Annotated in this window: 52 protein-coding genes and 1 pseudogene (2 of these 53 only partly in view); 29 read left to right on the forward strand and 24 right to left on the reverse strand. The window is 71.8% G+C overall.

The window, feature by feature from the left end; translation table 11 throughout:
• Together ACIQGQ_RS26860 and bioD are read left to right on the forward strand one after the other, a co-directional pair.
• Window positions 1–1,177: the 3' portion of an adenosylmethionine--8-amino-7-oxononanoate transaminase gene (locus ACIQGQ_RS26860; protein WP_402399959.1), read on the forward strand. 128 nt of this gene lie to the left of the window's left edge; only the last 1,177 of its 1,305 coding nucleotides appear in the window; its start codon lies beyond the left edge, outside the window; its stop codon occupies window positions 1,175–1,177.
• 1 nt (window position 1,178) lies between these two features.
• Complete coding sequence (gene bioD, locus ACIQGQ_RS26865) at window positions 1,179–1,859, forward strand: dethiobiotin synthase (RefSeq protein WP_402399962.1); 681 nt, start codon at window positions 1,179–1,181, stop codon at window positions 1,857–1,859.
• An 82-nt stretch (window positions 1,860–1,941) separates the two neighbouring features.
• On the opposite strand, the gene ACIQGQ_RS26870 is transcribed toward bioD, so the two are convergent.
• Complete coding sequence (locus tag ACIQGQ_RS26870) at window positions 1,942–2,313, reverse strand: fic family toxin-antitoxin system, toxin component (protein WP_352274337.1); 372 nt, start codon at window positions 2,311–2,313, stop codon at window positions 1,942–1,944.
• A complete protein-coding gene (locus ACIQGQ_RS26875; RefSeq protein WP_352274336.1) occupies window positions 2,310–2,537 on the reverse strand; it encodes an antitoxin in 228 nt (75 codons plus the stop codon). The genes ACIQGQ_RS26870 and ACIQGQ_RS26875 overlap by 4 nt, the downstream gene beginning before the upstream one ends.
• Before the next feature lie 467 nt (window positions 2,538–3,004).
• Here ACIQGQ_RS26875 and ACIQGQ_RS26880 point away from each other — a divergent pair, with 467 nt between their 5' ends.
• The 7 genes from ACIQGQ_RS26880 (at window position 3,005) to mug (ending at window position 10,146) form a co-directional block, all read left to right on the forward strand.
• Window positions 3,005–3,508: a transglycosylase SLT domain-containing protein gene (locus tag ACIQGQ_RS26880; RefSeq protein WP_402399964.1), complete on the forward strand. Its 504-nt coding sequence runs from the start codon at window positions 3,005–3,007 to the stop codon at window positions 3,506–3,508.
• Between the two features lie 111 nt (window positions 3,509–3,619).
• Complete coding sequence (locus tag ACIQGQ_RS26885; RefSeq protein ID WP_402399967.1) at window positions 3,620–4,045, forward strand: GNAT family N-acetyltransferase; 426 nt, start codon at window positions 3,620–3,622, stop codon at window positions 4,043–4,045.
• Between the two features lie 232 nt (window positions 4,046–4,277).
• Window positions 4,278–5,615, forward strand: coding sequence for a hemolysin family protein (locus tag ACIQGQ_RS26890; protein ID WP_402399969.1), 1,338 nt, complete (start codon window positions 4,278–4,280; stop codon window positions 5,613–5,615).
• Window positions 5,612–6,631: a hemolysin family protein gene (locus tag ACIQGQ_RS26895; RefSeq protein ID WP_402399971.1), complete on the forward strand. Its 1,020-nt coding sequence runs from the start codon at window positions 5,612–5,614 to the stop codon at window positions 6,629–6,631. Before ACIQGQ_RS26890 ends, ACIQGQ_RS26895 begins: the two co-directional genes overlap by 4 nt.
• A 126-nt stretch (window positions 6,632–6,757) precedes the next feature.
• Window positions 6,758–7,606, forward strand: coding sequence for an SGNH/GDSL hydrolase family protein (locus ACIQGQ_RS26900; protein ID WP_402399974.1), 849 nt, complete (start codon window positions 6,758–6,760; stop codon window positions 7,604–7,606).
• A 512-nt stretch (window positions 7,607–8,118) separates the two neighbouring features.
• On the forward strand, window positions 8,119–9,561 hold the full coding sequence (purB, locus tag ACIQGQ_RS26905) for an adenylosuccinate lyase (protein WP_366299601.1): 1,443 nt from the start codon (window positions 8,119–8,121) through the stop codon (window positions 9,559–9,561).
• 21 nt (window positions 9,562–9,582) lie between these two features.
• On the forward strand, window positions 9,583–10,146 hold the full coding sequence (gene mug / locus ACIQGQ_RS26910) for a G/U mismatch-specific DNA glycosylase (protein ID WP_402399977.1): 564 nt from the start codon (window positions 9,583–9,585) through the stop codon (window positions 10,144–10,146).
• 150 nt (window positions 10,147–10,296) lie between these two features.
• On the opposite strand, the gene ACIQGQ_RS26915 is transcribed toward mug, so the two are convergent.
• Both ACIQGQ_RS26915 and ACIQGQ_RS26920 read right to left on the reverse strand, forming a co-directional pair.
• Complete coding sequence (locus tag ACIQGQ_RS26915) at window positions 10,297–11,034, reverse strand: ABC transporter permease (RefSeq protein ID WP_402399980.1); 738 nt, start codon at window positions 11,032–11,034, stop codon at window positions 10,297–10,299.
• Between the two features lie 2 nt (window positions 11,035–11,036).
• Window positions 11,037–11,975: an ABC transporter ATP-binding protein gene (locus ACIQGQ_RS26920; RefSeq protein ID WP_402399983.1), complete on the reverse strand. Its 939-nt coding sequence runs from the start codon at window positions 11,973–11,975 to the stop codon at window positions 11,037–11,039.
• Window positions 11,976–12,083: 108 nt separating this feature from the next.
• Here ACIQGQ_RS26920 and ACIQGQ_RS26925 point away from each other — a divergent pair, with 108 nt between their 5' ends.
• The 3 genes from ACIQGQ_RS26925 to ACIQGQ_RS26935 all read left to right on the forward strand — a co-directional run bounded on the left by ACIQGQ_RS26925 (window position 12,084) and on the right by ACIQGQ_RS26935 (window position 15,219).
• Window positions 12,084–13,304 carry a sensor histidine kinase gene (locus tag ACIQGQ_RS26925; RefSeq protein WP_402399986.1) on the forward strand — a complete coding sequence of 407 codons (1,221 nt, stop codon included), beginning with the start codon at window positions 12,084–12,086 and terminating at the stop codon, window positions 13,302–13,304.
• 9 nt (window positions 13,305–13,313) lie between these two features.
• On the forward strand, window positions 13,314–13,964 hold the full coding sequence (locus ACIQGQ_RS26930) for a response regulator (RefSeq protein WP_402399988.1): 651 nt from the start codon (window positions 13,314–13,316) through the stop codon (window positions 13,962–13,964).
• A gap of 97 nt (window positions 13,965–14,061) precedes the next feature.
• Window positions 14,062–15,219, forward strand: coding sequence for an ROK family protein (locus tag ACIQGQ_RS26935; RefSeq protein WP_402399991.1), 1,158 nt, complete (start codon window positions 14,062–14,064; stop codon window positions 15,217–15,219).
• A 52-nt stretch (window positions 15,220–15,271) separates the two neighbouring features.
• Here ACIQGQ_RS26935 and ACIQGQ_RS26940 read toward each other — a convergent pair whose 3' ends face one another.
• Window positions 15,272–16,039, reverse strand: a complete 768-nt coding sequence (locus tag ACIQGQ_RS26940; protein ID WP_366299587.1) for a GntR family transcriptional regulator — start codon at window positions 16,037–16,039, stop codon at window positions 15,272–15,274.
• A gap of 250 nt (window positions 16,040–16,289) precedes the next feature.
• On the reverse strand, window positions 16,290–17,177 hold the full coding sequence (sigJ, locus tag ACIQGQ_RS26945) for an RNA polymerase sigma factor SigJ (RefSeq protein ID WP_402399994.1): 888 nt from the start codon (window positions 17,175–17,177) through the stop codon (window positions 16,290–16,292).
• Window positions 17,178–17,330: 153 nt separating this feature from the next.
• Between sigJ and ACIQGQ_RS26950 the strand changes: the two genes are divergently transcribed.
• Complete coding sequence (locus tag ACIQGQ_RS26950; protein ID WP_402399997.1) at window positions 17,331–18,161, forward strand: alpha/beta fold hydrolase; 831 nt, start codon at window positions 17,331–17,333, stop codon at window positions 18,159–18,161.
• A gap of 75 nt (window positions 18,162–18,236) precedes the next feature.
• Here ACIQGQ_RS26950 and ACIQGQ_RS26955 read toward each other — a convergent pair.
• Window positions 18,237–19,085: pseudogene (locus tag ACIQGQ_RS26955) on the reverse strand (DMT family transporter); the annotation flags it as partial.
• Window positions 19,086–19,132: 47 nt separating this feature from the next.
• On the opposite strand from ACIQGQ_RS26955, the gene ACIQGQ_RS26960 reads away from it, so the two are divergent.
• The 5 genes from ACIQGQ_RS26960 to ACIQGQ_RS26980 all read left to right on the forward strand — a co-directional run bounded on the left by ACIQGQ_RS26960 (window position 19,133) and on the right by ACIQGQ_RS26980 (window position 28,134).
• On the forward strand, window positions 19,133–20,635 hold the full coding sequence (locus tag ACIQGQ_RS26960; protein ID WP_402400000.1) for a PLP-dependent aminotransferase family protein: 1,503 nt from the start codon (window positions 19,133–19,135) through the stop codon (window positions 20,633–20,635).
• Window positions 20,636–20,727: 92 nt separating this feature from the next.
• A complete protein-coding gene (locus tag ACIQGQ_RS26965) occupies window positions 20,728–22,308 on the forward strand; it encodes an alkaline phosphatase D family protein (protein ID WP_402400002.1) in 1,581 nt (526 codons plus the stop codon).
• An 82-nt stretch (window positions 22,309–22,390) separates the two neighbouring features.
• Complete coding sequence (locus ACIQGQ_RS26970; protein ID WP_402400005.1) at window positions 22,391–23,764, forward strand: SWIM zinc finger family protein; 1,374 nt, start codon at window positions 22,391–22,393, stop codon at window positions 23,762–23,764.
• On the forward strand, window positions 23,761–26,430 hold the full coding sequence (locus tag ACIQGQ_RS26975) for a DUF6493 family protein (protein ID WP_402400008.1): 2,670 nt from the start codon (window positions 23,761–23,763) through the stop codon (window positions 26,428–26,430). Before ACIQGQ_RS26970 ends, ACIQGQ_RS26975 begins: the two co-directional genes overlap by 4 nt.
• Before the next feature lie 255 nt (window positions 26,431–26,685).
• On the forward strand, window positions 26,686–28,134 hold the full coding sequence (locus tag ACIQGQ_RS26980) for a GNAT family N-acetyltransferase (RefSeq protein ID WP_402400011.1): 1,449 nt from the start codon (window positions 26,686–26,688) through the stop codon (window positions 28,132–28,134).
• On the opposite strand, the gene ACIQGQ_RS26985 is transcribed toward ACIQGQ_RS26980, so the two are convergent.
• Entirely contained in the window at window positions 28,102–29,325 is a 1,224-nt protein-coding gene (locus ACIQGQ_RS26985) for a trans-sulfuration enzyme family protein (RefSeq protein WP_402400014.1), read from the reverse strand. The two genes, ACIQGQ_RS26980 and ACIQGQ_RS26985, sit on opposite strands and share 33 nt — an antisense overlap.
• 59 nt (window positions 29,326–29,384) lie before the next feature.
• Here ACIQGQ_RS26985 and ACIQGQ_RS26990 point away from each other — a divergent pair, with 59 nt between their 5' ends.
• Both ACIQGQ_RS26990 and ACIQGQ_RS26995 read left to right on the forward strand, forming a co-directional pair.
• Window positions 29,385–29,897, forward strand: coding sequence for an Lrp/AsnC family transcriptional regulator (locus tag ACIQGQ_RS26990; protein ID WP_402400017.1), 513 nt, complete (start codon window positions 29,385–29,387; stop codon window positions 29,895–29,897).
• A 117-nt stretch (window positions 29,898–30,014) separates the two neighbouring features.
• The gene (locus tag ACIQGQ_RS26995) at window positions 30,015–31,700 is read left to right on the forward strand and encodes a DUF885 domain-containing protein (RefSeq protein WP_402400020.1); all 1,686 of its coding nucleotides are present in this window, start codon (window positions 30,015–30,017) and stop codon (window positions 31,698–31,700) included.
• Between the two features lie 64 nt (window positions 31,701–31,764).
• On the opposite strand, the gene ACIQGQ_RS27000 is transcribed toward ACIQGQ_RS26995, so the two are convergent.
• From ACIQGQ_RS27000 to ACIQGQ_RS27010, 3 genes are all read right to left on the reverse strand, one after another.
• The gene (locus tag ACIQGQ_RS27000) at window positions 31,765–34,833 is read right to left on the reverse strand and encodes an AAA family ATPase (protein WP_402400023.1); all 3,069 of its coding nucleotides are present in this window, start codon (window positions 34,831–34,833) and stop codon (window positions 31,765–31,767) included.
• Window positions 34,830–35,993 (reverse strand): exonuclease SbcCD subunit D, encoded by a 1,164-nt coding sequence (locus ACIQGQ_RS27005; RefSeq protein WP_402400026.1) that lies wholly within the window; start codon window positions 35,991–35,993, stop codon window positions 34,830–34,832. Before ACIQGQ_RS27005 ends, ACIQGQ_RS27000 begins: the two co-directional genes overlap by 4 nt.
• 111 nt (window positions 35,994–36,104) lie before the next feature.
• Window positions 36,105–36,731 (reverse strand): YigZ family protein, encoded by a 627-nt coding sequence (locus ACIQGQ_RS27010; RefSeq protein ID WP_402400029.1) that lies wholly within the window; start codon window positions 36,729–36,731, stop codon window positions 36,105–36,107.
• Window positions 36,732–36,789: 58 nt separating this feature from the next.
• Here ACIQGQ_RS27010 and ACIQGQ_RS27015 point away from each other — a divergent pair, with 58 nt between their 5' ends.
• Together ACIQGQ_RS27015 and ACIQGQ_RS27020 are read left to right on the forward strand one after the other, a co-directional pair.
• A complete protein-coding gene (locus ACIQGQ_RS27015) occupies window positions 36,790–37,200 on the forward strand; it encodes a CoA-binding protein (RefSeq protein WP_402400030.1) in 411 nt (136 codons plus the stop codon).
• Between the two features lie 74 nt (window positions 37,201–37,274).
• Complete coding sequence (locus ACIQGQ_RS27020; RefSeq protein ID WP_402400033.1) at window positions 37,275–38,108, forward strand: aminoglycoside N(3)-acetyltransferase; 834 nt, start codon at window positions 37,275–37,277, stop codon at window positions 38,106–38,108.
• A 19-nt stretch (window positions 38,109–38,127) separates the two neighbouring features.
• Here the strand turns inward: ACIQGQ_RS27020 and ACIQGQ_RS27025 are convergent, their stop codons facing one another.
• On the reverse strand, window positions 38,128–38,700 hold the full coding sequence (locus ACIQGQ_RS27025; RefSeq protein ID WP_402400036.1) for a helix-turn-helix domain-containing protein: 573 nt from the start codon (window positions 38,698–38,700) through the stop codon (window positions 38,128–38,130).
• An 88-nt stretch (window positions 38,701–38,788) separates the two neighbouring features.
• A complete protein-coding gene (locus ACIQGQ_RS27030; RefSeq protein WP_402400039.1) occupies window positions 38,789–39,544 on the reverse strand; it encodes an acyltransferase in 756 nt (251 codons plus the stop codon).
• A gap of 154 nt (window positions 39,545–39,698) precedes the next feature.
• Here ACIQGQ_RS27030 and ACIQGQ_RS27035 point away from each other — a divergent pair, with 154 nt between their 5' ends.
• Window positions 39,699–40,229 (forward strand): gamma carbonic anhydrase family protein, encoded by a 531-nt coding sequence (locus tag ACIQGQ_RS27035; RefSeq protein ID WP_402400042.1) that lies wholly within the window; start codon window positions 39,699–39,701, stop codon window positions 40,227–40,229.
• A 55-nt stretch (window positions 40,230–40,284) separates the two neighbouring features.
• Here the strand turns inward: ACIQGQ_RS27035 and ACIQGQ_RS27040 are convergent, their stop codons facing one another.
• Window positions 40,285–40,944, reverse strand: a complete 660-nt coding sequence (locus ACIQGQ_RS27040) for a DedA family protein (RefSeq protein ID WP_402400044.1) — start codon at window positions 40,942–40,944, stop codon at window positions 40,285–40,287.
• A gap of 162 nt (window positions 40,945–41,106) precedes the next feature.
• The gene (locus ACIQGQ_RS27045; RefSeq protein ID WP_402400196.1) at window positions 41,107–41,544 is read right to left on the reverse strand and encodes a DUF4442 domain-containing protein; all 438 of its coding nucleotides are present in this window, start codon (window positions 41,542–41,544) and stop codon (window positions 41,107–41,109) included.
• 153 nt (window positions 41,545–41,697) lie between these two features.
• Between ACIQGQ_RS27045 and ACIQGQ_RS27050 the strand changes: the two genes are divergently transcribed.
• Window positions 41,698–42,768: a hypothetical protein gene (locus tag ACIQGQ_RS27050; protein ID WP_402400047.1), complete on the forward strand. Its 1,071-nt coding sequence runs from the start codon at window positions 41,698–41,700 to the stop codon at window positions 42,766–42,768.
• 60 nt (window positions 42,769–42,828) lie between these two features.
• On the forward strand, window positions 42,829–44,127 hold the full coding sequence (locus ACIQGQ_RS27055) for an MFS transporter (protein ID WP_402400049.1): 1,299 nt from the start codon (window positions 42,829–42,831) through the stop codon (window positions 44,125–44,127).
• Here ACIQGQ_RS27055 and ACIQGQ_RS27060 read toward each other — a convergent pair.
• Together ACIQGQ_RS27060 and tuf are read right to left on the reverse strand one after the other, a co-directional pair.
• On the reverse strand, window positions 44,089–44,934 hold the full coding sequence (locus ACIQGQ_RS27060) for a spermidine synthase (protein ID WP_402400052.1): 846 nt from the start codon (window positions 44,932–44,934) through the stop codon (window positions 44,089–44,091). The two genes, ACIQGQ_RS27055 and ACIQGQ_RS27060, sit on opposite strands and share 39 nt — an antisense overlap.
• 98 nt (window positions 44,935–45,032) lie before the next feature.
• Entirely contained in the window at window positions 45,033–46,220 is a 1,188-nt protein-coding gene (gene tuf / locus ACIQGQ_RS27065; protein WP_402400055.1) for an elongation factor Tu, read from the reverse strand.
• A 393-nt stretch (window positions 46,221–46,613) separates the two neighbouring features.
• Here tuf and ACIQGQ_RS27070 point away from each other — a divergent pair, with 393 nt between their 5' ends.
• Window positions 46,614–47,327, forward strand: coding sequence for a TVP38/TMEM64 family protein (locus ACIQGQ_RS27070; protein ID WP_402400058.1), 714 nt, complete (start codon window positions 46,614–46,616; stop codon window positions 47,325–47,327).
• Between the two features lie 224 nt (window positions 47,328–47,551).
• Window positions 47,552–48,424 carry an undecaprenyl-diphosphate phosphatase gene (locus ACIQGQ_RS27075; RefSeq protein WP_402400061.1) on the forward strand — a complete coding sequence of 291 codons (873 nt, stop codon included), beginning with the start codon at window positions 47,552–47,554 and terminating at the stop codon, window positions 48,422–48,424.
• A gap of 353 nt (window positions 48,425–48,777) precedes the next feature.
• Here the strand turns inward: ACIQGQ_RS27075 and ACIQGQ_RS27080 are convergent, their stop codons facing one another.
• On the reverse strand, window positions 48,778–50,406 hold the full coding sequence (locus tag ACIQGQ_RS27080; RefSeq protein WP_402400063.1) for an ISAzo13 family transposase: 1,629 nt from the start codon (window positions 50,404–50,406) through the stop codon (window positions 48,778–48,780).
• Window positions 50,407–50,714: 308 nt separating this feature from the next.
• Here ACIQGQ_RS27080 and ACIQGQ_RS27085 point away from each other — a divergent pair, with 308 nt between their 5' ends.
• Window positions 50,715–51,113, forward strand: a complete 399-nt coding sequence (locus ACIQGQ_RS27085; protein WP_402400065.1) for a hypothetical protein — start codon at window positions 50,715–50,717, stop codon at window positions 51,111–51,113.
• On the opposite strand, the gene ACIQGQ_RS27090 is transcribed toward ACIQGQ_RS27085, so the two are convergent.
• The 4 genes from ACIQGQ_RS27090 to ACIQGQ_RS27105 form a co-directional block, all read right to left on the reverse strand.
• Entirely contained in the window at window positions 51,108–51,950 is an 843-nt protein-coding gene (locus ACIQGQ_RS27090; RefSeq protein ID WP_402400068.1) for an IS5 family transposase, read from the reverse strand. The two genes, ACIQGQ_RS27085 and ACIQGQ_RS27090, sit on opposite strands and share 6 nt — an antisense overlap.
• 500 nt (window positions 51,951–52,450) lie before the next feature.
• Complete coding sequence (locus ACIQGQ_RS27095; RefSeq protein ID WP_402400070.1) at window positions 52,451–53,620, reverse strand: hypothetical protein; 1,170 nt, start codon at window positions 53,618–53,620, stop codon at window positions 52,451–52,453.
• Between the two features lie 60 nt (window positions 53,621–53,680).
• On the reverse strand, window positions 53,681–53,908 hold the full coding sequence (locus tag ACIQGQ_RS27100) for a hypothetical protein (RefSeq protein ID WP_402400073.1): 228 nt from the start codon (window positions 53,906–53,908) through the stop codon (window positions 53,681–53,683).
• Between the two features lie 168 nt (window positions 53,909–54,076).
• Complete coding sequence (locus tag ACIQGQ_RS27105; RefSeq protein WP_402400076.1) at window positions 54,077–54,790, reverse strand: carbon-nitrogen hydrolase family protein; 714 nt, start codon at window positions 54,788–54,790, stop codon at window positions 54,077–54,079.
• 501 nt (window positions 54,791–55,291) lie between these two features.
• On the opposite strand from ACIQGQ_RS27105, the gene ACIQGQ_RS27110 reads away from it, so the two are divergent.
• Window positions 55,292–55,816 (forward strand): hypothetical protein, encoded by a 525-nt coding sequence (locus ACIQGQ_RS27110; RefSeq protein ID WP_402400079.1) that lies wholly within the window; start codon window positions 55,292–55,294, stop codon window positions 55,814–55,816.
• A gap of 52 nt (window positions 55,817–55,868) precedes the next feature.
• Here ACIQGQ_RS27110 and ACIQGQ_RS27115 read toward each other — a convergent pair whose 3' ends face one another.
• Window positions 55,869–56,054: a hypothetical protein gene (locus ACIQGQ_RS27115; protein WP_402400081.1), complete on the reverse strand. Its 186-nt coding sequence runs from the start codon at window positions 56,052–56,054 to the stop codon at window positions 55,869–55,871.
• Between the two features lie 82 nt (window positions 56,055–56,136).
• A protein-coding gene (locus ACIQGQ_RS27120; protein ID WP_402400084.1) for a helix-turn-helix transcriptional regulator crosses the window boundary here: on the reverse strand, window positions 56,137–56,153 show its final stretch. Its footprint extends 880 nt past the window's final position; 17 of the gene's 897 nt are visible here — the last part of the coding sequence; its start codon lies off the right edge, out of view; its stop codon occupies window positions 56,137–56,139.

Here is a 56,153-nt window from a genome sequence, read left to right on the forward strand (position 1 = left end):
ACTGGCCGAACCTTCCCACGGACAGGCCGAGTTGGTGGACGGCATGTCCTCCTGGTGGTCCGCGGTGCACGGCTACAACCATCCGGTCCTCAACGAGGCGGCCCGCGGGCAGTTGGGCCGGATGAGCCATGTGATGTTCGGCGGGCTCACCCATGAGCCCGCCGTGCGGCTGGCCTCCCGGCTGGTCGGGATCACCCCGGAGCCGCTGCGGCACGTCTTCCTCTCCGACTCGGGGTCGGTCGCGGTCGAGGTCGCGGTCAAGATGTGTCTGCAGTACTGGCGTTCGGCCGGGCGGCCCGCCAAGCAACGGCTGCTGACCTGGCGCGGCGGCTATCACGGGGACACCTGGCAGCCGATGTCGGTGTGCGACCCCGAAGGCGGGATGCACGAGCTGTGGTCGGGTGTCCTGCCCCGTCAGGTCTTCGCCGACGAGCCGCCGGCCGGCTTCGACGCGGAGCCGGACGCCGCCTACGTACGGCAGCTGCGGGAACTGATCGCCGGGCATGCCGAGGAGTTGGCGGCGGTGATCGTGGAGCCGGTGGTGCAGGGCGCGGGCGGAATGCGTTTCCACTCCCCCGCATATCTGCGGGTGCTGCGCGAGGCGTGCGACGCGAACGACGTGCTGCTGGTGTTCGACGAGATCGCCACCGGGTTCGGCCGGACCGGAAAGCTGTTCGCCGCCGGGCACGCCGGTGTCTCGCCCGATGTGATGTGCGTGGGCAAGGCGCTGACCGGCGGCTATCTGACGATGGCGGCGACGCTGTGCACCTCCCGGGTGGCGGAGGGCATCTCGCGCGGCAAGGTGCCGGTGCTCGCGCACGGCCCGACGTTCATGGGCAATCCGCTCGCCGCCGCGGTGGCGTGCGCCTCGATCGATCTGCTGCTCGGCCAGGACTGGGAGCGTGAGGTGGAGCGCATCGGGGCGGGGTTGCGGGAGGGACTCGCCCCGGCGTCCGAACTGCCCGGGGTGCGGGACGTACGGGTGCTGGGCGCGATCGGCGTCGTACAGCTGGATCACGAGGTGGACATGGCGGCCGCGACCCGGGCCGCGGTACGGGAAGGGGTGTGGCTGCGGCCGTTCCGCGACCTGGTCTACACGATGCCGCCGTATGTGACGGACGACGAGGACGTGGCGCGGATCTGCCGGGCCGTGTGCGCGGCGGCGCGAGAGGGATGAGATGACGATCCTGGTGGTGACCGGTACGGGCACCGAGATCGGCAAGACGATCGTGACGGCGGCCGTGGCGGCGGCCAACGCGGGTCGCCGTGTCGCGGTGCTCAAACCCGCGCAGACCGGCCTCGCTCCTGGCGAACCGGGCGATGCCGCCGAGGTGGCGCGGCTGGCCGGGGACCATGTCACGGCGGTCGAGCTGGCCCGGTTCCCCGAGCCCCTGGCCCCGGCGACCGCCGCCCGCAGGTCCGGACTCCCGCCGGTACGGCCGGACGACGTCGCCGACGCGGCGCGGAAGCTGGCGACCGAGCACGACCTGGTCCTGGTCGAGGGTGCGGGCGGGCTGCTCGTCCGGTTCGACGACGAGGGCTCGACCCTCGCCGACGCCGCCCGGCTGCTGGCCGCCCCGGTGCTGGTCGTGGTGGCCGCGGGGCTGGGCACGCTCAACACCGCGGCACTGACCTCGGAGGCCCTGCGGTCCCGGGGGCTGGAGTGCCGGGGGGTCGTGGTGGGCAGCATGCCCGCCGAGCCGGACCTCGCGGCGCGCTGCAATCTGACGGATCTGCCGGTGGTGACGGGCGCCCCACTGCTGGGTGCGGTACCGGCCGGTGCGGGTGCGCTGGAACCGGCCGCCTTCCGGGCGCGGGCCCGGGGCTGGCTCACGGCGGAGCTCGGCGGGGACCGCTGACCTCGGCGCGCGGGGGCCGTGCGGGCCGGCCGTCCGCATCACGCGGACGCGGCCCACACGGCCCGCGCGGCTCCCGTCCGGGTCACAGGCTCCACTGGCGGAGTTCGTCGGCGATGGCCCGTACGTCGGCCTTGCCCTCCTTCACCAGCCTGGCCAGGTCGCGGACCTGCTCGGGCGAGGTGATGACCTTGAGCCCGGAGGCCACGAGATATCCGTAGGCGACGGCCGAGGAGAACATCGCGTTGGAGTGTTCGAGCGCGGGGACGTGCAGCAGCAGCTGAAGGAGCGAGGCGGCCCGGGAGTGCGGGTCGCTGTACACGGGGCTGCCGAAGATCTCGGCCTCGTGACGGGCCACCGCCGCCACGAGTGCGCCCCAGTCGACGACCTGCGGATCGCCGGGGGTCTTGTGCTCGGCCACCATGAGCAGCCAGGCGAGGTCGATCTTCAGGTTCAACGCTTGCCTTCGCGCTCCGGGCCGAACTCCTCGGCGAACACCGACCCGTACTGCTTCATGAAATCGGCCGCCGCCTCGACGAAGGTGTGTCCCACCTCGCCGGCGTCCTGTCGTACGAGCTCCTCTATATAACGGTTCACGCTCATCCCCCTCTGCAGCGCGCGCTGCCGCGCGGCCTCGGCGGTGGCCTCGTCCACTCTCACGTTCAGCTGAGTCTTGGGCACCCCACCACGCTAGCGCCGGGGCGCTAGCACCGACAAGAGAAGGCCGCGGGTGCCCCGTACACGGGTCGAGGGACAGGGAACCGGGTCCGGAACGACCCTCGCACCGGCCCCGCCTCCGGCCTCGCATCGCGTCCCGGACGGGCCCGAAAACGCCCCGAGGATGTGATGCCACCCATAGGGGCCAGATCACATACGAAGACGGATAGTAGGCCTCGGAGCCGCAGACACGCGAGATAAACAGCCTTAAATGCACCATTTCGGACATTACTCCGTATTGGGGTAGTACGTCACATCGTTGACCCCTGGGCGGACCGCCGCTAACCATGGTTGTCATCACGGGGAGCCACGAACGGCCCGGACGCAACACCACCGGACCCGCCACCCCGTCCCGCATCCCGCGGGCCCCGCCCCACCGCCGACACCGGCACCCGGGCGGCCTCGTCCCACCCCACAGGAGTTACTTCCGCATGACCGCTCGCACCCTGACCAGCACCGGCCGCATCCGCAACCTGGCCATCACCGCCCTCACCACCACCGCCGCCGCGGCCGCCGCCCTCACCCTGGTCCCCTCCTCCGCGCACGCCGCGGAAGTCAAGCAGACCGCCGCCGCGGTCACCGCCGGTGACGCCGGGCAGACCGGCAAGGCCTACGCGAACAACCTGGACGGCTGGATCAAGGAGTCCCTGGACATCATGAAGTCCAAGGGCATCCCCGGCACCTACGAGGGCCTGCACCGCAACATCATGCGTGAGTCCAGCGGCAACCCCAACGCCGAGAACGGCTGGGACGTCAACGCCCAGAACGGCACCCCGTCCAAGGGCCTGCTGCAGGTCATCCAGCCGACCTTCAACGCCTACCACGTCGCCGGCACGGCCCACGACCTCACCGACCCGGTCGCCAACATCACCGCTGCCGCCAACTACGCCGCCGACCGCTACGGCTCCATCGACAACGTCAACTCGGCCTACTGATCCGGCCGTACACCCCGGCACACGCCACCGCGCCGCGTCCGCACCGCAGCGGACCGTCCACAGCGCGAAACACGCTCGCCCGGCCGATCCCCACTCTGCTTGGCTCGGCCCATGAGCGATCTCCACATCCGCCACGCCGACCTCGGTGACATCGACGCCGTACTGGACTTCTGGCGCGAAGCCGCAGAGGGAACGAGCATCAGCGACGACCACGACGGGGTGACCCGGCTCATCGGCCGGGACCCCGAGGCCCTGCTCCTCGCGGAGCGCGACGGCCGGCTCGTGGGAACCGTCATAGCGGGCTTCGACGGCTGGCGGTGCTCGGCCTACCGACTGGCCGTACACCCCGACCACCGCCGCGAGGGCATCGCCACCGCCCTGACCCGGGCGGCGGAACAACGCTTTCTCGCCCTCGGCGGACGTCGCGTCGACGCCATGGTCCTGGAAGCCAACGAACGCGCGCATCGCGCGTGGGACGCGAACGGCTACCACCGCGAGGACCGCTGGCGGCGCTGGGTCAAGCCACTCACCGACTGAACGCCCTCCGGACCACTGCCGCCGCGCCGGTGACCACCGGCCGCGACGGCTCCGAACCGGGCGGCCCGCCGAGACGATCAGTCGACTTTGCCGATCCTTTACTATGGGTGTTCCACTGTCCGCATCCTTCCGAAAGGTGTGAGCGTCCGCCCATGGGCGAGCCTCCCAGTCGACACGACCGGTACCGAGCGATCCTTCCTCCCCTGCCCGATCATGGGACGGAGGTGAACCGATGACCGAAGTGCTCCTGCTGCTCGTGGCCGTACTGCTCTCCCTGGCCTGCGGCGCCTTCGTCGCGGCCGAGTTCTCGCTGACGACCGTCGAGCGGGGCCAGCTGGAACGGGCCGTCGAGCGCGGCGAACGGGGCGCCGCCGGCGCCATGAAGGCCGTACGCAGCCTCACCTTCCAACTCTCCGGCGCACAGCTCGGCATCACCGTCACCAACCTGGTGGTCGGCATGCTCTCCGAGCCGTCCATCGCCAAGCTCATCCGCGGCCCGGTGGAGGCGGTCGGCCTCTCCCCGGGCGTGGCCTCCTCTGTCGCGCTCGTCCTGGGCACGGCGCTGTCCACCGTGTTCCTGATGATCGTCGGCGAGCTCGTCCCGAAGAACTGGGCGATCTCCTCCCCGCTCGCCGTGGCGAAGGCCGTGGCCACCCCGCAGCGGATCTTCACCGCGGTCTTCCGCCCCTTCATCAGCCACCTCAACAACACCGCCAACCGGATCCTGCGCCGCATGGGCCTGGAGCCGGCCGAGGAGCTGGCCTCCGCGCGCAGCCCGCAGGAGCTGGCGGCACTGGCCCGGCACAGTGCGAAGGAGGGCGCGCTGGAGGCGGACACGGCGGAGCTGTTCGTCCGCACCCTGAACCTCTCGGAGCTGACGGCGGAGAACGTGATGACGCCCCGGGTCCAGGTCACCGCCCTGGAAGCGGAGGCCACGGCCGAGGACGTCGCGAACGCGACCCGGGCGACGGGTCTCTCCCGCTTCCCCGTGTACCTCGGCAATCTGGACACCGTCGTCGGAGTGGCGCACATCAAGGACGTGCTCGCGATCCCCGCCGAGCAGCGTCCCCGCACCCGTGTCTCGGAGATGCTCCGCGCCCCCCTGCTCGTGCCGGAGACCCTCACCGTGGACCGGCTGCTGGACCGGCTGTCCGGCCAGCTCGCCATGGCCGTCGTCATCGACGAGTACGGCGGGACCGCCGGGGTCGTGACGCTGGAGGACATCGTCGAGGAGGTCGTCGGCGAGGTGCGCGACGAACACGATCCGCACGAGACCGCGGACCTGGTACCGGCAGGCGAGGACACCGACGGACGGCCCCTGTGGTCGGCCGACGGCGCCGCCCGCGTCGACCAGCTGAAGACGATCGGACTGCGGGTGCCGGATGGACCGTACGAGACACTCGCCGGACTCGTCGCCACCGAGGTCGGCCGGATCCCCGCCGTGGGAGACACGGTGGAGCTGGCCGGCTGGCGGATCGACGTGGTCGACGCGTCCGGGCGCCGTGCCGCGCGCGCCCTGCTGCACGCACCGCTCCCCGGTGACGACGAACGGACGGAGGACGCACGATGATCGCCGTCCAACTTCTCATCGGGCTGCTGACCCTGGTCGTCAACGCCTTCTTCGTCGGGGCGGAGTTCGCGCTGATCTCCGTACGCCGCAGCCAGATCGAACCCGCCGCCGAGGCCGGGAACCGGCGTGCGCGCAGCGTGATCTGGGGCCTCGAACACGTATCGGCGCTGCTCGCGGCGGCGCAGCTCGGCATCACGCTCTGCACACTGGTCCTCGGTATCGTCGCCGAGCCCGCCATCGCTCATCTGCTGGAGCCCGTCTTCCACGCGGTGGGCATGCCGGACGGACTGATCCATCCGATCTCGTTCGTGATCGCGCTGACCGTGGCGACGTATCTGCACATGCTCCTCGGTGAGATGGTGCCGAAGAACATCGCGCTCGCCGAGCCGGTCCGCGCCGCGCTGCTACTCGGACCGCCGCTGGTGGCCCTGGCCAGGGCGCTGCGCCCGGTGATCTTCACCATCAACACCTTCGCCAACACCCTGCTCAAGCTCCTCCGGGTCGAGACGAAGGACGAGGTGTCCGCCACGTTCTCCGACGACGAACTGGCCCGGCTGGTGACCGACGCGGGCGATGCCGGGCTCGTCGACGACCGCTCGGCCGAGCGGCTGCGTCACGCCCTCGAACTGGGCAGCCGCCCGGTGCGGGAGGTGGCGATGCCGGTGGACCGGGTCACGTACGCCAGGATCGGGACCACTCCGGAGCAGCTGGAGCGGCTCTCGTACGAGACCGGCTTCTCCCGCTTCCCCGTGATGGACGGCGAAGGGCGGATACTCGGTTATCTCCATGTGAAGGACGCCCTCGACGCCGCACCGCGCGACGTGCCCTTCCCGGTGACCGCGATGCGGCCCATCGCCCGGGTCCGGGCGGACACCCCGCTCGACGACGCCCTGACCGCGCTGCGGCGCAGCCGTACGCACCTGGCGGCAGTGCTCGACGAGGACGGCCGGCCGGCCGGGATGGTCACCATGGAGGATGTCCTGCGCGAGCTGGTGGGGCGCCCGAAGGCCCACTGACGAAGGCGCGGGGCCCGCTGACGGAGAACGGGGCGCGGCCGGACACGGGTCCGGCCGCGCCCCTCGTCCACCGGGCGGCCATGGGCCCCGGAGGGGGCCGGCCCACCGCGATACGATCGCTCCGCCATGGAAACGAATGCCTCCTACACCAGTCTTGTCGCGGTCGGCGACTCGTTCACCGAGGGCATGTCGGACCTGTTGCCCGACGGGTCGTACCGCGGGTGGGCCGATGTACTCGCCGGACGGCTCGCCGCCCGCACACCGGGGTTCCGCTACGCGAATCTCGCGGTGCGCGGCAAGCTGATCGGCCAGATCGTCGACGAGCAGGTCGAAGCGGCCGCGGCCATGCGCGCCGATGTCGTCACGCTCGTCGGCGGGCTCAACGACACGCTGCGCCCCAAATGCGACATGGGGATGGTCCGCGGACGTCTCGAAGAGGCGGTGGAACGGCTCGCGCCCTCGTGCGGAACGCTGGTGCTCATGCGGAGCCCGGGGCGCGCCGGCCCGGTGATGGAGCGGTTCCGTCCGCGCATGGAGGAGCTCTTCGCCCTGGTCGACGACTTGGCGGCCCGGCACGGGGCGGTGGTCGTCGACCTGTACGGGGCACCGGTACTGGGCGACCCCCGGCTGTGGGACGTCGACCGGCTGCATCTGACTGCCGACGGCCACGACAGGGTGGCCGAGGCGGTCTGGCAGACGCTCGGACTGCCGCCCCGGAACGACTGGCGGACGCCGTTGCCGGCCTCCGTGCCGCCCGCTTGGACCGCCCGGCGGGTCGAGGACGCCCGTTTCGCCCGTGAGCATCTGCTCCCGTGGATCGGACGCCGGCTGACCGGCCGCTCCTCCGGGGACGGGCGTACGGGCGCCCAGTACAGCTCCGAGCTGGGCAGGGCGTTCTGGGTCACCCCCGAGAACGACCGGTCCCCCGGCCCGGTCGCGACCTGGCGCCGGGTCGATCCGGCGCCGCCCGCGTAACGCCCCGCCCGCAGGAGTGGCTGCCCGGTGTCCGGCCCGGCCTCGCCACGAAGGATCAGCGCGACGTACCGGCTCCCTCCACCTCGCCCACGCCTGGGCGAGCCGGCGGATCATGGTCACCACCAGCCGGGACGGCCGAACCTGGACCACTCCCGAACCCGTCCCCGGCCCCAGCTGTGCCACCACCGTCACCGGCCGAAACGGACGGCCACCGCTTCGTGGCCGACGCAGGCATCGCGGACCCCTCGGGTACGGCCGCGGCTCGGCCCCCGGCTCGGTCATCAGATCACGGTCCCGCATCGGTTCGGCTCCCTGGATCGAGAAACTTCTTCTCGGGGCCCGGCCATACCGGAATCACCGGACCGGGGTCATGCGCCTTACGCGTGTGCCGCGCAACGGGTGCGAGGCGATGGCCCGGGAACCTCTGACCTGGGCCTTGCGAGTTGGGTAGGTGACCAAGAACGTCCGTGGGCGCTCAGGAGCCCTGAGGGCGGCGGGTAAACTCCGGACACGTGACTGCTGTGTCTGCGAAGCCTCGCATCCCCAATGTCCTGGCCGGCCGCTATGCCTCCACGGAGCTGGCCGTCCTCTGGTCCCCCGAGCAGAAGGTGAAGCTGGAGCGCCAGCTGTGGCTGGCGGTACTGCGCGCTCAGAAGGACCTCGGGATCGAGGTGCCGGACGCCGCACTGGCCGATTACGAGCGGGTCCTCGACCAGGTCGATCTCGCCTCGATCGCCGAACGGGAGAAGGTCACCCGGCACGACGTCAAGGCCCGGATCGAGGAGTTCAACGCCCTCGCCGGCCACGAGCAGGTCCACAAGGGCATGACCTCGCGGGACCTCACCGAGAATGTCGAGCAGCTCCAGATCCGGCTCTCCCTCGAACTGATGCGGGACCGTACGGTGGCGGTCCTGGCCAGGCTCGGGAAGCTCGCGGGCGAGTACCGCGAACTGGTCATGGCCGGCCGCTCCCACAACGTCGCCGCTCAGGCGACCACGCTCGGCAAGCGCTTCGCGACCGCCGCCGACGAGCTCCTGGTGGCGTACGGACGCCTGGAGGACCTGCTGACCCGCTACCCGCTGCGGGGAATCAAGGGCCCCGTGGGCACGGCGCAGGACATGCTGGACCTGCTGGGCGGTGACGCCGGAAAGCTCGCCGACCTGGAACAGCGCATCGCTGCACACCTCGGTTTCGCCCAGGCCTTCACCTCGGTCGGCCAGGTCTACCCCCGTTCCCTCGACTACGACGTGGTGACCGCGCTGGTCCAGCTGGCCGCCGCTCCTTCCTCGGTCGCCAAGACGATCCGGTTGATGGCCGGACACGAGCTGGTGACCGAGGGCTTCAAGCCGGGCCAGGTCGGCTCGTCGGCGATGCCGCACAAGATGAACACCCGGTCCTGCGAGCGCGTCAACGGCCTCATGGTGATCCTCCGCGGCTATGCGTCGATGACCGGCGAACTGGCCGGCGACCAGTGGAACGAGGGCGACGTGTCCTGCTCCGTGGTCCGCCGGGTGGCCCTTCCGGACGCCTTCTTCGCCTTCGACGGTCTGGTGGAGACGTTCCTGACGGTGCTCGACGAGTTCGGTGCGTTTCCTGCCGTCGTCGCCCGTGAGCTGGACCGCTACCTTCCGTTCCTTGCCACGACCAAGGTCCTCATGGGCGCGGTGCGTGCGGGTGTCGGCCGCGAGGTCGCCCACGAAGCGATCAAGGAGAACGCAGTCGCCTCGGCCCTGGCCATGCGCGAGCAGGGTGCCGAGCGCAACGAGCTGCTCGACAAGCTGGCCGCCGACGAGCGCATCCCTCTGGACAGGGCACAGCTCGACGCGCTGATGGCCGACAAGCTCTCCTTCACCGGTGCGGCCGGTGATCAGGTCGGCTCGGTGGTCTCTCGCATCGAGGAGATCGTCAAGCAGCACCCCGAGGCCGCCGCGTACGCCCCGGGCTCCATCCTCTGACGGCCTCGGCCTTCCCACCGGATGACACCCGAAGAGCTCCAGGCCGCCCGTGACCGCACCGTTCCCGACGTGGTCACGGGCGGGCTGCGTGTGCTGTTCTGCGGAATCAATCCGAGCCTGATGACGGGGGCGACGGGCTACCACTTCGCCCACCCCGGCAACCGCTTCTGGCCTGTTCTCCATCGGTCCGGCTTCACTCCTCACCAGTTGCATCCAGCTGAACAGACCGAGCTGCTTCGCTACGGTCTCGGCATCACCAATGTGGTCGCCAGGGCCACTGCTCGTGCGGACGAACTGTCCGCCGAGGAGTACCGGGAGGGCGGGCAGATCCTCCAGGCCAAGGTCGAGAGCCTGAGGCCGCAGTGGCTGGCGATCGTGGGGGTCACGGCCTACCGCACAGCCTTCGGTAGGCGCACCGCGCGAATCGGTCCGCAGGACCACACGATTGGCGGTGCGCGGGTCTGGGCCTTGCCCAACCCCAGTGGGCTGAACGCCCACTGGACCGTTCAATCAATGGCGGAGGAGTACGGCCGTCTCCTCGCCCGCGTCGGTGAGGGCACCGCCTTCACCCCCGAAGCTCCCTGACGCTCCTGTCGGCGATCCCCTGTGTTCCGCTTCCCTTCCCTTGAGGATCAGCCGCCGGCTCCGGATCCGCCATGGATCCCGCTTCTCGCACCTGGCCGCGGGATGCCTTCAGGCATCATGTGGCAGCGCAGAAACCACAGTTGACAGGAGCTACGCGTCCCTGCGTCGTACCGCCCACCAGCCGGCCAGCACGGCGGCCAGTGCCCACGCCGCCGTCACTGCGAGCCCGCCCCATGGCCCGAGACTTCCCTGCGAGGTCTGGTGGAGCACCAACTGCCCCGCGCGGTCCGGCAGATAGTCCGCCGCACCGGCCGCGACATCACCGATGACGAACGGCACGATGAGCACGAACGGGATGAGTAGGCCGAGGACGGTCACCGCGCTGCGCAGCAACGCGGTGAGACCGGCCGCGAACAGTGCCATCAGGGCCAGATAGATCCCTCCCCCGAACGCTGCCCGAAGTGCGCCCGGATCTCCCAGGCCGATCGCGTACTCACCCATGAACAGCTGGCCCACCAGGAAGGTGGTGAAGCTCGTGACCAGGCCGACGACGCCCGCCGCCGCTCCGACGACCGCGATCTTCGCGATGTAGAAGAGGTTTCTGTGCGGTACGGCGGCGAGCGATATCCGCAGCGCGCCGTTGAAGAATTCGCAGGACAGCGCGGTCGCTCCGAAACTGATGGCGGCGAGCTGGCCAAAGTTCAGCGCGTAGAAGGCACCGAAGACGGGGTCGGCTCCCGCGTTGTCCGCCTCTGCCTGGCCGACGGTCGGGAAGACCAGCAAGGTGACGGCGAGCGTCACGGCCAGGACTGCTATCAACGACCCCGCTGTGGACCGGAGCGATCTCACCTTGATCCACTCGGAACGCAGCACTGCGGTGGTCGACATGTTCAGGCCTCCTGGTGAGGGTCGGATTGGATCGGCGCGGACACGAATTCCGCGGTGCTGGTGGTGAGGTCGAGATATGCCTGTTCCAATGTGGTTCGCTCGTCCGCGAGCTCCAGAACCGGAATGCCTTCGGCAGCGGCTATCGCCCCTATCTCTTCCGCTTTCGCCCCTTCGATGGTCCAACGGCCGTCGTCGCCCTGCGTCGGGGTGTAGCCCTTGCAGGTCAGAAGGTCGCGCAGCCGTGTCGGCTCGGTCGTTCGCACTCGGGTTCTGGGACTGCTGCGGGATTCCAGGAACTCCTGCATGGGCATGTCGGCCAGCAGCCGGCCCTGGCCGAGAATCACCAGGTGGTCGGCGAACGACGCGGTCTCGTTCATCAAGTGGCTCGATACCAGGACCGTGCGCCCTTCACGGGCCAAGCGCTTCATCAGCTCGCGGATCCAGATGATGCCTTCCGGGTCGAGACCGTTCGACGGCTCGTCCAGCATCACGATCTCCGGTTCTCCCAGCAGGGCGGCCGCGATGCCCAGCCGCTGACGCATTCCGAGCGAGAAGGTCTTGATCCGGGCGCCGCCGACCCGTGCGAGGCCGGCCTCCTCCAGCACCTCCTCCACTCTCCGCGCACCGATCCGGTTACTGACCGCGAGTGCCGCAAGGTGATTCCGCGCGGTGCGCGAGCCGTGGGCGGCCTGGGCGTCGAGCAGGGCCCCTACTCGACGCAGAGGGTCGGTGAGCTCGGCATACCGTCGGCCGCCGATCGTCGCACTGCCCCGGGTCGGTCGGTCGAGACCGAGGACGAGTCTCATGGTCGTGGACTTGCCGGCCCCGTTGGGACCGAGGAACCCCGTGATGCGCCCCGGGCGCACACTGAACGTGAGGTCGTCCACGGCACGTTTCTTTCCGTACAGCTTGGTGAGTGCCTGGACATCGATGCTGGTCATGTCCTCAGCCTCGCGCCGGTGCCCCGTTGCTCGCCTCACTCGTGCGTGGGGTTCTCCTCCCTCTCCCGGGGGAGCCGCTGCGACCCGGCGGACTGGCACGATGACCGCATGTTCCGCTTCCTGCGACCGCTCGCCTCGTCCGTCACCTACACCCGATGGCTTCATCTGCTCATCCCGGGTGCGGGCTACAGCGTGTGGATCTTCATCTCGCCGGACTCGCCGTGGGTACCCGTACTTTTCGTCGTACCGGTCGGGTTGTTGCCCGGGATGCGGCTCGCCGAGGGAGTGCAGGCGCAGTTGCTGCTCGTTCCGGAGGACCGTGGCAGACCCGATCCCTCCATCTCCGCGACCCCGGCGTCCACCTGGGGCGACCGCTGGCGAACTGTGCTGTGGTTGGAGGCGCGCCTGATACTCGCGGCTCCGGTCTGGTACGTCACGGTGTGGCTGTCGGCGACCGCGGTGGACCTGTTGCTCGCTTCGTTCGGAAAGAACCCGAGCGATGACTGGCTCGCCCGTGGGTGGGGGTCGCACTGGTGGCTCGGTCTGCTCGCACCGCTCTCCCTTCTGCTGCTGTTTCCCGTCGTCGTGCTGAGCGGCCACCTGATCACCGTGATCGCCCGGTGGCTTCTCGGTCCCTCACCTACGCAGCGGCTGACGGAGTTGGAGGAGCGGACGGAACAGTTGCTGGAGCGCAATCGCATCGCACGCGAGTTGCACGACTCGATCGGCCATGCTCTGACGGTGGCGGTCGTGCAGGCCGGAGCGGCTCGTGCGGCACGGGATCCGGCGTTCACCGAGCGCGCCCTCGCCGCGATCGAGGAGACCGGCAGGGACGCGCTCGACGATCTGGAGCGGGTCCTACGGGTCCTGCGCGAGCCGGAGGCGCCGGTGGGGCAGAGACCGACGCTCGCGGAATCGGACCGGCTGCTGGAATCCGCGCGCGGCTCGGGGGCAGAGGTCGCCGCGGACGTGTCCGGCCCTCTGGGGCAGGTTCCTGGTGCGGTCTCCCGCGAGGGGTACCGCATTCTTCAGGAGTCGCTGACCAATGTGCTGAGACACTCGGGAGCAGTCCCCGTCCGTGTACGGATCGCCGTCGCCGAGGGGCGCCTGGAGTTGGAGATCACCAATCCGCTCACGGACTCTTCCGCAGCCCCGGGCGGCGGAAGCGGGCTGCGTGGTATCCGGGAACGGGCGGCACTGCTCGGCGGAAGAGCCGTGGCGGGCCCGCACGAGAAGGAATGGCGGGTGCATGTGGTCCTTCCGTTGGACGGGGTACGGATCGCTCCGCCTTCCCTGAGCGCCCGCCGGGAGCGTCTGGGCAGCCCTTAGGCTGTGCCAATGGCGGTCAGCGTACTTCTGGTAGACGACGAGCCCCTCGTCCGCGCGGGGTTGCGCGCGATCCTCGATGCTCAGCCCGATATCGAGGTCGTGGGCGAGGCCGGTGACGGAGCCGCTGTGATCCCGCTGGTGCGTCAGTTGCGTCCCGACGTGGTGGCCATGGATGTCAGGATGCCGCTGATGGACGGGATCGAAGCCACCCGCACGGTGCTGCGGACGGTGCCGGACCCGCCGAAGATCCTGGTGGTGACGACCTTTGAGAACGACGAGTACGTCTATGAGGCGTTGCGGGCCGGTGCGGACGGCTTCCTGATCAAGCGGGCCCGGCCGACCGAGATCGTGAACGCGGTGCGTCTGGTCGCCGAGGGCGAGTCCCTGCTCTTCCCCGCGGCGGTCCGGCAGCTTGCCGCCGAGTACGGGAGCAGCAAGGCGCGCGCCGCCATGGAGCGGGCGGCTCTCACCGAGCGGGAGTCCGCGGTGCTCCGTCTGATGGCCCGTGGTCTGTCGAACGCCGAGATCGCCGCCGGCCTCGTGGTCGGTGTCGAGACGGTGAAGACCCATGTCAGTTCTGTACTGGCCAAGTTGGGTGCGCGGGACCGGACCCAGGCGGTGATCGCGGCGTACGAATCCGGGTTCGTCGCCCCGAGCTGAGATAGCGGCTCCGAAAGCCGTCGCGTCCCGTGGTCGCCCGGCGCCCGGGTAGCGAGTACCATCCGCCTGACATGCGCTTGAGCTGGGAGGACACACTGTGGGCCGGCTGACCGGCGGAGATCCGTCACTGTTGCGACGCATCAATTCCGCGGTGGTGCTGCACGCGCTGCGTGGAGCCGACTCCCCCACTCTGACGGACCTGACCAGGATCACCGGCCTGTCCCGGCCCACGGTCGAGGGAGTCATGGAGGGGCTCTTCGAGGCAGGGCTGGTCGTCGAGTCGTTGCCCGACGGTGGCGAGACCCGACGTCAGGGACGGCCGGCGCGCCGGTTCCGGTTCCGTGCCGAGGCCGGCCACTTGCTCGGCGTCGAGATCGGTCCGCACCGCGTCTCGGCGCTGCTCTCGGGACTGGACGGCCGGATCATCGGCGCGGGCGCCCGTGAGGTGTCGGAGACCGCCTCCGCCGACGACCGGCTCGACAAGGTCAGGGCCGTGGTGGCCGACGTGCTGCGGCGAACGGGGGTGGCCCGCAGCAGTCTGCGTGCGGTGGGAGTGGGCAGCCCCGGCATCGTGGAGGCGGACGGGACGGTGCGGCTGGGCACCGCATTGCCCGGCTGGACGGGGCTGGCGCTGGGAGAGCGGCTGAGACGTTCCTTCCGCTGCCCCGTCCTGGTGGAGAACGACGCCAACGCGGCGGCGGTCGCGGAGCACTGGAAAGGTGTGGCCACCGAGTCCGACGACGTCGTGTTCGTCCTGGCTGGGTTGAGCCCCGGGGCCGGGTCGTTGATCGGCGGACGGCTGCACCGCGGTTTCGGCGGTGCGGCGGGCGAGATCGGAGCGCTGCATCTGCTCGGGCGGGAGGCGACTCCGGAGCGGTTGCTGTCCACGACGGACACTCCGCTGGACCCGTTGGACGAGCCGGCCGTGGCCCATGTGTTCGCGCAGGCCCGGCAAGGAGATGTCCGGGCCCAGGCGGCGGTCGAGCGGTTCATCCAGCGACTGGTGCACGATGTCGCCGCCTTGGTCCTGGCGTTGGATCCCGAGCTCGTCGTGGTGGGCGGCTGGGCCACTGGCCTCGACGACCTGCTCGATCCCCTCCGCGGTGAGCTGGCCCGCTACTGTCTCCGGCCGCCACGGGTCGCGCTGTCGATGCTCGGTGAGGCGGCCGTGGCCACCGGTGCGCTGCGGCTGGCTCTCGACCATGTGGAGGAGCAGTTGTTCGCGGTGGAGGGAACGGTGACGGCCCGCCGCTGAGGGCTACGGACCGTCACTGTTCCGGCTGCTCCTGCCGTACGTCCGGAGCGGTTCAGGAAGCCTGGCGCTCCGGGCCGTGGTGGCTGATCTCGACATCGCCCGCGTCGCCGAAGGTGAGCCGGCAGGTGTCGGCCCGGTAGGTGGCGACGGAGAGCGCGGCGGTTCCGCCCGCCACCAGGTAGCGGGTGGTGACGACCAGCACGGGAGCGCCGGGGAGCCGGTCGAGCTCCTTGGCGTCGTCCGCCCGCGCCGAGCCCAGCTCGACGGAGCGGTCCTGCCCGTCGAGGCCGAGACGGTGCAGCTCGCGCAGGACGGCACGGGCCCGGGCGGGCCCGGACGGTGCGTCGATCGCGGAGAGTTCGGGTACGGAGGACGCCGGAACGTAGAGGAACTCCGCCGCGACCGTCTGGCCGTGGGTCGTCCGGATCCTGCGTACGACGTGCACCGGCTCGGCGGCGTCCGCCCCGAGCGCGGAGGCGACCGAGGGCGGGGCGGGGGCCGTCGTGGCGTCCACGGCCTGCCATGCCTCCGCGGCGCCGCCGCCGGTCCAGTCCCGCTGGGCCGTGGAGACGGCCACGCCGACGCGCGGCGGGGCGACGGTCGTCCCGACGCCACGCCGGCGCTGGAGCCTTCCTTCGAGTTCGAGCTGCTCCAGGGCCTGCCGGAGCGTGGCCCGGGCGACTCCGAAGCGAGCGGCGAGCTCACGCTCGTTGGGCAGGATCTCGCCCACCGCAAAGTCCGAGTCGAGTGCCTCACTGAGCACGGTCTTGAGGTGCCAGTACTTCGGCTCCTGCACCGATTCCAGCTGCGTGGTCCCCACCCTGTCCTCCGCAATCGCCCAGCGGCTATTCCGCGACGTTATTTATTAAAGGTTCCTGCCTTAACGGTGAGACCATAGGACGGTACACACCCTTGGTCAAGACCAATCCTGCGTCGGTCACGCAGTGGAACGAACCCCTGCCGCAGAGCGTTCACAGGACGTTCGTGATGCCGTGGGACGCGCGCAGCACAAAGCCCCACGGCCGGCGAGGCCATGGGGCTTCGTCCGCAGCGACGCGAGGGGCGTACGGCTACGGGAGGGCGGAGAAGTGCTGAAGCTTGTCGGGGTTGCGCACGATGTACACGCACTGGACGGCCCCGTCCCTGATGTCCAGCTGGACGACGGAGTCGACCTCGCCGCCCACGAGCACCAGGAGCGCCGGACCTCCGTTGAGTTCCAGGAGCCGGGAGTCCAGACGACCGGCCTGCTCACCGGCGACCGCGAGCAGGAAGCGGCCGACCTTGTCCGCACTGTCGATGATCCGCAGCGGCGCCCTGGACTTCCCGCCGCCGTCCCCGACGAGCCGCACGTCGGGCGCGAGGAGCGCCACCAGTTCCTGGAGGTCCCCGCCCGCCGCCGCGGCGAGGAACCGCTCCGTGAGGTCTCGGCGTTGGGCCGGATCAACGTCGTACCGCGGCTTGCGCTCCTCCACGTGGCGCCGCGCGCGCCCCGCCAGCTGGCGCACGGCCGCCTCGCTCCGGTCCAGGGTGACGGCGATCTCCGCGTACGGGAGACCGAACGCCTCGCGCAGCACGAAGACGGCCCGTTCCAGCGGCGACAGGGACTCCAGGACGACGAGCACGGCGATCGACACGGAGTCGGCCAGGACGGCCAGCTCCGCGCTGTCGGGCGCGGCGGGGCCGAATTCGGTGACGACCGGCTCCGGCAGCCACGGCCCGACATACGTCTCACGGCGTGACCGCGCCTGCCTCAGCCGGTCGACGGCGAGGCGGGTGACGACCCTCACCAGAAAGGCGCGCGGCTCGCGTACGTCCTCGCGCGGCGCGGAGGACCAGCGGAGCCAGGCCTCCTGCACCACGTCCTCGGCGTCGGCGATCCGGCCCAGCATGCGGTACGCGACGCCGGTGAGGACGGGGCGGTGGCTCTCGAAGACATCGGTCGTGGTGTCGGCTGTCACTCCCCCATCCCAGCCCACCCGCCCCACCCTGTCCAGCACGACCCGGCCGCCCCCCTTGAACTGCGGGCTACTCGGCGGTAATTGTTGTTGACGAGACGTCTAAATCACTTTCAGGCATGGCCCCTTCATGCCGGATCACCCCGGGAGCCCAGCATGGCCGGCACGGTCTCGTTCAGCGTCGAATCGCCCCATGGGCCCCGGACCGTGTCCGTGGCGTACGAGCGGACCGGTACCGGCGAGCCGTTGCTGCTGCTCCATGGCATAGGTCACCACCACCAGGCGTGGACCCCCGTACTGTCCCCGCTCTCCGCGGAACGGGATGTCGTAGCCGTCGACCTGCCCGGTTTCGGCGAGTCGCCGGAGCTCCCCGAGGGGCTGCCGTACGATCTGCCGACCGTGGTCGCGGTACTCGACGCGTTCTGCACGGAGATCGGTCTGGACCGGCCGCATGTGGCGGGCAATTCCCTGGGCGGAATGCTGGCTCTGGAGCTCGGGCGGCAGAAGCGGGTGCGGTCGGTGACCGCGCTCTCGCCCGGCGGGTTCTGGACCGAGGGCGAGCGGCGTCTGGCGTTCGGCACGCTGCGGGCCATGAGGCGCGCCGCGCGGTCCATGCCGGTCCCGCTGATCGAGCGGCTCTCGCGCAGCGCGGCCGGGCGCACGGCGCTGACCAGCAGCATCTACGCCCGGCCCGGCCGCCGTTCACCTGAGGCCGTCGTCGCGGAGACCTTCGCCCTGCGGCAGGCCACCGGATTCGACCAGACGCTCGCCGCCGGGCGGAGCGCAGCGTTCACCCGTGATGTGCCGGGGCTGCCCGTGACCGTCGCCTGGGGCACCCGGGACCGGATACTGCTGCGCCGACAGGGGGTCAGGGCGAAGCACACCATCCCGGACGCCCGGCTGGTCCGCCTGCCCGGCTGCGGCCATGTGCCGATGAACGACGATCCCGCGCTGGTGGCCCGCGTCATCCTCGACACCAGCCGCTGAAGCGGCGCCAATACGCGTATCCGCACCGTGGACGGCCGCGCGCCGGGACAGGGCACCCGCCCCGAGGGCGACTCCGAGCCCGACGAGCAGACTGCCGCAGGCCTGGGCGGAACCGTAGGACCCGGTGCCGACGACCGGTGCGGTGAGCGCGGCGGAGACCGGGATCAGGCCGGAGAAGAGGGTCGCGCGCTCGGTGCCGATGCGCTGCATGCCCGTGTACCAGCAGACGAATCCGACGACGGTGACCACGGCCGCCTGCCACAGCAGCGCGGCCGTCTCGGCCCCGGTGGGAATGCGCAGCACTCCGCCACCGTCCAGGACCACGCCGAGCAGCGCCGATTCGACGGCCGCGATGCCGCACACGACGGCCGAGAGCAGTCGTGGCCCGAGCGGCCGCAGCACCGGCCCCGCCAGGACGGCGAAGCCGACCTCGCCCGCCAGCGCTCCCGTCGAGCAGAGGATGCCCGCCAGGTCCGTGCGGCCCCAGCCCTGGACGGTGAAGGCCCCGGCGGCGACCAGCCCCGCCGCGCAGAGCACCGTGCGCGTGGGCCGACGTCCGTCCATGAGGGGGACGAGTACGGCGACGACGATCGGCGCGCATCCGACGAAGACTCCTGGGACGGCCGGTTCCGCCGACCGTTCCGCGCCGAGCACGGCCAGGTTGAAGCCGACCATGCCAATGGCGGCCAGCAGTGCGAGCCGCCCCCATTGACGTGGAGTGAGGGTCCGCAGCACGGTGGTCGGCCGACGGCCGCCGCCACGGGCCAGGACCGGTAGGAGCAGGAGTGCCGCCAGGCCGTAGCGCAGCGCCTGGCCGCCCGCGTACGGGTAGTCGCCGAGGACGCTGTTGGCGGTGAAGGAGGCGCCCACGAGGACGCAGGCGAGGGCCGCGAGGAGGGCCCCGCGCAGTGAGCTGACGTTCATGGGACCGACGTTAGGCAGCCGGGCGGACCGGGTTAAGGTCCACTTCCATGACGTCTTCGGGGACCAATTCGGCGACCGGCCCGCAAGCGGCCGGCGCACGCGTCACCGGGCCGCGGGCGGACGGCTCGCGGGCCGACGGGTTCGGCTCCGCCGCCTGGGAGCTGCTGCTTCCGGCCGCCGACGCACCGGTTCGCCGACGTGGCCGCGCCCTGCAGTCCGCCCTGCGTGAGGCCGTGCGCTCCGGCCGCCTCGCGCCGGGCACCCGGCTGCCGTCCAGTCGTGCGCTCGCCGCTGATCTGCGGGTTTCGCGCGGGCTGGTGACCGAGGCGTACGAGCAGCTGACGGCCGAGGGCTATCTGCGCAGCGGACGCGGCGCGGGCACATGGGTGAGCGGCGCGGTCCGGGCCCCGGCGCCCGGGGCACGTGATCTGGCGCCGCGCGCGCCGGGCGTACGCGTGGACTTCCGGCCGGGCACTCCCGATCTGTCGCTGTTCCCGCGCGGCGCCTGGGCCGCCGCCCACCGTTCGGTGCTCGGCCGGCTGCCGCACGACACGCTCGGCTACCCCGACCCCCGCGGTCTGCCGGTGCTGCGGGACGCCCTGGCGGCCCTGTTGTCCCGGCGCCGCGGGGTGGTCGCCGATCCGGAGCGCCTGGTGGTGTGCTCCGGCGTGGCCCAGGCGACGACCCTGCTGGGGTTCGTCCTGCACGGGCGGGGCGCGCGGACTGTCGGCGTGGAGGACCCCGGAAGCCCCGAGCACGCCGACCTGTTCGCGTCGGCGGGGATCACCGCCGTCGGCCTGCCGCTCGACGGCGAGGGGCTCGCGGTCGAGCCCCTCGTGCGCTCGGGCGTACGCGCGGTCGTCACCACGCCCGCCCACCAGTTCCCCACCGGAATCGCCTACTCCGCGCAGCGCCGCGGCAGGCTCCTGGAGTGGGCCCGCGAGGTGGACGGGCTGATCGTCGAGGACGACTACGACGGCGACTTCCGCTACGACCGGGCGGCCGTCGGCGCGCTCCAGGGGCTCGACCCGGAGCACGTCGCCTACACCGGTTCGGTCAGTAAATCGCTGGCCCCCGGGCTGCGGCTGGGCTGGCTGCTCGCCCCTGCGGCCATGACCGAGGAGATCGTCGCCCGCAAACGCACGATGGACCTGGGCAACCCCGCCGTCGACCAGGCGGTCCTCGCCGATTTCATCGTCCGGGGCGGCTACGACCGGCAGTTGCGCCGCTGCCAGCGCGCCTACCGGGAGCGCCGGGACGCACTCACGTCGGCGCTGGCGGAACACTTCCCCGGGGCCGAGGTCAGCGGGATAGCCGCCGGTCTCCACCTCATCGTCGATCTGCCCGAGCGGTACGGGCCCGAGCCGCTCTTCCTGGCCCGGGCGTCGGAGGCCGGAATCGCCCTGCGGCCGCTCAGCACCTGCGGCACCGCGGAACCCGGGCACGGAGCCGTCCGGCTGGTCGTCGGCTACGCCCATCTGTCTCCGCAGGAGATCGGGACAGGGGTACGACTGCTGGCCGATTCTCGACGGCGCCGGGAGTTCATCTGAGGTTGGCGTGCCCGCTGCCGAGGGGCACGAAGGTGGGAGCGTCCGACGAGCCACCCGTTCGTTCCGCCGACCGCTGCCCGAAAGGCGCCTCGATGCCGAACCTCCCCCCGTTCCCGTCCCCTGCCCGCCGCAGTGTGCTGCGTGGTTCGCTCGCAGCGTCGGCCGCGCTCGCACTCCCCGCGGTGGGTGCCGCCGCGCCCGCCTTCGCCCTGTCCGGCCGACCGCGCGCGGAGTGGGGTGTGCAGGTGGGCGACGTCACCTCCTCGTCCGCGCTGGTCTGGGTGCGGTCGGACCGGCCGTCCCGGATGATCGTGGAGACCTCGGCCACGGAGTCGTTCCGGCGCGCCCGCACCTGGCACGGCCCGCTCCTCGGCCCCGGCACCGACTTCACCGGGACGACACCGCTGTACGGGCTGCCGCCGGGCGAGCAGGTGCACTACCGGGTGGTCCTCGCCGACCCCCACGACCCCCGGCGCACCGGGAAGCCGGTGTACGGGACCTTCCGGACGGCGCCCGCCCTGCGTCGGGACGGGGTGCGTTTCCTCTGGTCGGGGGATATCGCGGGGCAGGGCTGGGGCATCAATCCGGACATCGGCGGCTATGTGGTGTACGACGAGATGCGCCGCCTCGACCCGGACTTCTTCCTCTGCAGCGGTGACAACATCTACGCGGACGGGGTGATCGAGCCGAGCGTGACGCTGCCCGACGGACGGGTCTGGCGCAATGTCACCACCGAGGAGAAGGCCAAGGTCGCCGAGACCCTCGCCGAGTACCGCGGGAACTTCCGCTACAACCTGCTCGACCACAATCTGCGCGCGTTCAACGCCCAGGTGCCCTCGATCGTGCAGTGGGACGACCACGAGGTGCGCAACAACTGGTACCCCGGGCAGATCCTCGACGACGCCCGGTACACCGAGAAGAACGTGGACGTACTCGCGGCCCGTTCGATGCGGGCCTTCCGCGAGTACTTCCCGGTGTCCACGCTGCACTCCCGGTCCGGGGACGGACGGGTGCACCGGGTCGTCCGGCACGGTCCGCTGCTCGATGTGTTCGTCCTCGACATGCGGTCGTTCCGCAACGCCAACTCCCCCGGCCGGCAGCCCGACGACACGACGGGCATCCTGGGCGCCGAGCAGCTCAGGTGGCTCAAGAACGAGCTGTCCCGGTCCCGCGCGGTGTGGAAGGTGATCGCCGCCGACATGCCGCTCGGACTGGTGGTCACCGACGGTGCCACGGACTTCGAGGCGGTGGCCCAGGGCGACCCCGGAAAGCCGCTCGGGCGCGAGTTGCAGATAGCGGAGCTGCTGCGGTTCATCAAGCACCGGCGGATCACCGGCACGGTCTGGCTGACGGCCGACGTGCACTACACCTCGGCACAGCACTACGCGCCGGAGCGCGCGGCGTTCAAGGACTTCGCGCCGTTCTGGGAGTTCGTCTCGGGGCCGCTCGCGGCAGGGCAGTTCCAGGCGAACGACCTCGACGCGACCTTCGGTCCCGACCGGGTCTTCGTGCGCGCGCCCGACCGGGCGAACGTGTCACCGATGGAGGCGCCGCAGTACTTCGGCGAGGTCGACATCGACGGCGGCAGCGGCGAGTTGACCGTGCGGCTGCGGGCCCAGGGCGGTTCCGTGCTGTTCACCAAGGTGCTGCAGCCGGGACGCGTCGGGCAGTGATCCGCTGACGGGCGAACGGCGTTCGGCTCCCGGACACCCCGGCCGGGGGCCGATTGTCAGTGGTGGGTCCTACGGTTTTCCCATGACCCGATCCGTTCAGGCACTGGCCTACGCACGCTCGTCCGCCCTGGAGTCCTCGCAGGCCGGGCCGCTCCTCGGGCTGGAGACCGCCGGGGGGCTCACCCCCCGGGGCGCCGAGCCCCACCCACGGTTCTTCTCCGGTTTCCTCACCTCTCCGGCGGTCGCGGCCCGGGGGCTGCTCGCCGTGGCGGACGTCGCGTCCGCGCGTTACTACCAGCGCACGTTGCCGTCCTCGCTCGACCCTGTCGTGACGGGCAACGGGGACCGTCTGCGTTTCGAGTCGTTCTCCGGCTGCTGCGGCGTGTACGCGCGCCTGGATGTGCTCCAGGAGGGTCTGGACGGCGGGCTGACGGACCACGGCACCACCAATGTGGATGTCAACAACCCGTTGCGGGAGGCGCTTTCGCGGATATCGGGGGACGATCCGCTGCATCTGCGGGTGGGCCCGGAGGAGCTGGCCGTGACCACGCTGGACGGTCCGGTCGTGGAGAAGAAGGTGCCGCTGCCCGACCGGTGGCTGCGCGGATTCGCGGAGGCTCAGGTGGCCTCCGCCGGGTTCGATCTGCGGGCCGAGCTGCCGGCCGCCGAGGCCGTGCGGTTCCTGCGCTCGCTGCCCCGTTCGTCGGGGAGCTCCTCGCGCGGCGCCCGGTGGGTGGTGCCCGCCGGAAAGACGCTCCGGCCGACGACCCGGCCGGTGGCGGGGGCCGTGTGCCTGCCGGGCCCGGAGCGGCTGGGCGCACTGCAGCGGGTGCTGCGCCACGCCACCTCCCTGCGGGTGTACGGGCCGGCCGGCGACGGGGCAGCGACCGCGAGTGCCTGGGAGGCCGTGCTGCCGGGCATGCGGCTCACGCTGACGCTCTCGCCGGACGCCTCGCGCGGGTTCTCCGGTGAGGGCGGGGTGCTGGAGGCGCTGGCCACCGACGACGCGGCGGCCGACGCCGAGCTGGTGTCCGTGCTGCTGGCCTGGGAGCCCCGGATCGACACCGCGGACCTGGCGGCCCAGTCCGGCCTCACGGTGGAGCGGGTCCGGGCGGCGCTGACCCGGCTGGGGACGGCGGGCCGGGTCGGCTACGACCTCGCGGACGCGGCGTACTTCCACCGGGAGCTGCCGTACGACGCGGACCGGGCCGAACGGCACAATCCGCGTCTCGTGGCGGCCCGGCAGCTGGCCGGTTCGGGCGCGGTGGAGCTCGACGCGGACATGGCGGCCGTGACATCGGGTGATCATCGGTACCAGGTGAGGGAGAAGGACGGCGTGCTGAGTTGTACCTGCACATGGTGGGCGGACTACCGCGGACGGCGCGGCCCGTGCAAACACGCGCTGGCCGTCCGGATGGTCCGGCGCGGGGCGCTGGTCGCCGGAGGTGCGCGATGAGCGAGCTGATGGCCGCCGTACGGGAGTCGCGCGCGCACGAACTGCCGGCTCTGCTGACCAGGATGGACACGGCGCAACGCCGGGCGGCGCTGGTCGAGCTGAAGGCCCTCCGCAAGGAGAAGCGGGGCTGGAGCTGGGACAGTCAGAGGAAGGTCATCAAGCCGCTGCTCGTGGCCGGTGCGGGCTGTCACACCGGAGCGGCGGCGTGTGCCACCTGGATCGCGGGCCGGGACCTGCTGGGCTGGGACCGCCCTCCCTTCACCCTGGTCGTCGCGGCCCTCGCGGACCGTGACCCGGAGTGGCTCGGCGATGTCGCACACCGGCTGGCGGCCCGGCCCGCGACGGCGGAGATCACCTACGACCTGATCTCCCGGCTGGTGCGGAAGTCCCAGTGCGCGGTGCCCACGACGGAGGGCTTCGTGCGGGGCTGGCTCCAGACCGTGTCGTCCCACCAGTGGCAGCGGAAGCAGAGGAAGCCGTTCATCGACGTGCTCCGGGCCGACCCGTTCGCACCGGTGCTGCTGCCGCGGATCTTCGAAGTGCAGGAGCTGCCGCCGCAGATGCTCTGGTCCTACGAGACGGACGACGAGCGCCGCTGGGACGTCACTCTGGCCGCGCTCCCCCAGACGGGTCTGCTGGAGCGCCCGGCGCTCGTCGACGGCTGCGTGACCCGGCTGCTCCGTGGTGGAAAACCGGGTGAGCAGCGCTTCTTCCTCAGTACGCTGCGCCTTCTCGCCCTGACCGAGCAGGAGGAGGCGGAGCGGGTCCCGGACTGGATCGGGATGGCCTCGGACGCCATGTCCACCGTCGCCGCCCACGCCCAGCAGGTGCTCGGCCGGCTGGACGAGCGCGGCGGGCTCTCCGTGCGGGCGCTGGCGGAGGTGTCGGGCGCCGTGCTGTTCCGCACCGAGAAGAAGCTGGTCCGGTCCCAGCTCGTGCTGCTCGGCAAGGCGCTGCGCCGTGATCCGTCGGCCGCCGACGAGCTGCTGCCGGTGGTCGCGGGCGCCTTCGAGCACGAGGACATCGACGTGCGGGAGCGGGCGCTCAAGCTCGTCGGCCGTCATCTGTCGGCCGCCGGAACCGGGGTGCGGGAGGAGCTCGCCCTGTCGGCGTCGTCGCTCGGCCCGGCGCACCGCACGCTGGTGGCCGAGGTGTTCGGCACCTCGGCGGACGGGGAGCCGGAGGCGGAGGAGTACGAGGAGGTGCTGCCCCCGGCGCCGGTCGCCCGGCGCCTGGACCCGGTGCCCGCGTCGCTTCCCGAGCTGGTCGAGGACGTGGTGGTTCTGGGCCGCGCCTCCGCGCCGGAGGTCCCGGTCCTCGAACGGGTACTGGACGGCCTGGTGCGTCATGCCCACACCGACCGGTCGGCACTGACCGGGGCGTTGCGCGACGCGCTGACGGGCCAATGGTGGATGACCGGCGGATCGGGGGAGGGGGATCTGCCGCACTGGTCCGTCCGGCAGATCCGCTCGGCGGAGGGGATCGAGCCGGTCCTGGCCGTACTGCTCGGGTATCTCTCGCCCCAGGTCGTGGCGGACGAGCTCGCGGCCTGGACGGGTACGGGGTCCTGCGTCCACGACTCGCTCCAGGGGATTGCGCGGGCCCGGGTGTGGGATGCCGCCGACGCCGTTCTGACCGGCGATCGCCCGTTCCTGGTGGCGACCCCGACCTGGCACACCGGCTCGCTCGACCCCGCGGTACTGGTCCAACGGCTGCGGGAGTACCAGCGACTCGGCCTGCGGCCCGGCCAGACCGACTTCGCCCAGGCCATGCTGCGGGTGCGGCGTCGCGGGCAGGACGGGGCAGCGGCGGAGGCCGAACTGCTGGGAACGCCCGAGGGCGAGCGGCTGGCCGCCTGGCTGCGGGCCGACGAACCGCTCGCCGAGGTGCACCGCTTCGATCTGGAGAAGAAGGCCAGGCGGGGGCAGACGGTCGAGCGGACGCACCGGATTCTGCTGGCCACCGAGGAGCGCCCGTTCGTCAGGGAGGTGCTCCCGCGCTCCTTCCACTGGCTCGGGCAGCCGCAGACCCCGACGCACAGCCCGTGCTACCACTGGGACGAGCGTCAGGAGCTCTGGACCGCCACTCTGCCGGAGGACGCCGAGACCCTGGCCGCCTGGCTGCTGCCGCACGCGGCGAACGACGTGGTCGAGGAGATACAGAACGGCATACGGTCGCTCACACCGCTCGCCGAGCTCGGCGGCCCCGCGGGCGAGGCTCTTCATCTGACGCTGGCGTACGAGCTGGGTGCCCGGTATCCCGAGGACCGTCTGGCCGCGGTGGACGCCCTGCTGATCCTCGCCACCCAGCAGCGGCTCGACGCGGCGCTGCTCGGCGACCGGATCTCGGTCCTGCTCGGCCACGGGCTGATCAAGCCCAACCGCCTCGCGGACTCCGTCCGCACCGCCGCCCTGACCGGCGCGTACCGGACGGTGCTCTCCGTCCTGATCGGAGTGCTGCCCGGGGTGCTGGCGCACGAGAAGGCTCCGCGCGGAGCGGGCGACCTGCTCGGCGTGGCGGCGGAGTGCGTCGAGCACTGCGGTACGACGGGGGCCGGGGACATACCGGGGCTCGCGGAGACCGCCGCGCGTGGCGGGTCCTCGCAGCTGGTCCGCCAGGCCAAGCGGCTGGCGGAGGCGTGGAAGGCCGATGTCGCGGGCAAGTGACGGTCCCGTCCCTCGGAGCGGACACCCTCGGAACGGACGGCGCCTGGGATCGATGACCGCCCAGAACCCGGGGGCGCCCGGAGCCGACGGCCGCCCCCGGATGCCCCGTGGCTGCTCGGAGCCCACGGGGCATCCGGGCCCAGGAATGTTCGGAACCCGCGGCCGAAATCGACCTGAAAGGGATCAGATTCGCATGTAACCCATCGGTCACAGCGTGTTCGTGGTCAGGCAACAACACTCGGTCAGAGTGGGTGCATGACTGACACGACATCCGCGAAGACCGCCCATCGCCGCCACCACTGGCGGCGGGACGTGATCGAGCTGGCCGCGGTCTTCACCGCGGTCGCGGTGGCCGACGCCGTCGCGAACCTGATCGGTCACCAGCCGGGAGGACCGTATCTGTTGATCGTCTCGGCGCTGGCGCTGGCGGTGACGGCCGGGTTCCACACCTGGTGGGCCCGCCGTCACAGCCACGCCCCGCCACCGCACGACGGCACGCGCCCGGCCACATCCCCGTCCCCGTCCGACACGGACACCGGTGCCGAGGCCGAATCCGGCTCCGGCACCGGGGCGCGGGCAGCGGCCGGCGCGGGCCGGGCGCCGACCGTCGAGGGCACGGCGTTGTGGCGGATGCGGACCACGGTGCGGGATGTCCCCGGCAGCCTGGCGATGGTGTGCGCCGCCCTCGCCCGGCACCGGGTGGATATCCTCACCCTCCAGACCCACCCGCTGGCCCGGGGCACGGTGGACGAGTTCCTGCTGCGCGCCCCCGCACGGCTTCCCGCGCGGGAACTCGGCCGGGCGGTCTCCACCGCCGGGGGCAGTTCGACCTGGATCGAGCGGGCCGACGCCCACGATCTGGTCGACGCCCCGACCCGCGTCCTGGGCCTCGCCACCCGCACGGCACTCGATGCCGCCGAACTCCCGCTCGCCCTGAGGCAGTTGCTCGGCCGGTGCACCATCCGCTCGCTGCCCGCCGTCTCGGCCACCGGCCGGAGGACCGGCGCGAGCACGCCCGTCGAAGGAGTGCTGGAGGAGACGGTGATGCGGCTGCGCGACCCCTCGGGAGGCGCCCTCACGATCGAGCGGCCGCATCTTCCTTTCACTCCGACCGAGTTCGCCAGGGCACGTGCCCTGGTCGAGCTCGATGCCCGGCTCGGCCCCCGCGTCCCACGCGGCGCACAGGTGCTCACCCTGCCCGAGGGCAACGAGATCACCGTACGCCGTGCCGACCCGACCGACCTCCCGGCCGCACGCGCGATGCACGACCGCTGCTCCGACCAGACACTGCGGATGCGCTACCACGGTCCGGTGCAGGACGCCGACCGCTACCTCGACCACCTGCTCGGCCCCCGCTTCGGCCGCACCCTCGCCGTACAGACCGCCTCGGGCCGGCTGGTCGCGCTCGGCCACCTGCTCTGGGACGGCGACGAGACCGAGGTGGCCCTCCTCGTCGAGGACGACTGGCAGCGCCGCGGCATCGGCTCCGAGCTCCTGCGCCGACTGGTCGCGCTCGCGATCGAGGCCGGTTGCGAGAGCGTCTACGCCGTCACCCAGGCGTCGAACACCGGAATGGTCGCGGCCATGCGCTCGCTCGCCCTTCCGCTGGACTACCAGATCGAGGAGGGCACCCTGGTCGTCACGGCCCGGCTGGACGCGACGCCGGTCCGTTCACTGCCCCCCTACGAGCAGGCCGGCCGCTGACTGGCCGGTCCCGGCCGCCGGGTGCTCGGCGTACTGCGCGCCGAGCGCCCGGTCGAGGTCGGCCCACAGGTCCTCCACGTCCTCCAGGCCGACCGACATCCGCAGCAGCCGGTCCCCGACGCCGGAGGCGTGCCGGTCCCCCTCGTCCACGATGCGGTGGCTGATGGAGGCCGGGTGCTGGATCAGGGTGTCCACGCTGCCGAGGCTGACCGCCGGTGTGACGAGCCGTACGGCCGAGATCACCCGGTGCGGATCGCCGTGCACCTCGAACGAGACCATCGCACCGCCCAGTTCCGGGTAGTGGACCCGGGCGACACGCGGATCCGCGGTCAGCCTGCGGGACAGTTCGGCGGCGCTCGCGGACGCCGCCCGCACCCGTACCGGAAGGGTGGCCAGGCCCCGCAGCAGCAGGAACCCGGCCATCGGGTGCAGCACTCCGCCGGTGGCGAAGCGCACCTGTCGCAGCCGGGCCGCGAACTCCTCGTCGCAGGCCACCACCCCGCCCATCACATCGCCGTGCCCACCGAGGTACTTGGTGGCACTGTGCAGCACGATCCGGGCACCGTCCTCGACGGGCCGCTGGAGCACCGGCGTGGCGAAGGTGTTGTCGACGAGCAGCGGCACCGAACCGCAGGAGTGGGCGACCGCCCGGATGTCCACCTCGGCGAGCGTCGGATTGGCGGGGGTCTCCACCACCACCAGCCCGGTCTCCGGGCGGATCGCCTCGGCGATGCCCGCCGGGTCGGTCCAGGTCACCTCCGTACCCAGCAGACCCGCGCCGAGCAGGTGGTCGCTGCATCCGTAGAGCGGGCGGACGGCGACCACATGGCGCAGGCCCATGCTCGCGCGGGCCAGCAGCACGGCGGTCAGGGCCGCCATTCCGCTGGCGAACGCGACGGCGCTCTCCGTTCCTTCGAGCCGGGCGAGGGCGGTCTCGAACCGGGCCGTCGTCGGGTTGTCCAGCCGCGCGTAGACGGGCGGACCTTCGAGCCGGGCGCCGGTCGTGGCGAAGGTGTCGATCCGCTCCGCCTCGGCCCGGGAGTCGTACGACGGGTAGGTGGTGGACAGATCGATCGGCGGGGTGTGCAGTCCGAGGGCGGCGAGGTCGTCGCGGCCCGCGTGCACGGCTTCGGTGGCGAGCGCCCGGGACCGGTCGGGAACCGGGGGCGCCGTCGGGGTTTCGGTGTCCATGCCTCCACTCTGAACATGTACCGGCCGGTCCGGCACAACACCCGTGCTACGTTCGGCCAATGGCCGATTCTGTCGCTCTCGACCCGGTGGACCTGCACATTCTGCGGCTGCTGCAGAACGATGCCCGGACCACGTACCGCGAACTGGCCACCGCGGTCGGGGTGGCTCCGTCAACCTGCCTGGACCGGGTGGCCAGGCTCCGCCGCTCGGGCGTCATTCTCGGCCACCAACTGCGGCTGGACCCGGCGCGGCTCGGCCGGGGCCTGGAGGCTCTGCTCTCCGTACAGGTCCGGCCGCACCGCAGGGAGCTCATCGGCCCGTTCGTCGAGCGCATCAGGGCGCTGCCGGAGTCCCGCGCGCTGTTCCATCTGACCGGCCCCGACGACTACCTGGTCCATGTCGCGGTCACCGGCACGGCCGATCTGCAGCGTCTGGTGCTGGACGAGTTCACCTCCCGCCGCGAGGTGGCGCGGGTCGAGACCAGGCTGATATTCCAGCAGTGGGAGTGCGGTCCGCTGCTGCCACCGGCCACGGACCCACCGGAATCGGACCGCAGGGACCGAACGCCGTGACGCGGGGACCGAACGGCCGGACCGCCGGGGCCCGACGATGTGAAGCGGCCGCCCGGCCATGTGACGCGGCGGCGTAACGATGTGACGCGGAGGCCGTCGCCGTACGAGGATGTCCGCATGTCAGACACTCCCAGCAGCGCGCTGCCCCGTCAGGTCGCCGACGCCTACGTCGACGCGTTCATCGAACTCGATCCGGTCTCCGGAACATATCTGGGTGTCGCGGAGAGTTCGCGCCGCCTTCCCGACTTCTCCCCCGCCGGCCAGGAGGCCCTCGCCGAGCTCGCCCGGACCACCCTGGCGAAGCTCGACGCCGCCGAACAGCTGCCCGGTGCGGACAGCGAGGCCGAGCGCCGCTGCGGCCGGCTGCTGCGCGAGCGCCTCACGGCGGAACTCGCCGTCCACGAGGCCGGCGAAGGGCTGTGCACCGTCTCCAACCTGTCCTCCCCGGCGCACAGCGTCCGTGAGGTGTTCACGGTGACGCCGACCGACACCGACGAGGACTGGGCCGCGATCGTGGACCGGCTCAACGCGGTGCCCGCCTCCCTGGAGGGCTACCGCGCCTCGCTGGCGCTCGGTCTGGAGCGCGGGCTGTACGGCGGTCCGCGCGCCACGGCCACGTTCGTCGGCCAGCTCGACGAGTGGGCGGGCCAGGGCCGTGACGGCTTCTTCCAGGAGTTCGTGGCCGAGGGCCCGCAGGCGCTGCGCGCCGCCCTGGACAAGGGCGCCGATCTGGCCACGGAGGCGGTCGCTTCCCTCCGCGACTGGATGCGCGACGTCTACGCCCCGGCGGTCGAGGGCGCGCCGGACACGGTGGGCCGCGAGCGCTACGCGCGCTGGGTGCGGTACTTCAACGGCACCGACCTGGATCTCGACGAGGCGTACGCGTACGGCTGGTCCGAGTACCACCGGCTGCTCGGCGAGATGCGGACCGAGGCCGAGAAGGTGCTGCCCGGCGCCGGTCCGTGGGAGGCGCTGGCCCACCTCGATGTGCACGGCACGCACATCGAGGGGGTGGACGAGGTGCAGGCCTGGCTGCAGAAGCTGATGGACGAGGCGATCGAGGCACTCGACGGCACCCACTTCGAACTCGCCGAGCGGGTACGGAAGGTGGAGTCCCGGATCGCCCCGCCCGGCGGTGCGGCCGCCCCGTACTACACGGGCCCCTCCGAGGACTTCTCCCGTCCCGGGCGCACCTGGCTCCCCACGATGGGCGAGACCAGGTTCCCGGTGTACGACCTGGTGTCGACCTGGTACCACGAGGGGGTGCCCGGCCACCATCTGCAGATCGCGCAGTGGGCGCACGTGGCCGACAGCCTCTCCCGATACCAGGCGTCGATCGGCGGGGTCAGCGCCAACTGCGAGGGCTGGGCGCTCTACGCGGAGCGGCTGATGGACGAGCTGGGCTTCCTGCCGGACGCGGAGCGCCGGCTCGGCTACCTGGACGCGCAGATGATGCGGGCCTGCCGGGTGATCGTGGACATCGGCATGCACGCGGGGATGGAGATCCCGGCGGACTCCCCCTTCCACCCGGGCGAGCGCTGGACCCCGGAGCTGGCGCAGGAGTTCTTCGGCAACCACAGCGGACGCCCCGCCGACTTCGTGGAGAGCGAGCTGACCCGCTACCTCTCGATGCCGGGGCAGGCCATCGGCTACAAGCTGGGCGAGCGGGCCTGGCTGCTGGGCCGGGAGAACGCCCGCAAGGCGCACGGCGACGCCTTCGACGCCAAGTCCTGGCACATGGCGGCGCTGTCGCAGGGTCCGCTCGGGCTCGACGACCTGGTCGAGGAGCTGTCCCGGCTCTGACCGCCCCGGGGCGCCGGGTCCGGGTCCGCACCGGACCCCGGCCCGGCCGCCCGGGACGCCGTCGTCAGCCGGTCCGTTGCCCGGCGGTGTGGTGCCGCACCACCGAGCCCTGCCGCTCCTTGACCACTTCGAGCTGGACGGGGACGCGGCGGCGCAGATCGGCGACGTGGCTGACGATGCCGACACTGCGGTCCCGTTCGCGCAGCGAGTCCAGTACGTCGAGCACTTCGTCGAGGGTCTGCTCGTCCAGGCTGCCGAAGCCCTCGTCGATGAAGAGGGTGTCCAGCCGTACGCCGCCGGCCTCGTCGGTGACGACGTCGGCGAGTCCGAGCGCCAGGGCGAGCGAGGCGAAGAAGGTCTCGCCGCCCGAGAGCGTCGCGGTGTCCCGCTCCCGGCCGGTCCAGGCGTCGACGACGTGGAGGCCCAGGCCCGACCGGCGGCCGCCGGCGCGGGCGTCGGAGTGGACCAGTGTGTAGCGCCCGGACGACATGCTCCGGAGCCGGGCGGTGGCCGCCGCGGCGACCTGTTCGAGCCGGGCGGCGAGCACGTACGACTCCAGTCGCATCCTGCGCCCGTTGTCCGCGGAGGTTCCGGCGGTGAGCCCGGCCAGCCGGGCCACCCGGTCGTACTCCTCGCGCAGGGGGCCCAGTCCGCGTACTTCCCGCTCGGCCTCCCGGGAGAGCCGGTCGAGCTCGGTGGCGCGTTCGCGGGCGGCGGCCAGCGCGGCGGCGGCGTCCCGCAGCGACCGCTCGGCCGTGTCGTGCGCGGCCTGCGCCCCGGCCACCTCGGCCCGCGGGCGGTCGGCGGCGTCCCGGGTCGCCGCTTCGGCCAGCCGGTCGGCCACCGCCGCCTCCTCCGCCTGCCAGGCGTCGACGAGGCGCTGGAGCTCGCGCTGCGCGGCCCCGTCGAGAAGAGCCCCGGCGGCCTCCCGCGGAGTGTCGAACCCGGACCGGAACGCGGCGTCCGCGAGCCGGCCGTCGGCCTCCTTGCGGCGCTGTGCGGCCGCCTCCTCCTGGCGCACCGCCTCGGCGGCCGAGACGAGCAGCGCGACCCGGCGTTCCAGCAGCGCCGCGTGTTCGGCGACGTCGGCGGCGTCTCCCCGGGCGGTCGCCAACTCGGCCTCCAGGGCGGCCTGCTCGCGGTCCAGGGCCTCGCGCTGGGAGGTGCGGGCCGCGGCGCGGCGTTCGGCGAGGCGGCGTCCGTCGAGGCGTTCGGCCTGTTCCCGCTCGGCGGCGGCGAGCGCCTCGCGTGCGGCGTGGGTGCCGGACGCGGTGCGGTGGGCCTCGGTGTGCAGGGCCGTCAGGCGGTCGACGAGAGCGGTGAGTCCGGCGGTCGTCGGGTCGTCGGCGGGTCCGGCCGGCCCCTCGGCGCGGGCCTCCTCCCCCGGTGCCGTTCCGGGATCCGACGCCGCCGCGCGGGCCGCCGTGTGCTGTTCACGCACGGCCGCGAGGTCGCGGTCGGCCCGGGTCCGTGCCTCCTCGGCGTCCCGGTACTCGGCCAGCGCCCGGTCCTCGGCCGTTTTGTCGACATGCCCATCGGCGGCGCGGGCCGGCCGGGGATGTTCGGCCGAGCCGCAGACCTTGCACTCCTCCCCGTCCACCAGTTCGGCGGCCAGCTCCGCCGCGATGTCGCGGAGCCGTCGCTCGCGGAGGTCCAGCCACGTCTCGTGGGCGGCGGCGGCGCGTTCCCGGCTCCCGGTGAGCCGGCCGGTGGCGTCCGAGACCCGGGCGGCGAGCGCGTCGCGCCGGTGGGCGGCGGCCAGCCGGGCACGGGCCGGTTCCAGTCGGCCGGCGAGCTGTTCGGCCCGGGTGGCGGCGTCCCGGGCCGCCTCGATACGGGCGTGCAGGCCGTCGCGGGTGGCCGCCCAGCCGGCCAGCCAGTTCTCGGCCTCGCGGATCAGCTCGTCGTCGGCCCTGGCCTGGTGCTCCAGTGCGGTCCGCTCGGTGTCGATCCGGGCACTGCGCCGTTCGGCGCGCCGGGCCGCGTCCAGAGCGCCGAGCTCCTGGCGCAGCCGCCGCTCCAACTCCGCCAGCTGTTCGGCACCGGCCTCGGCCAGGTCGGCGGGGAGTGCGGCGCGGGCGTGGTCGCGGTCCCGGCAGGCGTTGCGATGGGCGCGCTCGGCCTCCTCGCACAGCTCCAGGGCGGGCGCGACCAGCTCGGCCCGGCGGGCCCGGGCGAGGCGTTCACGGTGCTGGTCGTGGTCGGGGCGGCGGGCCTCCAGTGCGGCGGAGCGGTGGAGCGTCTCGGCGTGGCGCTGCTGGAGTGCGGCGAGTTCGCGGGTGCGGTCGAGGGTCCGGCGGGCCGCCGCCTGGCGGCCCTCGGCCGCCGCGAGGACGCAGCCGGCGATGTCGAGCCGTTCGCGGGCGGCGCTGCGGGCCGTCGCGGCCCACTCCAGCACGCCGCCGGTGAGCCCCGGATCACCGGCCTGGAGTTCGGGGAGCGGGACCTCGTGCCCGGCAGGTCCGGCGGCCTGGGCGATCCGCTGGGCCACCGCGAGGACCCGCTCGTCCCCGGCCCTGGCCCTGGTCTCGGCGCGACGGCGCAGCTCGGCAAGCCGGTCCTCCACCGCGGCGAAGCGGTGGGTGTCGAAGAGCCTGCCGAGGAGCTTGCCCCGGGCCTCGGCATCGGCCCGCAGGAAGCGGGCGAAATCGCCCTGCGGCAAGAGCACCACCTGGCAGAACTGCTCCCGGCTCATCCCCACGAGCCCGGTGATCTCCTCGCCGATCTCCTGGTGCGAGCGGCTGAGCGGCCGCCAGCCGTCGTCGGGGCCGTACTCCCGCAGGTAGCTCTGGGCCCGCTCCGTCGTGAAGCCGCTGCCCTTCTTCTTGGGGCGGGGCTGGGCGGGGCGCCGGGTGATTTCGAGGCGGCGGCCGCCGACGGTCAGCTCCAGTCTGATCTCGGTGGCGAGATCCGCCGGGGCGTGGTCGCTGCGCAGGGAGGCGCCCGGGCTCTGGCGGGCGCCGGGCACCGCGCCGTAGAGGGCGTAGCAGACCGCGTCGAGCACCGAGGTCTTGCCCGCTCCGGTGGGGCCGTGCAGCAGGAAGAGCCCGGCCGAGGCGAGCGCGTCGAAGTCGATCTCCTGGGTGGCGCCGAACGGCCCGAAGGCGGTGACGGCGAGCCGGTGCAGCCTCACGGGCTCACCTCGTGCAGGCCGTCCGTCACCCGGACGTGGTCGAAGGCGTCGCGCAGCACGGTGCGTTCCGCCGCGTCGGCGGCGCCACCGCGTACATGGGCCACGAAGTCCTCCGCGATCTGCTGGTCGTCGCGCCCCCTGAGGCGCTGGGCGTAGGAGGCGAGCGGGTCGTCGGGGGCCCGGTCAGGCTCGAAGGCGAGGCTGAGCGTGTGCGGGAACCGTTCGGCCAGCCGGGCCATCGGCTCGTCCGGGCGGACCGGGTCGGTGAGCGTGGCCTCGACCCAGGCGTCGCGGTGCCGCTCCAGGGCGGGGTCGTCGAGGAGCCGGTCGAGGTGTCCGCGGATACGGGCGAGCGGGCGGGGCACCGGGCAGTCGACGCGCTCGGCGGTGACGGTGCCCGGGGCGTCCAGCTCGATCAGCCACATGGTCTTGCGGTGGGCGGCCTCGGAGAAGGAGTACGCGAGCGGCGAGCCCGAGTAGCGGACGCGCTCGGAGAGGGTCTGGCTGCCGTGCAGGTGGCCGAGGGCCACGTAGTCGATTCCGTCGAAGACCCCGGCGGGCACGGCGGCCACCCCGCCGACGGTGATGTCGCGCTCGCTGTCGCTGGGCTCGCCGCCCGCGACGAAGGCGTGCGCGAGCACCACGGACCGGGTGCCCCCGGGCCGGGCCGCCAGATCCGCGCGGACCCGCTCCATGGCCGCGGTCAGCACGGCCTCGTGGCCCGCCCGGTCCGCCCCGAGGACGTCCTTCACCAGGGACGGTTCCAGGTACGGCAGCCCGTAGAAGGCCACCTCGCCGTGGGTGTCGCGCAGGACGACGGGGGTGGCGCAGTCGGCGGGGTCGGTGCGCAGATGGATCCCGGCCCGTCCGATCAGGCCCGCGCCGACGCCGAGCCGGCGCGCCGAATCGTGGTTCCCGGAGATCATCACGGTGGGTACGCCCTCGGCGGCGAGCCGGTGCAGCGCGTCGTCGAAGAGTTCGACGGCGGCCAGCGGCGGCACCGCCCGGTCGTAGACGTCGCCCGCGACGACGACCGCGTCCACCTCGCGCTCCCGCACCGTCGCCACCAGGTGGTCCAGGAAGGCGGCCTGTGCGTCGAGCAGCGGGACCCGGTGGAAGGAGCGGCCCAGGTGCCAGTCCGACGTGTGCAGAATTCTCAAGACCCGGCTCCGACCCGCATCGCTCTTCCCCGCCGCCCGTCCGCCGCGGCCGGCCCCTCACAGTCTCGCATCACCGCCGGCCGTGTCCGCCGGGTCGCGGTGCCGCTCCGCTCAGGCGTCCCCGTACGCCTCGCCGCCCAGCTCCAGCGTGGCCTCGCCCGCCGTCGCGTCGGCCAGCCAGCCCCGGAAGGACTCCACGTCCGCGTCCGGCAGCCCGATCTCGATGACGACTGCCTCCGCGTAGCGGACCTCACGGACCGAGCGGCCGGTGGCGCGGAGGTCGTTCTCCAGCTTGCCCGCGCGCTGGTGGCCGACGGTGATCGTGGCGAGCCGGAACCGGTGCCGGGTGACGGTGCCGAGCGCGTCGATGGCCTCGCCGACCACTCCGCCGTAGGCTCTGATCAGCCCGCCCGCGCCGAGCTTGATCCCACCGTAGTAGCGGGTGACGACGGCGACGACGTAGCGCATCTCCCGGCGGGTCAGCATCTGGAGCATGGGCACGCCCGCGGTGCCCCCGGGCTCCCCGTCGTCGCTCGCCCTCTGCACGGAGGCGTCGGCGCCGATCACGTAGGCGAAGCAGTTGTGGGTGGCGGTCGGGTGCTCGGCGCGGACACGTGCGACGAACTCCTGCGCCTCCTGCTCGGTGGCGGCGGGGGCGAGCGCGCAGATGAAGCGCGATCGGTTGATCTCGGTCTCGTGCACGCCCGCTTCGGCGACGGTCCGGTACTGCTCCTGCATCCGGCCACCCTATGCCCCGGGCGGGAATGGTCCCGGGCCGCCGTCCGTTGTCCGGATCATGTATGCGGACGACGAGACGATCAGCCGGATTCTCCGGGACAGCGGCGACACCTGGGCCGTGGTGGGGCTGTCGGGCAACCGCTCACGCGCGGCCTACCGCGTCGCGGAGGTGCTCCAGCGCTTCGGCAAGCGGGTGGTGCCGGTCCACCCGAAGGCGGAGCGGGTGCACGGCGAGGACGGCTACGCCTCGCTGGCCGACATCCCCTTCCCGGTCGACGTGGTGGACGTGTTCGTCAACAGCGAGCTGGCGGGCGCGGTCGCCGACGAGGCGGTCGCGGCGGGGGCCGGGGCCGTCTGGTTCCAGCTCGGTGTGATCGACGAGGCGGCGTACGAGCGGACCCGCGCGGCCGGTCTGGACATGGTCATGGACCGGTGCCCCGCCATCGAGATCCCCAGACTGGGCGGCTGACGCCGAGGGTCCGCGCCGTTCGTCCAGATGTGCGCGGTGTCGCTCCGGGCGGCCGACCGGGACAATGGCCCGCTGTGACCACTTCGACCGCACCCGCCGTCGCGCACACCCGGACCGGCCTGACCGGACAGCTGAGGGCGCTCGGGGTAGAGCCCGGCGGAATTCTGCTGGTGCACGCCTCGATGCGCGCGGTGGGGCCGGTGAGCGGTTGGGCCCGTGCGCTGGCCGGTGCGGTGCGGGACGCGCTCGGTCCGGGCGGAACGCTCGTCGTGCCCGCCTTCACCCCGGAGAACTCCGACACCTCCCCGCACTACCTCGACCGGGTGCGCGGCCTGGACGACCGGGCCCGCGAGGCGGTGCGGGCGGCCATGCCGCCGTTCGACGAGGCGACCCCCGCCCCCTCGGTGGGCCGCATGGCGGAGGCGGTGCGGCTCGGTCCGGGCGCGGTGCGCAGCGGGCACCCGCAGACGTCCTTCGCCGCGGTCGGCCCGTCGGCCCGGAGCCTGCTGGCCGGCCACCGCCCCGACTGCCATCTCGGCGAGGACTCGCCCCTGGCCCGGCTCTACGAGTCCCGGGCCCAGGTCCTCCTGCTCGGCACCGGCTTCGACACCTGCACCGCCTTCCACCTCGGCGAGTACCGCGTACCCGCCCCGCCCCGCCGGACCTACCGCTGCGTGGTGACGCTGGCGGGGGTGCGCCAGTGGTGGGAGTACGAGGACGTCGCCCTGGACGACAGCGACTTCGCGGCCCTGGGCGCGGACTTCGCCCGCGTCTCCGGCCCCCTGGTGAACGCCGGCCCGGTGGGTTCCTCGACGAGCCGCCTCTTCCGCGTCACCGACGCGGTGGACTTCGCCTCCCACTGGCTGCCGTCCCACCGCGATCCCGTGCTCCGCGGCACGCGCGGCTGAGCGCGGACCGGCCGCCGGTTCAGCGTACGGGCGGGACGGAGACCGTCATGGTGATCTCCACCGGTTCGGGGCCGTCGTTGCGGTAGGCATGGGGGTGGTGCGCCTCGAACGACGCGGAGTCGCCGGCCGGTACGGCGTGGGCGGTTCCGCCGACGACCAGGGTGAGTTCGCCCGCGGTGACGTGGAGCAGTTCGACGGTGCCCTCGGGGTGCGGGTCGGAGGTGGTGCCCTCGCCCGGCATGAGGCGCCAGGTCCACAGTTCGAGGGGCCCGTGCGCCTCCGCGCCGACGTGCAGGACGGTGGAGCTGCCCGCCTCGGTGGACCACAGGCGCACCGCCCGGTCGCCGGGCACCAGCCGGACCGGGGAGTCCTGCGCGCGGTCGAGGAGTGCGGTGACGCTGACGCCCAGCGCGTCGGCGAGTCTGACCGTGGTGCCGACGCTCGGGTTGGTGCGGGCCTGCTCGATCTGGATGATCATTCCTCGGCTGACCCCGGCGCGGGCGGCGAGCACGTCCAGGGTGAAGCCGCGCTCTCCCCGCCAGCGCTTGAGATTGCGGGCCAGTGCCTGGGTGAGTCGATCGAGATCTGCCACATTCCGTCCAAGACTTTGGATGAAAAGGTCAAAAAACATCGCACCACGGTGGAGTGAGCTCCACCGCGCACCGCACTGTACTGCGCGGTCACCCGGTCGGCGGGTCCTCCGTCTCGGCCGGTTCCGCCAGGGCCAGCAACTGCTCGGGGGTGGCGTCCGCCGGTATCGGGACCGGGGCCGGGGTGCGCATCGGCGGCTGCCAGCCCTTCTCGGGGTCCCAGCTGCGTACGGCGCGGGCGGGGGCGCCCGCCACCACCGTGTGGTCGGGCACCGTTCCCCGTACCACCGCGCCCGCGGCGACCACCACGTTGCGCCCGAGGGTGGCGCCGGGGAGGATCACCGCCCCGGTGCCGATCCAGCAGCCGGGCCCGATGGCGACGGGTTCCATCCGGGGCCACTGCCGGCCGACCGGCTCGTGCGGGTCGTCGTAGCTGTGGTTCGTGGACGTGATGTACACGTAGGGCCCGCAGTACGTGTCCGGGCCGATGGTGACCCGCGTGTCGGCGACGACGTGGCTGCCCCGGCCGAGCACCACCCCGTCGCCCAGGGTCAGGATCGGGTCGGGCCCCAGGTCGAGGTCGGGCATGAGTCCCGCGGTCAGCGTGACCTGCTCGCCGATCACGCAGTGCGCGCCCAGTTCGATCCACCGTTCCCCGAAGACCGTGCCCTGGGGGAAGGCCAGCCGGGTGCCCTCGCCGATCCGGCCGAAGCGTAGGGTGCCGGGGCGGTCCGCGGTGACCGCGCCCGTCTCCCGGACCCAGCGCCAGCCGCGGTGCACGGCCCGGGACAGGGCACGGCGCCGCCGGGCGGCGAGGGAGGAGAGCACGTTCCTGGTTGTCGGCACGGGCTCACGCTAGTCGGCGCCGGAGGTCCGATCGCCGGGGCGACCTGTGATGTTCACCCCACTCGGCCGCCGTCCGCCGGCCGTCGCATACCGTTCCCCTGCCGGGGCCGGACGGCCCCGGCCGTACGGGACCCGAGCACGGAAGGAGCACGCCATGGCGGAGCGGGCGTTGATCACGGGACTGGGCGGCAAGGAGCCGGACATCGACGCGGCGGCCTTCGCGACGCCCACCTCGGTGGTCGTCGGCGAGGTCACGCTGGCCGCGGGCGCCAGCGTCTGGTACCAGGCCGTACTGCGCGCCGACTGCGCCCCGATCACCGTCGGGGCCGACAGCAACATCCAGGACAACTGCAGCGTCCACGGCGACCCCGGCTTCCCCGTCACGGTGGGCGAACGCGTCTCGGTCGGGCACAACGCCGTGCTCCACGGCTGCGCCGTCGAGGACGACGTCCTGGTGGGCATGGGCGCGACCGTCCTCAACGGCGCCCGGATCGGCGCCGGTTCGCTGATCGCGGCGCAGGCACTGGTCCCGCAGGGGATGCAGGTGCCCCCGGGCTCGCTGGTCGCCGGGGTTCCCGCCAAGGTGAAGCGGCAGCTCACCGAGGAGGAACGGGAAGGGATCAGGTTCAACGCGGTGGGCTACGTGGAGCTCGCCAAGGCGCACCGTCTGGCCCACGAGGGCTGAACGGGCGGCCGGGAACGTACGGCGGGCGCGGCCGGTGCGGCCGCGCCCGTGACCGTCACTCCCCGGCGGGCACCGCCGACGCCTCGGGCGCGGAACTCGCCGAGATCCGCTCGGCCGCCTTCTTGGCGCGGCTGCGCACGACCAGCATCGAGGTGATGCCGACCAGCACCGCGGCCACCAGGCCGAGGTACGAGAACCGCTTGAGCCAGGCCTCGGCCACCACGCCGACCGAGTAGACGACGGCGGTGGTGCCGCCCGCCCAGACGATGCCGCCGAGCAGATTGGCGGTCAGGAACCGCCAGTAGGGCATGTGCAGGACACCGGCCAGCGGGCCCGCGAAGATCCTCAGCAGCGCGATGAAGCGGCCGAAGAACACCGCCCACATGCCCCATTTGTCGAACGACCGCTCCGCCAGCGCTATCTGGGGCTCACCGAAGTGCTTGGGGAACTTCCGGCCCAGCCGGGCGAGGAGCGGGCGGCCGCCCTTGCGGCCGATAGCGTACCCGATGGAGTCACCGATGACCGCGCCCGCCGAGGCACAGGCCCCGAGAACCCACGGATTGATCCCGTCGTGCCCGGCGGCCAGGAGCGCCGCGCTGACCAGAACGATCTCGCCCGGCAGCGGAATACCGAGGCTCTCCAGCCCGATGACCCCGGCCACCAGGGCGTAGACGCTGATCGCGGGGATGGTCTCCAGCCATTCCTGGATGTGCAACGCCCGTTCCTCCCGAAGCTGTTGTCCGCTGCTCGCCGGGCGACTCCTCGGCGCACGGCGGGCAGCCTACCTGCCTCCGCGACCGCCGGGACAGCGCGAAGGGCCGCCGCACACCCCCGGGTCGGGCAGGTGGCAGCGGCCCCTCTCGGGACGGACCGGACTTCAGGAGTGGGGACGCAGCGTCCAGACGACCGTCATCTCTCCGGTCACCGCACCGTCCTCGCGCCGGATCTCGATGGCCACCGGGAACTCCGGCCGGTCGCCCGCGTCGAGTTCGGCGACGACCTCGGCCGCCGGGCGTCCGAGGGTCGCGGTGGCGGTGACGACGCCCTTGGCCAGCTTCTTGTAACCGATCTCCGCCTTCACGGCCAGCGGCACGGCGCGTGACATCTGGTCGCCGAAGGCGGCGATCACGATCGCTCCGCTCGCCGACTCCGCCAGCGTGAACATCGCTCCGGCGTGCGGTCCGCCGATGTGGTTGTGGTACTCCGCCTGGTCCGGCAGGCGGACCACCGCACGTTCGGGGGTCGTCTCCAGGAATTCGAGATGGAGGGTCCGGGCCATCGGGACCGTCGCCACGAGCATCTCGCCGACGGTCATCTGTTCAGCACTCATGACCAGATGTTACTCACGGGTAGATATCTTTGGCCATCCCCGCGCTCCCCGGGCGACCGCCGCTGATCGCTTCCTTCACCGTCCGCTCACGGGGGCGGACGTAGCAGACCGGCCACCGCACCTCTATCGTTACTCGCCATGTGGCCAGGACAGCAGCCGCCCGGGGGCGAGCAAAACCCGCAGGACCAGAATCAGAACCCGTACCAGCAGCCGGGTTACCAGCAGCCGAATCCCTATCAGCAGCCGGGATATCAGCAGCAGGGCCAGCCCGTACCGCAGCCGGGACACCCGCAGCAGGGCCAGCAGCCCGGCTACCCGCAGCCGAACCCGTACCAGCAGCCGACCGTGCCGCAGTACGCGGTGGCCGGGCCGCCCGGGGACCTCCAGCCCGGCGGCGGTGACAACAAGAAGAAGAACACCGTCATCGCGATCGTCGCGGCCACCGCGGTCGTCGTGGCCGCCGTGGTCACCGGTGTCGTGGTGATGAACAAGAAGGGCGACAAGAAGGGCGACGTCGCCGACGGCAAGCAGTCCTCGGCGCCCGCCAAGCCGTCCGACAGCGCTTCCGACGAGGCGAACCCGCGCGGTGCCGGGGACGATCCCAAGCCCCTCATCCCCGGGTGGAAGGTCGTCACCAACCCCAAGTGGGGCACGCAGTTCGACGTGCCCGGCGACTGGGAGGTCGGCAAGCCCGGCACCACCTCGTACTTCGAGGACGAGAAGAAGGGCGACGGCTCCCCGCTCATCGGCTTCTCCGCGCCGTCCTACTTCCAGAGCAAGTGGTGCGTGGACGACTCCGACAAGGACGGCGTCGAGGAGACCTCCAGCCTCGCCAGTGCCGGTACCCGGGGTGCCCAGGGCGCCACCGACGCGGCCAAGAACGCGCACAGCGAGGCGGGCACCTGGGTGTGGGCCGCCTATGCGCAGCACATGCCGCAGAGCACCATCAAGTTCACCGAGGCCAAGCAGTACACCACCAAGTCGGGGCTCACCGGCCAGGTCGTCACCGCAACCGCCCCGAACGTCAAGAAGGTGAAGAAGTGCGACAGTGACGGCAAGGCCATCGCATTCACCTTCAAGAACAAAGAGAACGAGTTCGCCTCCTGGGTGCTGTACGGGGCCGCCGGCGTCAAGGACGAGCTCCCGGACTCCACCATCCAGCAGATCCTGAGCACGGTCCGGCTGGTGGACGTCGTCAAGTCGGAGTGACCGCTCCGCCGCCGGGAAATCGGTTGGCACGGGACGGGGCGCGGAAGGCATAGTCCGCGGGTGACCTCCGCTTCCGCCTCCCTGTCCCGTCCGCAGCGCTCCGGCCGCAACTACCGGCTGCTGACCGCCGCCGCGATCATCACGGGTCTGGGTACCCATGGCGCGTTGATCGCGGCGGCGTTCGCCGTACTGAAGGCGGGCGGTGACAGCGGGGACGTCGGGCTGGTGGCCGCGGCGAGGGCCGCGCCCCTGGTGCTCTTCCTGCTGATCGGCGGCGCGATCGCGGACCGGCTGCCCCGCCATCGCGTGATGGTCGCGGCGAACACCGTCAACTGCCTCTCGCAGGCCGCGTTCGCCTGGCTGGTGCTGGCCGGTGATCCTCAGCTGTGGCAGATGATGCTGCTCACCGCGTTGTGCGGGACGGGGCAGGCGTTCTTCAATCCGGCGGCCGAGGGCATGCTGATGTCCAGCGTCGACCGGGAGCAGGCGAGCCGGGCCTTCGCCCTGTTCCGGATGGCGATGCAGGGCGCGTCGATCGGCGGTGCCGCGCTCGGCGGCGCGATGATCGCGGCGATGGACCCGGGCTGGGTGCTGGCCGTCGACGCCGCGGCCTTCGCCGTGGCGGGTGTGCTGCGCGCGTTCCTGGATGTGAGCCACATCCCTCCGCGCGCGCCGGGTGGCGGCCTGTTGGCCGATCTGCGCGACGGCTGGAAGGAGTTCATCGGCCGCCCCTGGCTGTGGAGCATCGTGGCGCAGTTCTCGGTGGTCGTCGCGGCGGTGGGTGCCGCCGAGTCGGTGTACGGTCCGCTGGTCGCCCGGGACGAGCTGGGCGGGGCACGGCCCTGGGGCTTCGCGCTCGCCGCGTTCGGGGTCGGCACGGTGGGCGGGGCGCTGCTGATGACGCGCTGGAAGCCGCGGCGGATGCTGCTGGCCGGGACGCTCTGCGTCTTCCCGCTGGCGCTGCCCTCGGCGGGCCTGGCGGTGCCGCTGCCGGTGGGCGCCCTCTGCGTGGTGATGCTCGTCAGCGGGGTCGCCATCGAGGTGTTCGGGGTCGCCTGGATGACGACCATGCACCAGGAGATCCCGGAGGAGAAGCTCTCCCGGGTCTCCGCCTACGACTGGTTCGGCTCGGTGGCGATGATGCCGGTGGCCACCGCGCTCGCCGGTCCGGTGGAGTCGGTGGTCGGGCGGAGTCAGGCGCTGTGGGGCTGCGCGGCGCTGATCGTGCTGGTCACCGGGGCCGTCCTGTTCGTACCGGACGTACGCCGGCTGACCCGGGCCCCCGCCTCGGCCGAGGTGGCGAAGAGCCCGGGGCCGGTCTCAGCCGATGCTGAAGGCGCCGTCGGGCGGCTCGGGTGAGGCGACCGCCTCCCCGTCCCCGACCGGCCGGGCCCCACCGGCCAGCCGTTCCAGCGCGGTGCCGTACTCGACCCGGGCCGGGAAGGCGTCGGCGGCGCAGCGCCGGGTGAGCGTCGCGATGTCGAGGGGGGCCGGGGAGGCGACGAGCACCAGGTTGCCGAAGCGCCGGCCGCGCAGCACCGCCGGCTCGGCGATCAGCGCCAGCTCCTCGAAGACGGCGGCGAGGGTGGCGAGCTGGGAGCGGAGGAAGCCGAAGGGCGCGCCGTCGGCGAGGTTGGCCGCGTAGATCCCGCCGTCCCGCAGCGCCCGCCGGGCGGCGTGCGCGTACTCGACGGAGGTGAGGTGGGCGGGTACCCGCGAGCCGCCGAAGACGTCCGCGACCACGAGGTCCAGCGAGCCGGGCGGGGTCTTCTCCAGTAGGCCCCGCGCGTCCGTGCCGTGGACGGTGATGCCACTGTCCTCGGGTACCGGAAGGTGCTCGGCGACCAGTGCGAGGAGGCCCAGGTCGGCCTCGGCGACGTCCTGCCGGGAGCCGGGCCTGGTCGCGGCGGTGTAGCGGGGCAGGGTGAGCGCGCCGCCGCCGAGGTGGAGCACGTCCAGCGGCGCGCCCGGTGCCCCGGCGCAGTCGACGACGTGGGCGAGCCGCCGCGCGTACTCGAACTCCAGGTGGTCCGGCGCATCGAGGTCGACGTAGGACTGGGGCGCGCCGTCTACGGTGAGCAGCCAGGCCCGGTCCCGGTCCACGTCGGGGAGAAGTCTGGCGATGCCCTGGTCCACGTTCCGGATCACCGGTATCGAGTCGTTCACTCCCCCATTGTGGGGTGCCCGCCCGGCCGCCGCGGCATCCGGTGCGCCCCGCGGGCCCGCCCCCCGCACTCGGCGGAAGGCGGGCCCGGGCGCACCGCTCAGAGCAGGGCGGTGACGGTGCCGGCGCCGACCGTGCGGCCGCCCTCGCGGATAGCGAAGCCGAGTCCGGTCTCCAGCGGGACGTCACGTCCCAGTTCGACGGTCAGGTCGACGGTGTCGCCGGGGCGCGCCACCGCGAGCCCGCCGAGGTCGATGTCGCCGACCACGTCCGCGGTGCGGATGTAGAACTGCGGCCGGTAGCCGGTGGTGACCGGGGTGGTCCGGCCGCCCTCCCGCCCCGAGAGGACGTACACTCGCGCGGTGAACCGGCGGCTCGGCGTCACGCTCCCGGGCGCCGCGACCACCTGGCCCCGGCGCACCCGGCCGCGCTCCACCCCGCGCAGCAGCAGCGCCACGTTGTCACCGGCCTGCGCGGACTCCATCGGCTTCCCGAAGGTCTCCAACCCGGTGACGACCGTGTCGATGTCCTGCTCCCCGCCGAGCACCGTCACCTTGTCGCCGGTGCGGAGGGTGCCGCGCTCGACGGCTCCGGTGACGACGGTGCCCCGGCCGGTGATGGTCAGCACGTTCTCCACCGACAGCAGGAACGGCGCGTCGGTGTAGCGCACCGGCATCGGTACGTACGTGTCGACGGCGTCCAGCAGCGCCTCGATCGCGGCGGTCCAGCGCGGGTCGCCCTCCAGGGCCCTGAGGCCCGAGACCCGCACGACGGGCGCGGAGTCGCCGCCGTAGCCGTGCGCGGAGAGCAGCTCGCGGACCTCCAGCTCGACCAGGTCGGTCAGCACCGCGTCGTCGCCCTCCTCGACGGCGTCCGCCTTGTTGAGCGCGACGACGATGTGGTCGACGCCCACCTGGCGGGCGAGCAGGACGTGCTCGGCGGTCTGCGGCATGATCCCGTCGAGCGCCGAGACGACCAGGATCGCCCCGTCGAGCTGGGCGGCTCCGGTGACCATGTTCTTGATGTAGTCGGCGTGGCCAGGCATGTCGACGTGCGCGTAGTGGCGGGTGTCGGTCTCGTACTCGACGTGCGCGATGTTGATGGTGATGCCGCGCTTCGACTCCTCCGGCGCCCGGTCGATCCGGTCGAACGGGACGAAGGTGCCGGTGCCCCGGTCGCTGAGGACCTTGGTGATGGCGGCGGTCAGCGTGGTCTTGCCGTGGTCGACATGGCCCATGGTGCCGATGTTGAGGTGCGGCTTGGTGCGTACGTAAGCCGTCTTGGACATGGTGGATTCCTTGCTGTTCGAAGCTGGGAGAAGACCCCGGGGCCCTGCCGACCCTCCCCTTGCGGGGTCCGCCGGACTGTCGGGGGAGGGTCAGCTTCGGGCGCCGCCGAAGGGCGCTGCGGCAGCGGTGCACGCTGCCGCGACAGCTGCGACGACCAGGTTCGCGGCAGCCTTCGGCGCGTCCGCGACTGCGGACGGCGCTGCGGGGAAGGCGTACCGGAACATGGCTCCGATGATGGCGGACGGGCCGGGAGCCGTCGAACGGTTTTCGCGCACCTCACCTTCCCTTCAAGGGAGTTCGGCCGACGGCCCGGGGTGCGCCGGGTTCCACGCCCCGGTGTGCGCGGGGGCGCGTCGCGGCGATCATTCACCGGCGTCGGTTACTCTCCCCGCATGCTCGACCCCGCCCCCGCCACCCGGCCCGCCACCGGCCTCGCCACGCGCTGCGCGAGGGCACTGCTCTCTCCCTGGTCGCGGTTCTCGCTGCTCGTCGCCGTGCTGCTGGGCGCCGCCGCGTCGATGTTCCTGCTCGAACCCCAGCGGCTGCTCACGGCGGGCTGGCCCGCCCAGGTCAGCGGGGGTGCCGTCGCGGTGCTCCTGTTCGGGGTGGCGTACGGGGTGTGCACCGTGGCGTTCGTACCCCGGCCGCTGCTCAACGTCGCCGCCGGCGCGCTCTTCGGTACGCAGGCGGGGCTGGCCGCGGCGCTGGCGGGGACGGTGCTGGGTGCGGGCGTCTCGTTCGCCCTGGGGAGGGTGCTGGGGCAGGACGCGCTCCGCACGCTGCTGCGCGGGCGGTGGCTCAGGGCCGCGGACGGGCAGCTGAGCCGGCACGGGTTCCGCTCGATGCTGGCGCTGCGGCTCTTCCCGGGGGTGCCGTTCGCGGCGGCCAACTACTGCGCGGCGGTCTCCCGGATGGGGTATCCCGCCTTCCTCGGGGCCACCGGGCTCGGCTCGGTCCCGAACACCGCCGCGTACGTCGTCGCGGGCAGCGAGGCCACGTCGCCCACCTCCCCGGCCTTTCTGGCCGCGATGGGCTTCATCGTGCTGACGGGGATCGGGGCGGTGGTCGTCGCCTGGCGCAGACGGCACCGGCTGCCCGCCGAATGAGCGGCCGCGCCCCGGTCCCTCCGCGCCCGGCGACCGGCCGCGCCACCCGCCCGTCGGGGAACGTACGAACTCCGTTCACCTGAGGGCGGTACCCTGCCCGCAACCGATCGCAGACCTACGGGCCCTTCGCGGCCCTGTCCGCATTTGACCACTATGCACACGCCGCCGACGGCTCTCACCGCCGTCGGCCGATGCACGATCACCCCCGGGATGGCCAAAGCCCCATGAGCTGGTTCGAATCGTTCGTCCTGGGCCTCGTACAGGGACTGACCGAGTTCCTCCCGATCTCCTCCAGCGCGCATCTGCGGCTCACCGCGGCGTTCGCGGGCTGGCACGACCCGGGTGCGGCGTTCACCGCCATCACTCAGATCGGCACGGAGGCGGCGGTCCTCATCTACTTCCGCAAGGACATCGTCAGGATCGTCTCCGCCTGGTTCCGTTCGCTGGTCGACCGGTCGATGCGCGGCGACCACGACGCCCAGATGGGCTGGCTGGTCATCGTGGGCTCCATCCCGATCGGTGTACTCGGCGTGACGCTCAAGGACCAGATCGAGGGGCCGTTCCGCGATCTGCGGCTGATCGCCACCACTCTGATCGTGATGGGCGTCGTGCTGGGTGTCGCCGACCGCCTCGCCGCCCGAGACGAGGCCGGCGGACGGCACCGGGCCGCCCGGGAGCGCAAGACGCTCCGGGAGCTCGGCGTGAAGGACGGCCTGATCTTCGGCTTCTGCCAGGCGATGGCGCTGATCCCGGGCGTGTCCCGCTCCGGGGCCACCATCAGCGGTGGCCTGCTGATGGGCTACACCCGCGAGGCCGCGGCCCGCTACTCCTTCCTGCTCGCGATCCCGGCGGTGCTCGCCTCGGGCGTCTTCGAACTGAAGGACGCGGGCGAGGGACATGTCTCGTGGGGGCCGACGATCTTCGCCACGATCATCGCGTTCGGTGTCGGATACGCGGTCATCGCATGGTTCATGAAGTTCATCACCACCAAGAGCTTCATGCCGTTCGTGATCTACCGGATCATCCTCGGCATCGTGCTGTTCGTGCTGGTCAGCATGGGTGTGCTGAGCCCGCACGCAGGCGAGTCCGGCGGCTGAAACCGGGCCACACGGGTAGCGCTATCCAGCATTTCCTAGCCCCTGATTGCGGCACCACGCCGTGATGATCTCCCACTTGTCTCCCACCCATCTCCCACCCGAGAGGCGGGATACACCCACTAGGACGCGTGCGTCCGCAAAGTGGGAAATGACCATGGCGTGGTGCTGCAATCAGGCCCTGGACACGGCTGGCGAGCGCCTTCTCCGGGTCCGGGCTGATGGTGGCAAGTGCCACTGCGGCCGTCACGATGACGTCGCTCAGCTCCTTCTCGACGAGCCGCCAGCGCGGGCGGTGAGGAAGTCGAGGGTGTAGCGGTCGGGGTTGCCGTAGCCGGCTAAGGGTCTGCCGATCATTAATCTGCTGCTTTGATCTTGGTGTTGGGGCTGCTGCTTTGGGCGGCCGCTCGGGCTCGGAGGGCTGTCAGGGCGGTCGGTGGGGTGATGGCCGGCGAGATGGTGATGCCCTGTGCTTCAAGCAGTTTCCTGGTCTTCAGCAGGGTGCGGTGCATGGCGGTGCGGCTGCTGTTGAACAGAACGGCAAGAGGTTCCGCGGCCAGGTTGACGCGCAGGTGGAGCACGGTGGCCAGGACCTGGTCGGCGAAGGTGAGGCGGGGCGGGCGTCCGCGCCGGGTGTCTCCTGCCGGTTCCAGGGTGTGGATGAGGTGCTGCAACTGGTGCGGGGCCAGCCCGGTCAGTTCGGGGTCGGACAGGAGGGCTGGGCTCCACGGCGGTGTCGGTGGCCGGCCGTTGCGGGCTGCCGGGACGGCCGGGGTCGGCTGGGGGTGCAGGGTGTAGTTCCATTCGCCGTGGAAGGTGTGCCGGGTCAACGGCAGGGCCGCCATCTCCGCGTCGCCGACACCGAGGCCGGTGGGGTAGGTGTGGGTGTCCAGCTCGGCCTTCACCCGCAGTCCAGTGCGGGTGGTGGTCGCGGCGATCGACTCGAGGATGACTTCGTGGTCGGTCAGCGGGCGACCGCGCCAGTTCATGGTGATGTGGGAGAAGAGCTGGTGCTCGATCTTGTTCCACTTCGACGTGCCCGGCGGCAGGTGGCAGACCGTGATGACCAGCCCGGTTTCCGCGGCCAGGCGGACGAGGTGGAGTTTCCAGGCCCGGGTGCGGTAGCCGTTGGAGCCGCCCGCATCCGCGGTGATCAGCAGTCGGGAAGCTTGCGGGTAGTCGGTCCGGCCCTGGTCGTGCCACCAGCGTCGGATCGACTCCACCGCGAGCGCGGCGGTGTCGTGGTCGGTGCCGACATTGCCCCAGCCGGTGTTGGCCGCCAGGTCGTAGATGCCGTAAGGGATGGCCTTGCCCAGCTGCTGATCGGCGAAGTCGTGGACGCGGACCGGCACCGGATCGCCCGTGGGCCGCCAGGAACGGCCATGGTTGCGGAAGTCGCCGACCAGCTCTTTCTTCTTGGTGTCCACGCTGATCACCGGCTGGCCGGCATCCCGGTGATCGCGTGCCTGCTCGTTGAGGTAGCGGAACTGGGCATCCCGGTCGGCATGCTGGCTGCCCTCGAGTGTCTTGGCGTTGGCCTGCAGCCGGAACCCCTCCTGCCGTAGCAGGCCGGCGACGGTGTCCGCACCGACCCGGTGACCCTGACGGGTCAGCTCGGCCGCCAGCGTGCGGGTCGACTTCGTCGTCCACCGCAACGGCGACATCGGATCACCACGTTCGTCCGGCTCGACCAGGCTCAACAGGGCACCCCGCAGTCCAGGGTCGAGCTCCGTGACGCGTTTGCGTCCACCGCCCGGCCGCCGCACCCGCCCGGTCAGGAACTGGCCCGCCTCCAGGTCGGACATGCCCTTGCGAACCGTTGTCCCGCTCGCCCCGGCCGCCCGGGCCACGGCTCGAATGCCGCCATGGCCCAGTCCTCGGGCCTCCGCGGCCATCAGCAGTCGCCGCTGTCGTTCGTCCAGGTGTGGGAACAACACCGCGAACTTCACAGCAAGTTGATCACGAGTCTCGTCGGGGATGCGCATACGACACCAACGAGCCCCAGCTCTGAAAGCAACACCTTGATGATCGGCAGACCCTAAGGGCTGTCCCGTAATCCCTGGTGGATCAGCGTGCGGCGTCAGACGCGGTGCATCGCAAGGCGGAGGGACGCCCGAATACTGGATGTATTCGGGCGTCCCGACAACGCGGCGAGGTGCCATGACTGTCGTCGCACGCCCGCCAGGGATTACCGGACAGCCCTCAAAGAGCGTTTCATCCTGGCGGGGGTGTTTGGTAACTGGCGCGTTGTCGCCGCTTGGGGCGGACCGTGCCGACGTGTGAGGATCCGCCTGTGGAGTGTGATGTGTGTGGTCAGGCGATGTGGCGGTGGCCGGTGCCGCCGACGGCTTGGGAAGAGGAGACCTGGTCCTGTTCCTGGTGCCATGCTGCCACCCATGTGGGCGGCGAGTGGTTCGAGATCTCGCGACCGCCATACCTGCCGATGGAGATGCGCTGGGAGAGGGCCATCGCGAACGGCCTTCCCACTGGTGCCTCTCACGCCTTCGGCATCTTCGACAGGACACTGTGCGGTATTCAGGAAACTGGGATGTCGCCGTCCGACCACTGGTGGCTGCCGGAACGGGAGGACGCCTGTGGCGCCTGCCGGGAAGCGGCGGGTGTCATCGACGGCCGCTGGCCGCAGGCGATGAGAGGTACGGACGCGCGGGTCAGTGTGGTCCGGCGGCTATGAGTCCTTCCAGTTGGGAGTCGACTCTTGGGTGAGCCTGCGGCTCATGAGGTCGACCATCGCCACCATGATCATGGCTTCGGAGCGGTGCGGATGGGTCTCGTAGTCGCGGGCGAGGCGGCGGTGATGCATGAGCCATCCGAAGGTCCGCTCGACGATCCACCGCCGCGGAATCACCTTGAAACCCTTCTGGGCAGGGTCACGGCGGGTAACTTCGACGTCGATGCCGAGGCGGGCGCCGTGCTCGATGACCTTGGTGCGGTAGCCGGTGTCAGCCCAAGCCTTGGTGATGCGGGGGTGGTCTGCGGCAATGTTCGAGAGCACGTGGATGCCGCCGACGTTGTCGGAGACACTAGCGGCGGTGACCAGTACGGCGAGGAGGAGGCCGAGGGTGTCGACGCCGATGTGGCGCTTGCGGCCTGCGATCTTCTTGCCCGCGTCGATGCCCTGGCCTGACGCGGGCACGTTCGCGGAGGTCTTGATGCTCTGGGCGTCCAGGACGCAGGCGCTCGGCTCGGCGTCCCGGCCCTCAGCTTCCCTAACGAGCCGGCGGAGGAGGCTGTTGAGCTGCTCGAAGACCCCGTCCTTCTGCCAGGCGGCAAAGTATCCGTAGACGGTTTCCCACGGGGCAAAGTCGTGCGGCAGATACCTCCACGGGATTCCGGTGCGGTCGACGTAGAGGATGGCGTCCATGATTCGACGCAGGTCGTGTTCGGGTGGACGGCCGATGTCCAGGCCCTTCCCTCTCCGCTCAGTCCGCCAGGCTGCCAGCGTCGGTTCCAGCAGTTCCCATCGGGCATCGGACAGGTCACTCGGATACGGCCGCTGCTTGCGAGGCATGTTTCTGTAGTACCGATGCCCGCCATCCCGCCACAGGGCGCAAACAGGTGTGACCGGGGGCGTGTTGGGATCAGACAGGAGCGAAGGGACCGAAACGGACCACCGAAAGCCGTTAACCACCCCACCTGCCACAACGGACGACCCCTACCTCAGCCAACCCGAAACGGCCCGCCACCCGAAGTTCAAGGAAAGACCCACTTCAGGATAAAATGCTCTTTGAGTAGCTGTTTCCAAACTGTTGAACCGGCCCGGTACCGAAATGGCCCCGCCGTCGGTGACTGATGCCCGGTGACGACCCATCCCTCCACGTCCTTGAGATCGATCACCCCAAAGTCTCCTGTCGAAGATCCGGCATGCGCCGGGCCGAACCTCGGGGAGGCGGTCCGCGTCCTGCGCGAACAGCCCTCCGCACGGGGCGGGCGCATCCAGTCGGGCAGTGCGGTCATGGCTTCGCCGTAGCGGTGCGTCGGTTCCGGAAGGCGGCGCGCGGCGGGGCTGTCCTACTCGGCCGGCAGACGGAGCATCGGTTCGAAGGCCGCGTCCTCCTCGCCCTCGACCGAAGGGAGGAAGCCGTCCGGGACGGTGCGGGCGGCTGTGGTGAGGAGGCGGGCCAGGACCTCGGGCTCGGTGGCCGGGGGGAGGCGGAGGGCGGCGAGGAGGCGGTCGCGGAGCTCGGAGTGGTCCGGGTTGTCCTCAAGGTAGTCGGCGCTGAGCGCGGGGGGACGGAAGCCGGCCAGGGCGTCGTGCCAGGAGGGGAGGACGATGGCCAGGGTCAGGGCCTCGGCGAGGGACTCCGCGATGAGGGAAGCCTGGCCCTCGGAGTCGGTGTAGACGACGGGGCGGACGCGGTCGGAGCCGGCCGGGCCGCAGAAGTAGTGGGTGCCTCCCGCGTTGCAGCCGGCCACGGGCTCCACCGGGAGACCGGCCGGCAGGGCGATCGACTCGATGGGGTCGGTCCGCGTGAGGTCGAACTCACCGTCGCAGGCGAGGTACGCCTCGACCTCGGGGTCGGCGGCGATCCGGCGGAGCAGGGCCTCGTCGGAGAGGGCGGCCGGGTTGAGGCCGCGGGCGGCTTCGGGGGTCAGGGGGTGGCCCGCGAGGACGTGCCGGACGGTGTCGAGGGGGACGGGCCGCCCGTAGTCCTCCTCGAAGTGCGCCTGGACGGCCTCGGGGGAGCGGTCGGTGAGGAGGCGGAAGAGGTGCCCGGAGCCGTCCGGGTCCGGGCTGCCCGAGGGGAACTCGATGCCCGAGCCGGTGCGCCAGTCGCTGCCGCCGGTCTCCCACCACAGGCAGGCGGTGACCCGCGGGGCGCCGAGGCCCTCGTCGACGAAGGCCGGGTCGTCCAGGAGCGGGCGCAGCGCGGCGGGCACCTCGTCGATGACACCGGGCCAGACCTGTTCGTCGTCCGTGGCGTACGGGCTCATCTCCGACTCGTGGTCGAAGCCGCGGACGAGCACACCGGCCGGGGCGAAGAGGACGGAGAAGTCGTCACCCGAGCCGTTGTCCATCAGGGCCGCCTCCGTCCCCGGCCCCCAGGCGGTGGAGAAGGAGTAGCGGGAGAACCGCGGGTCGCGGCAGATCGCCTGGTCCAGCACGGCCAGCGCACGCAGGTACGCGCGGAGCTCGGCGGGGTCCGGGAGGAGGGCGGCGGTCGTGTGCACAGTGTCCATGGGCTCATGCAAGCAGCCGGCACTGACATCAAGGGCGGCGGTTCGGTCACACCTGCTCTTTCACACAGGGAACGAAAAGCCCAGCTCACGCAGGCGGGGCAAGCACACTGCGAGGCATTGCTCCACAGACGCGGCATCGGTTCGCACAAGGACGTTCTCGCGCAACGGCGCTCCACTGGCGACGAAGGTCCAAGGCTTGCTCCTCTCTGCCATCCGCTCAGCGTCGGCCTTGAACAGCACCGTTACGCCCTGTTCAGCCAGTGCTTCCATAATCGCGACGACGTCCACCGGCACTCTCCCCTCCCGAAGCGCTTCGAACGCGCCATCGGGCGAACATACTTACTCCGGGCCGGACCCTGGACACCGCCCGCAGGACGCAAAGTGACCGATCGAGGCGCTCCGAGCTGGAATACACGACACCTCAGCAGGCGAGCTCACCAGTCGATCACCGCCGGTTCAGCCGACCTCGGCGAGCACGTGGCCCGGCACCTCGGTACCAGCGTCGGCGGTCCGTTCACCGTCCGGCCCCCAGGCGCCGGCGGCGCCGCAGCCCACGCCGTCCTCGTTGTTGCCGAGGACGTTGCCGAGCGCCACGTGGAGACCGAACTCCCGGGCCCGCACCGGATAGACCTTCTCGAACGAGTCGTTGTCGGCGGAGAGCACCGAGCTCGCCAGATAGACCGTGCAGCCGTCGGCGGCGGCCCGCTCGGCGAGCTCCGGGAAGCGGTTGTCGTAGCACGTGGCCAGCGCGAACCGGGTGCCCTCCAGCTCGAAGCGGCCGTCCCGGCCGCCCGCTGCGAAGACCTCGTGCTCGACGCCGTACAGGTGCTGCTTGTCGTACCGGGTGAGGAGTCCGCCATCCGGACCGATGACGAGCGAGGTGACCGTGGGCCGGCCCTCCGCCGTGTGCACGGGACCGTTGACGACCGCCGCCGCCGAGACGGCGCGGCACGCCTCCCGTACGGGTTCGAGGCGGGCGTCGTCCTCGGTGAGGACGAGGTTGGGGATGCCCCGGATCAGCGTCGGCTCGTAGCCGGTCACGGCGAGCTCGGCGAAGACGACCACGCGGGCGCCGTCGGCCCCGGCGGCCCGGATCAGCCCGGCGATGGTACGGACATTGGCGTCGATGTCCCCGGGGATCGGGGCGAACTGGGTGGCTGCGACGATCATGGCCTACATCATCGTCGCCGCCCGGGCCGCAGGAAACCCCCGGCCCCACAGCACGGGAACCTGCTGGAGATCACGGAAAGTCACCACCGCGCTCAGCAGCAGCCTCAACTCGCGACAGTTGAATACGCGAGCCCGCCAGTATCAACCCCCGAAGTGGCCGGGGACCGGGAAGGTGCCGAGAGGCCGGCCCGCGAATATCCCTACCTGGACCGCGTACCGAATCGCATGCCGGCAAGGCTGTATCCGCATGGACTGGACCCGGACGGTGCGCCGACGCCTCCGTGGCAGTGAACCGAACGGTCAACGGTCTGTGCGACATCCCGTGAGTTCCCCTGAGGCCCGCGAGTTCGCGGAAACTGAAGGACTTTTTGAGGGAATCCGCGGAGGGACGGTCGTGTTTTCGTGGGTTCGGCCCTGGTTCAGGCGAACACGCGGGGTGGGCGCAGAGAGGGCCCGCCCCTGGGTGCCTTCCCTGGCAACGGTGCTGACACCGTAGGGATCATGAGAGCAGAAGGAACGGCACCGGAACCGGAAACCTCTGTGCAGAGTGGGCTCACGTCTCTGGGTGAGGTGGCGTGCCGTTATCAGGCGGATGAGATACGCCCGGAGGATCTGCCGATGATCGCTGCTGAGGCGCTCGCAGCGGGACTGGGCACCCCGGCATTGTGCGAGCTCGCCGGTTGGCCTCGCAATGCGGATGCCCGCGATATTCGCGACGCGTTCGAGCAAGCACTTGCCGAGTCCGGGATCGGGTTGCCGGATCGGGGCCTGGCACGGCGCCACGCTCTGCGCCGGATGGCGGCGAGGCTCATCGATGGAGAGACAGCTCCCGCTGACCTGGCGACGGACGACTGGTGGGAGACGGAGGCCGAGACCGCGGCGGAGCAATCGTTCGTGGCGCTGATCCCGCAATGCGATTGCTGCACCGAGTACACGCTGGGGCTTGACCAGCAGACGTGGGCGACCCAGCTGCGGAACGCTGCCCTCGCCCTGGCGTCGTCTCCGCCGATCGGCCCCGGATGCTGACCGTGCCTCGCGTGCTCCTCCTCGGCAAAGGCATGGACCGGTCAAGCAGACTTCACTGAAGTGGCTGTTCAGCGGCCTGGTGCAACAGCGTCCGTACGGAGTCCGCGCAGCGCATTGCGGTCTTCTCGCCGAGCCCGAACACCTCGGCGAGGTGGAGCGGGTCGGGCCCGTAGGTCAGGGCCTCTTCGAGTTGGCGGTCGACGCGGAGCCGTTCCAGCGTCGCGTCCTGCCCGCGCATCGCGGCGCTGATCCAGTGGTTGCTGGCGCGGCTGGTCTTCGTAGCAGTCTGATTGCTGATCAGTAGGTTGTGAGAACAGCGGTCAGGGTGATGCGTGCG

This window comes from Streptomyces sp. NPDC092952 (assembly GCF_044754785.1).
In the GTDB taxonomy this organism is placed as follows: Bacteria; Actinomycetota; Actinomycetes; order Streptomycetales; family Streptomycetaceae; genus Streptomyces.

Coding starts and splice junctions, on each gene's coding strand:
- bioD (WP_402399962.1), top strand. CDS start 1,179: ATGACGATCCTGGTGGTGACCGGTACGGGCACCGAGATCGGCAAGACG.
- ACIQGQ_RS26880 (WP_402399964.1), top strand. CDS start 3,005: ATGACCGCTCGCACCCTGACCAGCACCGGCCGCATCCGCAACCTGGCC.
- ACIQGQ_RS26885 (WP_402399967.1), top strand. CDS start 3,620: ATGAGCGATCTCCACATCCGCCACGCCGACCTCGGTGACATCGACGCC.
- ACIQGQ_RS26890 (WP_402399969.1), top strand. CDS start 4,278: ATGACCGAAGTGCTCCTGCTGCTCGTGGCCGTACTGCTCTCCCTGGCC.
- ACIQGQ_RS26895 (WP_402399971.1), top strand. CDS start 5,612: ATGATCGCCGTCCAACTTCTCATCGGGCTGCTGACCCTGGTCGTCAAC.
- ACIQGQ_RS26900 (WP_402399974.1), top strand. CDS start 6,758: ATGGAAACGAATGCCTCCTACACCAGTCTTGTCGCGGTCGGCGACTCG.
- mug (WP_402399977.1), top strand. CDS start 9,583: ATGACACCCGAAGAGCTCCAGGCCGCCCGTGACCGCACCGTTCCCGAC.
- ACIQGQ_RS26915 (WP_402399980.1), bottom strand. CDS start 11,034: ATGTCGACCACCGCAGTGCTGCGTTCCGAGTGGATCAAGGTGAGATCG.
- ACIQGQ_RS26920 (WP_402399983.1), bottom strand. CDS start 11,975: ATGACCAGCATCGATGTCCAGGCACTCACCAAGCTGTACGGAAAGAAA.
- ACIQGQ_RS26925 (WP_402399986.1), top strand. CDS start 12,084: ATGTTCCGCTTCCTGCGACCGCTCGCCTCGTCCGTCACCTACACCCGA.
- ACIQGQ_RS26930 (WP_402399988.1), top strand. CDS start 13,314: ATGGCGGTCAGCGTACTTCTGGTAGACGACGAGCCCCTCGTCCGCGCG.
- ACIQGQ_RS26950 (WP_402399997.1), top strand. CDS start 17,331: ATGGCCGGCACGGTCTCGTTCAGCGTCGAATCGCCCCATGGGCCCCGG.
- ACIQGQ_RS26960 (WP_402400000.1), top strand. CDS start 19,133: ATGACGTCTTCGGGGACCAATTCGGCGACCGGCCCGCAAGCGGCCGGC.
- ACIQGQ_RS26965 (WP_402400002.1), top strand. CDS start 20,728: ATGCCGAACCTCCCCCCGTTCCCGTCCCCTGCCCGCCGCAGTGTGCTG.
- ACIQGQ_RS26970 (WP_402400005.1), top strand. CDS start 22,391: ATGACCCGATCCGTTCAGGCACTGGCCTACGCACGCTCGTCCGCCCTG.
- ACIQGQ_RS26975 (WP_402400008.1), top strand. CDS start 23,761: ATGAGCGAGCTGATGGCCGCCGTACGGGAGTCGCGCGCGCACGAACTG.
- ACIQGQ_RS26980 (WP_402400011.1), top strand. CDS start 26,686: ATGACTGACACGACATCCGCGAAGACCGCCCATCGCCGCCACCACTGG.
- ACIQGQ_RS26985 (WP_402400014.1), bottom strand. CDS start 29,325: ATGGACACCGAAACCCCGACGGCGCCCCCGGTTCCCGACCGGTCCCGG.
- ACIQGQ_RS26990 (WP_402400017.1), top strand. CDS start 29,385: ATGGCCGATTCTGTCGCTCTCGACCCGGTGGACCTGCACATTCTGCGG.
- ACIQGQ_RS26995 (WP_402400020.1), top strand. CDS start 30,015: ATGTCAGACACTCCCAGCAGCGCGCTGCCCCGTCAGGTCGCCGACGCC.
- ACIQGQ_RS27010 (WP_402400029.1), bottom strand. CDS start 36,731: ATGCAGGAGCAGTACCGGACCGTCGCCGAAGCGGGCGTGCACGAGACC.
- ACIQGQ_RS27015 (WP_402400030.1), top strand. CDS start 36,790: ATGTATGCGGACGACGAGACGATCAGCCGGATTCTCCGGGACAGCGGC.
- ACIQGQ_RS27035 (WP_402400042.1), top strand. CDS start 39,699: ATGGCGGAGCGGGCGTTGATCACGGGACTGGGCGGCAAGGAGCCGGAC.
- ACIQGQ_RS27045 (WP_402400196.1), bottom strand. CDS start 41,544: ATGACCGTCGGCGAGATGCTCGTGGCGACGGTCCCGATGGCCCGGACC.
- ACIQGQ_RS27050 (WP_402400047.1), top strand. CDS start 41,698: ATGTGGCCAGGACAGCAGCCGCCCGGGGGCGAGCAAAACCCGCAGGAC.
- tuf (WP_402400055.1), bottom strand. CDS start 46,220: ATGTCCAAGACGGCTTACGTACGCACCAAGCCGCACCTCAACATCGGC.
- ACIQGQ_RS27070 (WP_402400058.1), top strand. CDS start 46,614: ATGCTCGACCCCGCCCCCGCCACCCGGCCCGCCACCGGCCTCGCCACG.
- ACIQGQ_RS27075 (WP_402400061.1), top strand. CDS start 47,552: ATGAGCTGGTTCGAATCGTTCGTCCTGGGCCTCGTACAGGGACTGACC.
- ACIQGQ_RS27080 (WP_402400063.1), bottom strand. CDS start 50,406: ATGCGCATCCCCGACGAGACTCGTGATCAACTTGCTGTGAAGTTCGCG.
- ACIQGQ_RS27090 (WP_402400068.1), bottom strand. CDS start 51,950: ATGCCTCGCAAGCAGCGGCCGTATCCGAGTGACCTGTCCGATGCCCGA.
- ACIQGQ_RS27095 (WP_402400070.1), bottom strand. CDS start 53,620: ATGGACACTGTGCACACGACCGCCGCCCTCCTCCCGGACCCCGCCGAG.
- ACIQGQ_RS27105 (WP_402400076.1), bottom strand. CDS start 54,790: ATGATCGTCGCAGCCACCCAGTTCGCCCCGATCCCCGGGGACATCGAC.
- ACIQGQ_RS27110 (WP_402400079.1), top strand. CDS start 55,292: ATGAGAGCAGAAGGAACGGCACCGGAACCGGAAACCTCTGTGCAGAGT.
- ACIQGQ_RS27115 (WP_402400081.1), bottom strand. CDS start 56,054: ATGCGCGGGCAGGACGCGACGCTGGAACGGCTCCGCGTCGACCGCCAA.